Here is a 57,671-nt window from a genome sequence, read left to right on the forward strand (position 1 = left end):
TTCGGAGAGAACCAGCTATCTCCAGGTTCGATTGGAATTTCTCCGCTACCCACACCTCATCCCCGCACTTTTCAACGTACGTGGGTTCGGTCCTCCAGTAAGTGTTACCTTACCTTCAACCTGGACATGGGTAGATCACCTGGTTTCGGGTCTACAACCACATACTCATTCGCCCTATTCAGACTCGCTTTCGCTACGGCTCCGTCTTTTCAACTTAACCTTGCATGTAATCGTAACTCGCCGGTTCATTCTACAAAAGGCACGCTATCACCCATTAACGGGCTCTAACTACTTGTAGGCACATGGTTTCAGGATCTCTTTCACTCCCCTCCCGGGGTGCTTTTCACCTTTCCCTCACGGTACTGGTTCACTATCGGTCACTAGAGAGTATTTAGCCTTGGGAGATGGTCCTCCCAGATTCCGACGGAATTTCACGTGTTCCGCCGTACTCAGGATCCACTCTGGAGGGAATGAACTTTCAACTACGGGACTGTTACCCTCTATGGTAGGCCTTTCCAAGCCGCTTCATTTAACTCATTCCTTTGTAACTCCGTGTAGAGTGTCCTACAACCCCAAGAAGCAAGCTTCTTGGTTTGGGCTCTTCCCGTTTCGCTCGCCGCTACTAAGGGAATCGAATTTTCTTTCTCTTCCTTCAGGTACTTAGATGTTTCAGTTCCCTGAGTCTGCCATCAAAACGCTATGAATTCACGTTAGGATACTGTTCGATTAAAAACAGTGGGTTCCCCCATTCGGAAATCTCCGGATCAAAGCTTACTTACAGCTCCCCGAAGCATATCGGTGTTAGTGCCGTCCTTCATCGGCTTCTAGTGCCAAGGCATCCGCCATGCGCCCTTAATAACTTAACCTAATTGATTCCAATCTGCTGCGTAATACTTTGTCAGCTACACTTGTTCGAATGCTCATGTACGTATGTACACTCCGCTTCTCACTGCATTTGCTTTCGCGTCTTACTTGCATCTTGAAATAATTTTCACATAAGTTATTAAGCCTAAAAAATTAAAACTTAATAATTCAAAATCTATAAAAGAAATTTGTGTTTGTGTTACTTTCAATGTCGTTTTATCCAGTTTTCAAAGAACAATTTGGTGGAGCCTAGCGGGATCGAACCGCTGACCTCCTGCGTGCAAGGCAGGCGCTCTCCCAGCTGAGCTAAGGCCCCATTACGGGTACAAGATTTAAAATGGTGGGCCTAAATGGACTCGAACCATCGACCTCACGCTTATCAGGCGTGCGCTCTAACCAGCTGAGCTATAGGCCCATTTTAAAAGGTTTCATAAACCTTCAAAACTAAACAGCAAGTAAGATAATCATTAGAAGACCCAAAGGTCTTTTCCGTTATATTCCTTAGAAAGGAGGTGATCCAGCCGCACCTTCCGATACGGCTACCTTGTTACGACTTCACCCCAATCATCTATCCCACCTTAGGCGGCTGGCTCCTTACGGTTACCCCACCGACTTCGGGTGTTACAAACTCTCGTGGTGTGACGGGCGGTGTGTACAAGGCCCGGGAACGTATTCACCGCGGCATGCTGATCCGCGATTACTAGCGATTCCGGCTTCATGCAGGCGAGTTGCAGCCTACAATCCGAACTGAGAACGATTTTATGAGATTAGCTTACCCTCGCGAGTTTGCGACTCTTTGTATCGTCCATTGTAGCACGTGTGTAGCCCAGGTCATAAGGGGCATGATGATTTGACGTCATCCCCACCTTCCTCCGGTTTGTCACCGGCAGTCTCCTTAGAGTGCCCAACTAAATGATGGCAACTAAGAATAAGGGTTGCGCTCGTTGCGGGACTTAACCCAACATCTCACGACACGAGCTGACGACAACCATGCACCACCTGTCACCAATGTCCCCGAAGGGAAAATCCTATCTCTAGAACGGTCATTGGGATGTCAAGACCTGGTAAGGTTCTTCGCGTTGCTTCGAATTAAACCACATGCTCCACCGCTTGTGCGGGCCCCCGTCAATTCCTTTGAGTTTCAACCTTGCGGTCGTACTCCCCAGGCGGAGTGCTTAATGCGTTAGCTGCAGCACTAAGGGGCGGAAACCCCTAACACTTAGCACTCATCGTTTACGGCGTGGACTACCAGGGTATCTAATCCTGTTTGCTCCCCACGCTTTCGCGCCTCAGTGTCAGTTACAGACCAGACAGTCGCCTTCGCCACTGGTGTTCCTCCAAATCTCTACGCATTTCACCGCTACACTTGGAATTCCACTATCCTCTTCTGCACTCAAGTTCCCCAGTTTCCAATGACCCTCCACGGTTGAGCCGTGGGCTTTCACATCAGACTTAAGAAACCACCTGCGCGCGCTTTACGCCCAATAAATCCGGACAACGCTTGCCACCTACGTATTACCGCGGCTGCTGGCACGTAGTTAGCCGTGGCTTTCTAATAAGGTACCGTCAAGGTACGTTCATTTCCTAACGTACTTGTTCTTCCCTTACAACAGAGTTTTACGATCCGAAAACCTTCATCACTCACGCGGCGTTGCTCCATCAGACTTTCGTCCATTGTGGAAGATTCCCTACTGCTGCCTCCCGTAGGAGTTTGGGCCGTGTCTCAGTCCCAATGTGGCCGATCACCCTCTCAGGTCGGCTATGCATCGTTGCCTTGGTAGGCCGTTACCCCACCAACTAGCTAATGCACCGCGGGCCCATCCTACAGTGACGCCGAAGCGCCTTTCAACTTCAAAACATGTGATTCGAAGGATTATCCGGTATTAGCCCAGGTTTCCCTGAGTTATCCCGATCTGTAGGGCAGGTTGCCCACGTGTTACTCACCCGTCCGCCGCTAAATCAGAGAAGCAAGCTTCTCGTCATTCGCTCGACTTGCATGTATTAGGCACGCCGCCAGCGTTCGTCCTGAGCCAGGATCAAACTCTCCATAAAAGTAGTTTGAAAGCTCATTCGCTTTGCTAGCGTTATCTTTTGATAACAATTGCTTATTCACTTAATGTGATAAGACTTGTTTGTGATTATCTTCTTGCTTGTTTAGTTTTCAAGGTTCATGGAGCGGGTGAGGAGAATCGAACTCCCGACAACAGCTTGGAAGGCTGTGGTTTTACCACTAAACTACACCCGCATATGGTGCGCCCGGCAGAAGTCGAATCCACAACCTTCTGATCCGTAGTCAGACGCTCTATCCAATTGAGCTACGGGCGCATAAAATAAATTATATTGTTTTAAAATGTTTTGGTGCGGTCGAGAGGACTTGAACCTCCACCGAGTTACCTCGACTAGGCCCTCAACCTAGCGCGTCTGCCATTCCGCCACGGCCGCATCTTCAAATTCGAGTTACTAGAATATCATATCAACTGAAATGTTATATGTCAATAACTTTTTAAAAGAAAATGGTGAGTCATGCAGGATTCGAACCTGCGACCCTCTGATTAAAAGTCAGATGCTCTACCAACTGAGCTAATGACTCGTGGTGAAATAAAAATGGCTGGGGTACCTGGATTCGAACCAGGGCATGACGGAATCAAAATCCGTTGCCTTACCGCTTGGCTATACCCCAATATTTAATTTGAATTTAAATGGCGGTCCGGACGGGACTCGAACCCGCGACCTCCTGCGTGACAGGCAGGCATTCTAACCAGCTGAACTACCGGACCAATATTTAAATGGTGACCCCTACGGGATTCGAACCCGTGTTACCGCCGTGAAAGGGCGGTGTCTTAACCGCTTGACCAAGGGGCCATGGCTCCGTTGGCAGGACTCGAACCTGCGACCCTCTGATTAACAGTCAGATGCTACTACCAACTGAGCTACAACGGAGTAATATGATGTCGTTCAAGTGCGTATCACCTTGTCGACTTTTACTATTATAAAGAGCTTTTTTCGAAACGTCAACTACTTTTTCAAAAAAAGTTATTTTTTTAAATAGATTCTTCCCGAACACTTGCTACAACAGTATTTTTGAGTATTTATCTTTCTCATTCTAGGATAGTTTTGATGACAGCTTTCACAAATATATAACCACTTCGATGCTGTGATTGGTCTACAATATCTTGGTGAACCTGTTTGTTGCATTAACATTTGAAAATCCATATCCCCATGTCGATACCCTTTTCCTTCTATATGTAAATGATAATGACAAAGTTCGTGTTTAATGATTCCTTCTACTTCTTGCTCTCCATACTCCTCTAAATATTTTGGATTAATCTCAATATTATGTGTTTGTAATAAATAACGTCCTCCCGTTGTTCGAAGACGTTTATTAAATACAGCTTGATGTCGAAATGGTTTTTTAAAGTATGTCATTGAAACTTCTTGTACCCACAAAGTTAATTGTTCATAATTCATATTCATTTCCTCCATAAAAAATAAGAATGAATAAGCATATAGCCTTCTTCATTCTTACTCTATAGTATAACTTATTTTTCAGGCGCAATCATGGTTAATGATACGCGTCCTTTTTTCTCATCTACTTGATCTACATAGACAGTTACAATATCACCAAGTGCTACAACGTCTAAAGGATGTTTTACAAAACCTTTTTTCAATTTTGAAATATGAACTAAACCATCTTGCTTCACACCAATATCTACGAAGGCACCAAAGTCTACAACATTTCGGACAGTCCCTTGTAGCTCCATCCCTACCTTTAAGTCTTCCATTTTTAAAACGTCTTGCTTCAGTAATGGTTGCGGAAAAGCATCACGCGGGTCACGCGATGGCTTCATTAACATATCAATTACATCTTTAACCGTAATCTCTCCCACATTAAAACGCTCTGATAGTTCAGCGATTGTAAAATGTGAAATCGCTTCTTCGGCTTCTTTTGTTCCAATCTGTTTTACTGTTAGCCCTGCTACTTCTAAAATAGATTTAGCTAATGCATAACTCTCTGGATGAATCCCTGTACCGTCTAAAGGGTTTTTCGCATCTGAAATACGTAAAAAACCAATCGCCTGTTCATACGTTTTTGCACCAAGACGTGGAATCTTCTTCAATTGTGTACGTGCAGTAAATTTACCTTGTTCACTTCTTACACGCACAATGTTCTCTGCTACCGTCTTTGACAACCCAGAAATATGTTGTAATAGTGATGAAGACGCTGTATTGACATCCACACCTACTTGGTTTACAGCTGTTTCGACAACAAAATCAAGAGAAGATACTAGCTTCTTTTGTGATACATCATGTTGATACTGCCCTACTCCAACTGCCTTTGGTTCAATCTTAACCAGTTCTGCTAACGGATCTTGCAAACGACGCGCAATTGAAATCGCACTTCTTTGCTCTACTTGTAAATCAGGGAACTCGTCACGCGCTACCTCTGAAGCAGAGTACACACTTGCTCCTGCCTCATTCACAATGACATATGCCGTATTACTTGAAGCTTCTTTTAATACTTCTGCTACGAATGCTTCTGACTCACGTGATGCCGTACCATTACCAATCGCAATAATATCAATCGGATATTTATTTAATAGTTGAAGTAATGTATTTTTAGCTTCTTCTGGTTTTGCTTTAGGTGGATGTGGATAGATTACCGATAGGTCTAAAAACTTCCCTGTATCATCTACCACTGCTAATTTACAACCTGTACGATAAGCAGGATCTAAACCTAATACATATTTACCTTTCATTGGCGGTTGTAATAATAAGTTGCGAAGATTTTCAGAGAAGATATGAATCGCTTGATTCTCGGCTCTCTCTGTCAATTCACTTCTTACTTCTCTTTCAATAGAAGGTGCAAGCAATCTTTTATAACTATCTGCAATTACTTCTTCTAAATACACATGTGCCGGTGACGTTTTTGGTTTTAACCATTTATTTCGCATAGCCGTATGAATCTTTACAGGTTCTACGTGTATGCCCACTTTTAAAATTTCTTCTTTTTCACCACGATTCATCGCTAAAATACGATGTGGCACTACTTTTTTAAGTGGTTCTTCATAATTATAGTAAATCTCAAAAACGCTTTTTTCATCCTGAGTAGCATCTTTTACTGTAGTGCGAATCACACCATCTTGCCATGTGATTTTTCGAATTTGTTCACGAATAGTTGGTTCATCTGCAAACTGCTCTGCTAAAATATCACAAGCTCCTTGCAAAGCATCTTCTACTGTCACTACCTCTTCAGTTATAAACTGCTCCGCATATTTAATAGGTGATTCATTTGATTGTGTAAGTAACCATTCTGCAAAAGGTTCTAGACCTTTTGCTTTTGCGACTGTCGCCTTTGTTTTTCGTTTTTGTTTGTATGGACGATATAAATCTTCTACCTTCTTCAACACAGTAGCATCACGTATTGATTTTTCAAGTTCAGGTGTTAATTTTTGCTGCTCATCTATTAATCGCACCACTTCTTCTTTTCTTTGTTCAAGTTGTTGAATGTAATGATGACGATCTTCTATATTTTTAATTTGTACTTCATCTAAAGAGCCTGTTACTTCTTTACGATAACGTGCAATAAAAGGAACTGTATTTCCTTCTTCTAATAATTCAATTACTTGATTCACTTGTTGTGGTTTAATATTTAACTCTTGCGCTATTAATTTATTCATAGTTACTCGTTCCATTTGAATCCCTCCAATATTAGTAGTGTATCAAAATACATAAAAAAAGCCTATTCTACTTAGAATAGGCGTGCTGCGATTAAACTTGCATCATCGTTTTTTAAGGTTAAATAAGATGATTGTACTTGCTGCAATTTAATAAATTCATTCTCTAAAAGTAGGCTTCGAATATCTGTGATTTCTATCCCATCCGTATGTAATAAGAAAAAATCTCCTTTTTTATACTCTAACGCTTGTACAACAAAATGTTGAGTCCGTCCTGAAAGATAACCTCTCATCTGTCTCGGATAAATTACCTTACCTTCACTAGGTCGAAATATATAACAAGAAATGTTTCCAATACTCGCAAATTGAATATGGTTTCGTTGAAAACAAATTCGCATGACAGCAGCCACAGCGCCGCGTAACCCTAACATTTTTAAATCACTACGCCTAAGCAATTCACTTAATTCTAATTCGGGATTTTCTTCTAATTCTTTAATAACAACGGTAGCTGAAGCATTTGCTTCAGTACCGCTACCCAGACCATCTGCTATTGCTAAAATACAAATGTTCTCAAATAATTTAACAGTCAATGCATCACCACTAATAGTAGCATCATTTTTAGCTCGAATCATCGTTGTATAATGCATAAAATTATTTCTACCTTCTGTCTGCATAATTAGACACCCCCAGAAGAAATAATTGCTTGTTGTAATTTTTTTATGGCCTTTCTTTGAAGTCGTGAAACATGCATTTGAGATATCCCCAATCTTTCACCAGCTTCTTTTTGACTTAATTGTTCTAAATAAGTTAATTGAATGATTTGCTTTTCACGTTCTGAAAGGACGCTCATTGCATCTGCTACAATCATTCTTCGATTAGTTTTTTCGTACTCTTCATCTTCTCTTCCAACTACATCAAATAATGTAACCGTACTACCATCTGAATCAGACTCGATTGAATGATCCATCGAAAGAGCCTGATAACTTCGACTCATCTCCATCGCTTCTAACACTTCTTCTTCTGTTACTTCTAATCGTTCAGCAACTTCTGAAACTTTTGGCGAACGCTGCAATTCAGTTGTTAGTAATTCAACGGTCGATTTAATTCTTGGGCCTAATTCTTTGATTCTTCTAGGAACATGAACATCCCAAGTTTTATCTCGTAAGAAACGCTTAATTTCACCAATAATCGTAGGCACCGCAAAAGCTTCGAAACTTCTTCCAAAGTCTGGATCAAAACGTCTTATTGCTCCTAGTAAACCTAGCATACCTACTTGAACAATATCATCATGATAGGAACGTCCATTGGAATATTTTCGCGCAATTGATTCTACTAAATATTGATAATGTAATACCAAATTCGTTTGTGCATCATCATCTTCATTTTCTTGATACTTTTGGATCCATTCTAATACTTGTTCCTTAGAAGCAGATTTAGAAGGTGTCCGTTTCCACATGCTCCTTCACCTGCTCTCGTGCAACATATTTTGTCATGAAAACTGTAACACCGTTGTCATTTAAGACTTTTACTTCATCCATTAAGCTTTCGATTAAAAATAGGCCGAGGCCACCTTCTCTTATAAATTCTGCGTTTGTTTCTTCGTCGTAAGGTCCTACTTTTTCTCTAACTTCTTCAAAATCAAAGCTCTTACCGTAATCAGCAATCATAATTTCAATTTTATCAGTATATATAGCACAACCAACAACTACCTCACCTTGTTCTGCTTCTGGATAAGCATGTTGAATTGCATTCGTAATTGCTTCACTTGAAGCAATCTTAATATCTTCAATGTCATCGTATGAAAACCCAATTCGGTTTGCTAATCCTGAAATTGCCAATCTAGTTATTCCTACATATTGAGTTTTCGATGGTACTCTCATTTCGAAATAATCAAATTCTCTCATGGTCGTTCACAGCCCCTTCTTTCTCTATATGGATTACTCCGCTAAGACCTGTAATGTCAAATAGTCTTTGTAAACGTTGAGATAGCCCTACCAAAACAAGCTTTCCTTTATTTGCTGTTACATTTTTGTAGAAAGCTACAATGACCCCTAGCCCTGTACTGTCCATATAACTTACTTCTGACAAATTCAATTCAACTAGCATATCCTCTTGAATATCAACAGCTAATAATTCTTCTCTTAAACTCGGAGCAGTGAAAGCGTCAACTTCTCCACTCACCATACTTAACACCTTATTTTCCTCTTTATTAATCTCTATTTTAAAATTCATATTTTAGCACCCCAATTTTTTATAACAGTCTATTAATACTGAATACCTTTTTTTTAAACATCTTAAACATAGGCTAATCATCTTCTTTTTTCAATACAACAAAAGTTAAGTCATCTGCAAGATTTTGGAACTGTGATAATTTTTCAATCTCATGGAAAATAGCCTCTGCTAATTGCTGTGGTATTTTGTCTTTATGTTTAAAAATCAAATCGGTTAATTCAGACTTTTCTAAAAACCGATCGTCCACCCTACATTCAGTTACACCATCTGTCATAATAATTACCATATCGCCTTTTGCCAACTGTACACTTCTCTCTTGGTTATGAACATCAGGTAATACGCCTAATAATAGACCTTCAGACTCTAGTTCAATAAATTTACCATCTTTTGCACGATACAATAATGCAGGTTCATGTCCAGCTGAGCAATAAGTAAATGTAGATTGCACGACATCATATCGTCCATAAAACATGGAAATGAACATATTATCATCTACAGTTTTTTCTACAATGCGATTTAAAACATCCATAGCATAAGAGGGGCTGATACTCGGCTGCCCAAGTGTATCTAAACCATTCTTAACCATAGACATGCAAAGTGCAGCCGGAATACCTTTTCCTACTACATCCGCGACACCTACTCCGACAAAACGTTTGGAATCTCCTTGGTAATAGATATAATCTCCATTCATTTTCCGAGCTGGAACAGAGATACTCCCAATAGAAAGACCATCAATTGTTGGAATCGTCGTTTTTAACATTGTCTTTTGAACATTCGCAGCAAGTTCTAGTTCATGATCCATTTCTTCCTGGTTCTTCAACAAAATTTTATGTTCACGTAAAGCTAAACCATATTGAATCATAAATTCAGTTAAAAAGTCCAAAGCATTTTTCATACCATCCGTAAACTCTTCACTACCTTCATAAATTTCCGCAAGAGAATCTTTATGAATACTAATTACTTCTTCTGGTGTAATATCTTTTTGTACCAAACGCCTACTAAAGTTTTGGCCTAAATATAAATTACGCTCAGTTTGATACTGTAAATATTGTCCTAGAAGCATTGTGTACTGTTTTTTTATTTCATTTGTCATGCACTCATCACTTCCTCATCGGAGCCATTTAATGATTCTCACAATTGTTCCTTCATTGACGGTCGTTTGAATGTCAAATTCATCCATTAATCTGCGCACACCTGGCAAACCAGCACCTAGGCCTTGAGAAGTTGAATAACCGTCTTGCATGACAAGACGAATATCTTCAATACCTGGTCCTTCATCTTGTGCAACAATTTTAATCCCTTTTGTACCGCTCATATCAATTGTTTCAATCAGTATTCGGCCTTTATCTGCATATAAATAAATATTTCGTGCTAATTCACTAATTGCAGTCGTAATACGCGCCTGGTCTACCGCACCAAATCCAATACGCTTAGCTTCGTTTCTTCCAAGCTGACGTGCCTCAACAATATCCCACTCTGTTAATATTTCAACAAAAGATTCACTCATATCTTTCTGCCCCCCAGTACTTTCTGGAGTTTCGTAAGACCACCTTCTAAATCAAGTGCTGTAATAACGTCTTTCAAATAAATTCCTAACTCCACCAGTGTAATAGCTATACTAGGTTGAATACCAGTAATTGTTACTTTTGCTCCCATCAAAGAGGTCATACGAATAATGTCGCCCAAAATACGAGCAATAAAGGAATCAATAAATTCAATACAACTTAAGTCAATTACAACTCCTCTAGCTTTTACTTCACTCAACTTTTGTAAAAGATCCGTTTGAAATTGCATAGCTGTAGGATCATCTAATTCTGATTGAATCGATACAATTAGACAATCTTGTAATTTTAAAATCGGGATGTTCAGCACCATTAATGAATCACCTCACGAATGCATCGATTTGTCTCTTCTAGTGCTTTCTCTATTCCTTCTTGAAGTGTTCCCAATGTCGTGACATCTGATAAATTAACACCTAACTGGACAATCGTTTGCGCAATTTCAGGACGGATTCCTACTAACATACTTTTACCACCTACAATATGAATAGCATTTACGACTTCTATTAAATGATGAGCTACCACTGTATCAAGAACTAGCAAACCTGTAATATCAATTAGTACAACTTCTGATTTATTCGATACAACTGCATGTAAAACATTTTCCATAATTTGCTTTGCACGATCCCTATCAATAGCACCAATAATTGGAATGACAATTACGCGATCAAATACAGGAATAATGGGTGTAGATAGTTCCTGTAAGGCAATTTTTTGTAAATGAATAATTTTATTATAGCGTTCTTGTTCATACTTTAATAATTCTATAGATAGAGAATGAACTATTTTACGTAAATATTGCAAAATCTCCATTGAATCTGCTGGCTTTTTATCTTTTTGATTCCGCAATACATAATATGTACTCGTTTCAAAAGCCTCGATAAAGGGAAATAATTGGACAGCTGTTCTATTAAGTGTTCCTAATTCTTGGACAAATTTTTGGATATCTAAATGATTCAAAAAATTTCTGATGTATCTCATCGTTTGCTCTAGCGTCTTTTCAAATAATTCTTCTTGAAGACTACCCGTAGCCATCTCTGACTCATCAGCTCTTAATTGTTCTTGCCAAACATCTTCAACTTCTTGTAAATGCTCTTTTAAAAATCGAATCGTGGCTTTTTCCAATCAATAACCCTCCCTATTTGTTATATATGCAATTGTATCTCAAATCTTACATTTATTCACTTTTTATTCCTTGTTTTATAAAAATCGAGAAAGCACCACTAATACTATTACCATTTTTAAGAAATTAAAAACACCAGATTTTAAAAAAACCTGATGTTTTCGCTCTATGTATAGCTTTTAAAATTTTAATAATCCCAAACTAATAGCCAAAGCATCTTCTACTTCTTTCATTAGTGGTTGATCGAGTTGTGTAATTTTGTCAGTCAAACGGGATTTATCAATTGTCCGTAGTTGTTCTAACAAAATAACTGAATCTCGCTCAAATCCGTATTTCTTTGCATCAATTTCGACATGGGTTGGTAACTTTGCTTTTTGAATTTGCGCTGTAATTGCTGCAATAATCACTGTAGGACTAAAGCGATTCCCGATATCATTTTGGATTACCAAAACTGGTCGAGTACCGCCTTGTTCTGATCCCACTACAGGTGATAAGTCAGCAAAAAAAACGTCTCCACGTTTTACATTCAAATTGTCATCCTCCGCAAACGAGTCGCTCCACCATATGTTCTGCTTCATACTCTAAATGTAGACATTCACTACATATAGTTAAGTTAATTTGGGACATTTCGGTATATCCCTTAACCATAGCTTCTCGTATATCATTTTTATGAGTCATCTTTTTATATCGTTTTGTTGGTACATATAAATTTTGTTCAGATGTAATAGATTGTTGATAAGCTTGCTCGATGTTCTCTGTAACTATATTTGATGATTTCGGTAGAATCGTTTCATTTATACTGTTTTGAACCACAGCTCGCACCTCCAAAAAGTTCCCTTTTATCATATCGAAATTTTCTATGTTAGAACAATCTTATCATTCTAGCAATAGAAAAGAAAGGTCTTTTCTAAGAGTTATGCCATAAAAAAATAGATTTCTCTAAATTTATAACATTTTTTTATCATTATTTATAATAAACTCTTGGTACGCGCGCAGTCAGTATACATGCTACTTCGTATGGAATTGTATGAAGTCGATCTGCCCATTCTTGCATCGTAATTTGTTCTTTTTCTTGTTTACCAATTAAAACAACTTTCTCACCTACCGGGAAATGAAACGGTAATCGAATCATTAACTGATCCATACAAATTCTACCTACGATTGGTACGCGAATACCGCCTACAAGAACTTCTTGCCCTTGTAAACCACGTAATACACCATCAGCATAACCAATTGGCAAAGTAGCAATCCATTCACCGTCTTCTTGTGCTTCATAGGTTGCACCGTATCCTACGTGTTCACCCTTTTTCAATTGTTTCACGTGAACAATCTCTGTTTCAAGTTGAAGTGCTGGATGAATTGTAAAAGGTAGATGTTCTCCTACATAAGTTGAAGGTAGTAAGCCATACATAGAGATACCAAAGCGGACTGCATCAAACTCTACATGATTCTTTAATAAAGAAGCTGCTGTATTCGCTGCATGAACTAAACGAGGTTTGGTTGGTAACTGATTGACTAAGTGTATAAACACATCTTTTTGTTGGTCATAGTATGTAGAATCTTCCTCGTCTGCCGTTGCAAAGTGCGTGAAAATACCATCAAGTTCAAACTGGGGTGATGATTGAATACCGTGGTATAGTGTAAGCATCTCATGTTCATTTCGTACCCCAATACGTCCCATTCCACTGTCAATTTTCATATGTACTTTAACAGGAACGTCTAAAGTTGAAAATTGTTCACTCGCCGCTTCTAACCAATCCATTGAAAAGACTGTTAGTGTAATATGTTCTTTCGCTGCAAATGGAACAAACGAAATAGGTACCGCACCTAATACTAAAATTGGTGTTTCTGAAAACACTTCTCTAAGGTGTAAAGCTTCATCTGGCGTAGCAACTGCTAACATCGTAACGCCTGCTTCAATCGCTGCTTTTGAGACTTCTACACCTCCGTGACCATATGCATTTGCTTTTACGACTGCAATAATTTCCGCATCAGTATGTAGGTGATTTCGCAAACCTTCAATGTTTTTTTGTATAGCTGTCAGATCAACACGAGCTGTTGTTGGTCTAAAATGTGTCATGTTCATTACCTCTTTTTATTTTTTATTCATACTAAGGTAAAGAATGTATATACCAACATTCTTTGTTTACCCTACTTTTTCAGAAAATAACCATTTATTGTGAGTTTTTTTCCATTAAAACGACTTGAGCAGCAGCATATTCTTTCGAATGTGTGATACTGACGAATCCATCTACTTTTTGTTGCTTAAAATAAAGAATGGGTTGTCCTTTTTCATTCGGTAAGATTTCAATATCATGCAACTTACAATCTCGCCCTAACCCTGTACCATTCGCTTTTGAATAAGCCTCTTTCGCTGAAAAACGTCCTGCTAAAAACTCAAGTTGTCTTCTTGTTTTTAATTGCTCAAAAATAGCCATTTCGCGCTCCGTTAAAATACGCATTTTAAACTTAGGGCTTAGATCGTTTGATTTTTGAATACGTGCAATTTCAACTATATCCAAGCCAATTCCTTTAATCATCTTCGCTTCTCCCTTCTCTCTACGAACTGTTCCATGTATAATATTTATATTACACGATGAGGTGACAAAATGTTTAATCGAACTGAAAATCTTTCACTTTATATTAAAAAGTACCCCGTAATTTCTGTTTTAATCGGTATGAACTTGGTCGTATATCTACTCGGTTTGATTCCAGGTATAGGAAACAATCTATATGCTCTTGGTATCGCATATAATTATTCCATCTCTCAAGGTGAGTATTGGCGACTTATTACAGCCATGTTTTTACATGGTGGCTTCTTACACTTACTTTTCAACATGTTTGGTTTATATGTATTCGGTCCTGAGTTAGAGCAATTAGCCGGTAAGTTACGATTCTTCTCCATCTATTTCATCTCAGGTTTACTTGCAAATGTTGCAACCTATGTTGTTGAGCCACTAAACTATGCTTCACTTGGTGCAAGCGGTGCAATCTTTGGTATTTTTGGCGCTTACTTAGCATTGGTATATCACACGCGCAAAATTTTACCGCAACTAAAACAATTAATCATTCCTTTAGTTGCAATTTCTGTTATTATGACATTCGTCCAATCAAACATTAATATTACAGCTCACTTAGTTGGATTAGCTGTCGGTTTTATTTTGGGAATGTTCCAATTTACACCAAAACGTATCCGTCGTTTTAGAGAAAAATAAAAAATGAGAAGTAGCTTGTTCGCTGCTTCTCATTTTTTTATTTATTCGGTTGATACCATTTAAATAGTTGACTAATCGCTTGTAAATCAAAATGCTTCAGGTGTGCTGTAAAACCTGTCGTACTCGACATAATATGAACATGGCATGAAGCAATGTCTTTTCGCTCAGCAAAATAACTCTGTGTTACGCGCATCGATTGAATTCGATTCTTCTGCACAACAAATGTTGTTTTACTGAAATAACGATGTACAATCGTTAACTGTAAATGATTTACTGCAAAACCAGCTGTTTTATACTGCCAATATGCACGCAACAGTATAAGCGGAATCAGCACAATACTCCACATACCATATGGATAGAAGTAATAACTAACGAATCCAACTGGAATAAGTGGTACATAGATTGGATTTAATAAATAACGAATTAAAGACTTCTTTGGCACCTTTGTATACGTTGTTTCCCAAACGTACTCGGGGAATAATTCTTGTAAAATACGAATTGCATTTTTCTTTTTTATGAAAGGTAGTAGGACGACTTGATCTTCTTTTTCATCGCCTGAACCACCTGCACTATCAATAATGACACGACAGTAACCAAATAATTGACGAATTGGATTTTCGATTATACGAATTCCTTGTACACGATTCATTTGAAGTGTCGTTCTCTTTTTCTCTAAAAGCCCCTTTGATAAAAAGAGCTGTTCTTCTGTTCTTTCAAGTTTAAAACCGTAGTTCACAAAATAAGAAATGAGAATTGCTACTGCCCATGATAATAAGATAGCCCCTAATACAATTAAAATAATAAAGAGGACTCCAAAACGAACAATATTCTGCACCTCTCCGTAAATGCGCTCGTACGGAATAAAATCATTAAACTGTGAAGCAATTGCAGCGACAGCAGAGAATAAAATCCCCATACTACTCGAAGTTGTTGCTAATAAAATTAATTCCTTCGTGTTGATTTGATAGATAAACTCTTTTTCAATACGAATTTCAGCGACATCTTCGATTGTACCATCCTCAGCTACAACCACTTCTTGTTTTGCTTTTTTCATTTCAAGTTCAATTCGACTGGCTTGCTCTCGGGTAATCGCAGTCAAACTGACTTCTGCATCTGCTGAACCGCCAGCTGTTTCAACATCCACACGTACTAATTTAAAAGGTCTATGTAAAATCCCTTCTTTATAGTTCAATGTTTGAATACGTTCAAATGGAATATACCGTTTATTTTTTACGAATAAACCATATTCGATTCGCAACTCGCCATCTTCAAACCAATAAATAAATTTACGCCATTTAATCCATGCAAATATAAAAACAATGCATAAGAAGAGAATCGCTCCTCCAAGTAAAGCAAGCGTCGGATAAAAATTCTCACCGTCTGATGGGTCTAAACTAAGCTCTAATTTCGCGCTAAATACAAAAATGACAACAGGTAATAATAATGTTTTAATCGCATTAAAAAAATTAATGGCGATTGTAATAGGGTGTAGACGCATAACTTGTTCATTAGACATCTTCTTCAGCCACCCTTGCTAATTTAGAAATTCTTCTTCGTAATTCATCTGCTTCTTCCATTTGTAAAGCAGGAATCGTATGTGTAGTTGCTGCAGTTGAAATCGAAATTTCTGCTAAATTATACTTCTTTAAAATCGGTCCTTGCACCGTATCAACATGCTGTACACGAATCATCGGTACGAGTGTTCTCTCAACTACAAACAACCCTGATTGCACTTCAATTTCTTGTTCACGTACTTCATAACGCCAGCGCTGCCAGCGAATTTTCGGAAATAAGTAAATACCACAAAAAGCTTCAATTACCCATAACCCTAAAACTGTATAGGGAATCCATTTATACCATTCAAAATAATACGTTAAGAAAAAAATAAGAGCAGTAATTAATAATGCAATGCCCGAAAAAATACATGCATGAATTCGCCAAACGGTTAATCCTTTTGGATCAATTTGATATTTTAATTCATCCACCTTAGATATGCCTCCTTTTCCAAAGATTTGGAATCTACTTAATTATACGTATTATAACAAAAAGCGTTCCATTTTTTTATGTAATGATAGATTGTCAAATTAACTGCACCACCTGATATTCAAATGCATCCTGTGTGGTATTCCAGTTGAGGCACTTTCTTGGTCGATTGTTAATCAATGAAAGTGCTTTTTCTATTTTCGATGGTGTGAGTTGCCCCAAATCCATTCGTTTTGGGAAAAATTCACGTAAAAGACCGTTACTATTTTCATTCGTGCCACGTTGCCATGGCGCGTACGGATCAGCGAAGTAAAATGGGATACTGTACTGTTTTTCAAGTTCGGCGTAACAGCTAAATTCTTTCCCTCGATCCGTCGTAAACGTTTGAAAACATGGTCTTGGATAACGCGAAATGAGCTGTTCAATGGCCCACTTCATCGATTGCGCCGAGCGATTCGGTATTTGAATGCCGACATCGAAACGTGTTTTTCGCTCGGCGAATGTCGCGATACATCCTTTCGTACCACGCGCTGAAACGACAGTGTCTAATTCCCAGTGGCCAAACGTTTCACGCGTTTTCACTTCTTTTGGGCGCTGCTGAATAGAAGTTCCAACGTTGAAACGCCCACGTGTTTCACGTGGTGCCTGACGTTTTCCTTTTTGGCGAAGTACTTGAAGCGTCACGTGAAGTTTTCTTGAATAAAGCTAGCGATAAATCGTTTTAAAAGATAATTTGCCTTGAAACAAGGAACCGACAATCTGTTCAGGAGACCATGTCGCTTTTAGTTTTTCTTCGATAACTTTACGCAATTCATCGGTACACTTTGAACGCGCACCACATTTTTTCTTCTGCGCAGCTGCGTGCCATTGCGCCTTTTCAGCTGACCATTTATTCAATCGCTTTAATTCACGAGAAATCGTTGTATGAGAACGGTTGAGATGACGCGCAATGGCACGACAAGAGTACCCTAATCCTTTTAAAACCTCTATTTTCGCACGTTCAGATGTGGTAAGATGATAATAACTCATTTAATATGGCCCCCTGTTGATTTTGGTGTAGGAACTTTAATTATACAGGCTCATATTGAATGGGTCTTTTTTTATTTATTTTGAGTGGTGCACTTAATATTACAATTCGTCGTATAAAAAAACTCATGAATCGCTCGAAAGCCATTCATGAGTTGTATATGTTGATTAATCTTCGCTTGAGCGACGACGACGTTCGCCACCACGGTTATCACGACGACGATCTCCGCCACGTGAACCACCATCACGACGTTCGCTTGAAGAACGTTCACCGCGTGAACCACCGCGACGATCTCCACCGCCACTACGTGAGCCACCACGACGATCTCCACCGCGTGAACCGCCACTACGTGAACCACCACGGTATCCACCGCCGCTACGTCCACCACGTGAACCGCCACCATTTCCGCCGCCACGACGCATTGGTAATGGACGCTCTTCAGAAATTTGGATTGGTGTATCATCTGGCTCGTTCGTTAATGATTTAAGAGCTGCTGCAACTAAATCAATTGCATCATTTGTAGCTAATAAGTCTTCAGCCATACTGCGGTAACCACTCGCATTATTTTTATTAACTAACTCTTGTAATTGTTCAACAGCTAATTTCTTTTGTCCTACTAAAGCTTCATCAGCAGTAGGTGGTTTTAAAGGTGTCATACGTTTTTTCGTTGTTTCTTCAACGATACGTAAGTAACCCATTTCACGAGGTGTTACGAATGTAACTGCCATACCTGATTTACCAGCACGACCTGTACGACCAATACGGTGAACGTATGATTCTGGATCTTGTGGAATATCAAAGTTGTAAACATGTGTTACACCTGAAATATCTAAACCACGAGCTGCTACGTCTGTTGCTACTAATACATCAATTTTATTTTCTTTGAATTGACGTAATACAGAAAGACGTTTTGCTTGAGATAAGTCACCGTGAATACCTTCAGCAAGGTAACCGCGAATGCTTAATGCGTGAGATAATTCATCTACACGACGTTTTGTACGACCAAATACGATTGCAAGTTCTGGTTGGTGTACGTTTAATAAACGAGATAGAACGTCGAATTTTTCGCGTTCCTGTGCTTTTACGAAGAATTGTTCAATGTTATCCACTGTTAATTCTTTTGCTTTAATTTTTACGCTTTCTGGCTCAGTCATGAATGTATCTGCAATTTTACGAATTGCTGGAGGCATTGTTGCTGAGAATAAAAGTGTTTGGCGCTCAGCCGGTACGTTTTCAAGAATTGCATTGATATCCTCAATGAATCCCATGTTTAACATTTCGTCTGCTTCATCTAATACTAACGTTTCAACGTTTTCTAGTTTAAGCGTACGACGTTTAATGTGGTCTAAAATACGTCCTGGAGTACCTACGATAATTTGTGGTTTATTTTTTAATGCACGAATTTGGCGGCTAATGTCTTGTCCACCGTATACAGAAAGAATACGAGCACGTTTACCGTGACCAATTTTGTAGATTTCTTCTGAGCATTGGATGGCTAATTCGCGTGTAGGGGCAATTACTAATGCTTGAATTGCTTGATTTTTAGGGTCAATTTTTTCGATTAGTGGTACACCAAATGCTACTGTTTTACCAGTACCAGTTTGTGCTTGTCCGATGATATCGTTGCCTGCAATTGCTAGTGGAATTGTACCTTCTTGGATTGGTGTTGCTGATTCGAATCCCATGCGTTCTAGGGATTTTAATGTTGATTCGCTAATATTTAGTTCTGAAAAATTTGTCAAACTTCTCATTCTCCTTTTTCGTGTTTGAATTTGACAAATGGTTACATTTTCAGATGAAAACTAGGGCAAATCGAGCCTCATGTTAGGAAAATTCCTTAACTATTATATCTCTGTGGAATGCAGAGTAACTTTAGATAAAATAAAGCCCGGTCTTTGCCGAGCGGTTCAATTCTACGCTTTTTAACGGTAATATAGAATCGACCGTAATGTTCAAAAAAAAAGTACTCTCTCATCAATGTATGGAGAGTCTTCATATAAAATGTATCCATTGCTCTAATCATTCTAACACGACATAGACTTGTATGCAATCAATTACAATCAGGCATAATATTCTGATTTCTTTTATCGGCTATTATAAATTGAAATACTCGTTCAAACCACTCGTTTTGATCGTCACTATAACAAATATGATGTTCACCACTTTTTGAAAAATACATTTGCTTATCAACCGATTGAATCTGCTCATATAAAAATGATGCCGCTTCCTTTGGTACAACACCATCTTTTTCACCTTGTATAATCATCGTTGGTTGGTGAATTCGATGTAGGTACGGTAAGACTGTATGTACCACTTTTAAAAAATGTTTCATTGTTGGTACCGTCATATGACGCGTCTGGTTGATGGCAGCTTGCAAAAAACGTGCCTGTGCAGTTGTTAACTGCTTTCTTTGTTTGATCAGTTCCTTACATGTGAGAAATAATTTTTTTACATCCACAAATTTTGCTGCTGTACTTAAAAGAATTAATTTTTTCACACGGTAACGTAAAGCGAGGTAGAGTGCTAACAATCCCCCCATTGAAAAACCTACGACAATGACTTCATCCACTTGTTTTTCAAGTAGGCGATAAGCATTTTCAACATCACGAAACCAATGTTCAGAACTAACTCCTTTCAAATTGAGTGCCTCACCATGACCTGTTAATGTTACGACTGAACATGTCCATTCGGAGCGTTTTCCCATTAAATAGTCGACTAACGGTTGCACTTCTGTTGTATTCCCCGTAAATCCATGAATAAACAATATTCCTCGTTTCAAGTAGGCTCCCTCCATTAAAAAAAACGACTAATGTACTATACCCACATTAGTCGTTTTCTCACTGTATGTTATTGGAAGTGCTTTAGAATTGTCTCAAGCGCCATGCCACGAGAGCCTTTTAAAAGAATCATCGTTTTTTCATCAGCCTGTTGTTCAATTTTTTGAATAATTGGCTCATATGCTTGTTCAGACCAAACAACATCTACAGTTGGATATTGCATCTTAATTGCTTCATATAAAACTTTCATACGAGAGCCATATAAACAAATTGTTTGAATCTCATCAAAGTCAATTGATTCGATTAAATCATGATGATATTGTCCTTCTTGTTCACCAAGCTCTAACATATCACCAAGTACAACCCATTTATTTGGACGCATTTGAGTTGTAGACATGAACGTAAGTGCTGCACGAACTGAAGTTGGTGCTGCATTATACGCATCATTGATGAAGAGTAAAGGACCGCATGTTACAAGTTGCATACGCATATTTGTAAGGGATACTTGTTTTAAGGAAGTGCGAATTTGATCGTCTGTCAAACCGATTGTATGTGCTACTCCCATAACTGCTACTGTATTTTTCACTTGATGGCTACCGAGTACAGGAATCATAAACTGTCCATTTAATAAACCATGCACTTCAAACTGACTTCCTTCTTCATTCGTTTCAATTTGATCTGCGTATAAATCATTCGTGCTTTCAAAACCAAATGACGTCGTTTGTAGTCCTTGTTCTTGTGCGACTAATTCTTGTAATAATGGTTCGTCGCCGTCAAAAAATAAACGTCCATTTTCTTGTAGCCCTTGAATGATTTCAAACTTGGCTTTCGCAATACCAGCACGAGAGCCAAGTGCCTCCATATGCGCTTCACCAATATTTGTAATGATGACATGATGCGGCTTTGCAAGCTTCGTTAAAAACTCGATTTGTCCAAAACCATCCATACCCATCTCTAAAATGGCAAATTCTGTATCTTCGTCTAAAGATAAAATAGTAAGAGGCATACCTAATTGATTATTAAAGTTACCCTCTGTTTTTTGAACTTTATAATACGGCATAAGCGTCCCAGCAAGTAAGTCCTTTGTTGAAGTCTTACCATTGGAACCTGTAATACCAATAAAAGTTGCTTGATGTTCTGCACGATACGCTTTCGCCATCTGCTGTAACGCTTCTTCTGCATCATCTACTAAAATAACAGGAATATTCGTCGGCATATTTGGTTCATCTTTTTGCCAAAGTGTCGCCGCTGCACCTGCTTCAATTGCTTGTTGAATATACTGATGCCCGTTCGTTTTTTCACCTTTAAAAGGAATGAATAAATCTCCTGGTTGTAAGGTACGTGTATTAATCGACACACCTGTAATCCATTCCTGTTGACCATTCACAGCCTCTTGTTGTAACCAGTTAGCTACTTGTTGAACTGTTTTTTTCATTTTACTTCCGCCACCTTATTGAAAATGAAGTTGTTGTTTCTCTTCAAAACGCTCAATTCCAAGTGTGATTAGCGCTTCAATTAATTCTGGATATGAAAGACCTGTATTTTTCCACAGAATCGGATACATACTTACAGGTGTAAAACCTGGTAATGTATTCACTTCGTTAATCAATACTTCATCATCTGCTGTTACAAAGAAATCGGCACGTACTAAACCACTTCCGTCCAATACTTTAAAGGCACGTTTTGCCATGTCCGTCATTTTTTGCTCAACTGCTTCTGAAACAGGTGCTGGAATTAATAATTCTGTACTACTATCTTTATATTTTGAATCATAGTCATAGAAATCAGTTAAAGGCTTGATTTCACCTGGAACAGATACTTTTGGTTCATCATTTCCTAGAACGGCCATTTCTACTTCACGTGCAACCACGCCTGTTTCGATAATGACTTTACGATCATATTTGAAAGCTACATCGATTGCCTCAATTAATTCTTGTTGATTTGAAGCTTTATTAACACCGACACTTGAACCAAGATTAGCTGGTTTTACAAACATTGGATACGTTAATTTTTCTTCCATCTCTTTTACAAGTGCTTGCTGTGATTTTTGCCATTCTTTACGAATAAAATACACATAAGGAACTTGTTTAAGACCTGCAATTTCAAATAGTTGCTTCATAACAACTTTATCCATCCCAGCAGATGAAGCAAGTACACCACAACCCACATAAGGAATGTTTAATACTTCTAAAAATCCTTGTACTGTGCCATCTTCTCCGTATGTACCATGTAGTAGTGGGAATACAATATCAAAAGGTCGCTCTTGTTGTGATAGTAAGAAACTTGAGATGTCATGTGGTTGCGCATCTTTTCCTTGATTGAATTGTAATGCTTCTACTGTTTCTACAGGTGCTGTTAAATAAGTGCCTTTCACCCATTCACCTTCACGCGTAATATAAATTGGCACGATTTCGTACTGATCATAATTTAGCGCTTGTGTCACCGCTTTTGCTGTTGATAAAGACACCTCATGCTCTGCTGATTGACCACCGTATAAAAGACCCAATTTTTTCTTCATTTTGACTTCCTCCATATACTCCATTATTTTCTTTTTATTTGGAATCTGAAAATCTTTGAACTTTACAAGACGTATTCTATTTTAGAAGGTTGCACGAATGAACCTTTTAACATATACCCAAATTTCAAGCTTTCAAAATAACATTTCTATCATAGCACTCTCAACATTTATTGGGGCAGAAAAACGTAAAAAGTTATCCTTCTTCATATTTTTTTCACCAAAAAAGCATCCCGAGTCGTTCAAGACGTTGGAATGCTCTAGGCTAATTAGTGAATATTTGCTTGAATCGTTGTTGTTGCATCATGTTTTAAAATAGCATTTAAATCATCCCAAATTTCATCTGGGAATTGAATGTCTGCTACATTACGAACTTCTAAAACATAGGCCACTTTTGGTTTCTCAACACGATACAATGATAGTAATATACCATCTTTTGCATCTTCTCTAATTTGTTCATAGTCTGTCGCCGTATAATGTGGGATACGTGAGAGTGGCTTTCTTCTCCAAAATGAAAGTGAACGTTCTTTCATCTGAATCAAATGATTGAACCATCTTGTTACAATTTGTGAGACTTCTTCTAAATCGCGCACATATACTTTTGTAAACTTCTCGCTTTTTGATTCTAAATAAACAAATCGATTTTGTAGCTGATGATAAAATGGTGAACGAATCGGCTCTTTTTTATGCCCAATGTATAATAATTCTGCTTGCTCTTGTGGTGTTAAAAGATTTAACTTTTTCTCATCGGAAAAATCGATCCAACACAAGTCGTTTTTTTTATCACTCATTTGCTTGGAAAATTTTGTTAACTCATTCTGTTCAACAAAAGCTAATCGCGTATGCATATTAAAAGAACCTTCTTCTGCATTTTGAATATTTTTTAAAAGCAGCAGATTTCCAAGCTGATCGACTGAAAAAATGAAATCTTGTAAATTCAACCCACTAAAAATAACGAATTGATTCAATTCATTCGTATGTATATATAAATGTCTCATATAATCATCTGCAGTGCGTATTTTTTTCGACAAGTCAATCACCTCTCTCCCCATTATCTATTATAAAATGAAATACGAAAATATGAAACATTTGTGATCTGTTTTCGTCACATCTTTGGTATGAAGCGTGTTACAATAATAAGCGTTATTGTACGCCAAAAGTTATTTTACATTTTTCGTTTGAATTGTTATAAGTTGTGGAATTTTAAGGTAGATACATATTCTTTTCAACTTTGGAGTTTAATATAAGTTAGGAGTTTGCTCAATGAAAATAAAAGTGGACGGGAAAATTTTGACGCTTTTAATTGTACTCTGCGCAATCAGTTGTACATTTATTTATACAGCCGTTGCAGGCTCAAACCAGTACGGCGACCCAAAAAGTTTTGTTATTAAACAGCTTGTTTTTTATGTAGTCGGTATTATTGTCATGATTGTGATTGCCCAAACCGATATTAATAAGTTAAAAACACTCGGTGTTGGTATGTATATCTTCACTTTTGTGATGTTGCTACTATTAATTGTAGCACCTGAAAGTATCGCAAAACCAATTAATAATGCAAAGTCTTGGTATCAAATTCCATTCGTCGGGACATTTCAGCCATCTGAATTTTTAAAGTTCGCCTTACTCATTTTGACGGCTTACATTATTGTGAAACATACGGAACGATATCCCGTAAAATCAATCAAACATGATTTCTTATTACTCGGCAAAATCGGTTTGCTTGTATTACCACCATCATTAATTGTCTATCAACAGCCAGATACTGGGATGATTATGTTATACTTTGCGATGATTTTCCCAATGCTGTTTTTCTCAAATATCTCGAAGAAAATTCTATTCCCAGTTTTAGCAGTTCCGATTGCGATTGTTTCAGTTGTTGCCTATATCTATATCTTTATGAATGATTTTTTCCAAAATAACCTTTTGACAAAATTATCTCCTCACCAACAGTCACGTATTCGTGGTTGGCTTGATCCTTTTAGTTATGGTGACTCTGCTTATCAAACACAAAAAGGGATTTTAGCAATTGGTTCTGGACAAGAATTTGGTAAAGGTTTATCAGGTAATAATGTTTATATACCTGAAAAACATACCGATTTTATTTTTGCTAATATTGGCGAAGAAGTCGGTTTCATCGGTGCTTCATTCGTATTGATCGTTTTATTCTTATTACTTTATCGATTTGTACAAATTGCCTTATCAAATAAGTCACAATATACATCGTTATTAACTGCAGGAATTGTCAGCTTGCTGACATTCCAAATTTTCCAGAATGTCGGGATGACGATGGGGGTTCTTCCTGTAACAGGTATTACACTACCTTTCCTAAGTTATGGTGGTAGCTCACTCGTATCCAATATGTTACTCGTAGGTATTATGGCTGCTATTCAAAATGATAATGGTGATTACATGTTTACGACAAAAGAAGATTAATTAAAAACCTGTGCACGATTCACACTTCAAATGTGAACGTCACAGGTTTTTTTCATAATAAAAAACCAGCTACCCTTTTTTAAAGAAGGATACCTGATTGATTGTTTCATATGTACAAACTAAGTTGAAGTGCCTTGCACCACATCAAATTAGTTATGTGTTTGTGGTTTGTTTTTTGGCGGCGCGAGTGCTTTAAGTAATTCTAGACGAGATTTCGTTGCAGTTGCCTTCACACCAATTTTGGATAAGTTAGAAATAATTTTCGTTACATCTACTTCTCTCTTCATACTCTTACACCTCTCCTTGCTGTCATGAATTAAAACGATTTTCAAGAAAATAAGTTTCATACTTGACGGTTTTTTATTTGCTTTTTTCTTACATCTATCATATCATCTTTTGTCATTAAATTGTTTATCAATATTGTTACATCTTAATTTTTTACAAGAAATTTACAATTTTATTTCACAAAAAATTTGAATACAAATTATACTTACCACTATTTTATCTTATACTTACCACTATTTTATCTACTTTAAACTTTTAATTTCACTTTCTTGCATACCCCTATAGCGTATGTTATGTTATATATATCGTAACTCACCGGAATAGTCTTTCTATTTTACATACCCCCATTAGGTATGTTAAAGTATAACCATACAAATGAACGTAAAGGAGCGATGCTTTATGACAACTGTTCCTGAGTGTCACACAAATAATGAAGAGCGTAAAAGCCACCACCCAGAACATGTTAAGAAAAATCTGGTGACGCGATTGAATCGTATTGAAGGTCAAATTCGTGGAATTAAGGGTATGGTAGAAAAAGATGTATATTGTGACGATATCATCACACAACTCTCAGCAACACAATCTGCACTAAACTCTGTTGCAAAAGTATTATTTGAAGGACATTTAAAAGGTTGTGTCAAAGATCGCCTACAAAATGGTGACGAAGAAATACTAGACGAATTAGTCGTTACGATGCAAAAATTAATGAAAAAATAAGGAGTGCTTGAATATGACAGAAGAAATGCAATTACATGTTGAAGGAATGTCTTGTGGACATTGCGTAAAAGCAGTTGAAAGTAGTGTAGGTGCCATTGATGGTGTCGAAACTGTACGCGTTACATTGGATCAAGGATTAGTTGAAGTAACGTATAATCCTAGACAAGCCTCTGTAGAAGATATGAAGGCTGCAATTGAAGAAGAAGGATACACTGTAAAATAATTTATATTGGGTTGTCTTATATTAAGACAGCCCATTCCTTACAGAAAAATATACCCCCTATAGGTATAAAAGGAGCTGGACATAATGAGTAAATCAAATGAAATTAATCTCGATATTCAAGGAATGACCTGTGCAGCTTGTGCCAATCGGATTGAGCGTGGATTAAATAAGATGGATGGTATCGAAGCTAATATTAACTTGGCACTCGAAACAGGTAAAGTAGTTATCCATAACGATATGAGCGCTGAAGATGTCATTCAGAAAATCCAATCACTGGGCTATGACGCTGTTGTTCATCAAGATGAACAAGAAGGTACAGACTATAAGCAAAAAGAAATCAAACGTAAAACAACACAACTCATTGTCTCCATTATTTTCTCTTTACCACTTTTATGGACAATGGTCGCACATTTTTCTTTTACATCCCATCTATACGTACCTGAGCTATTTATGAATCCTTACGTACAGTGGGGACTTGCAACAGTTGTTCAGTTTGGTATCGGCTGGCAATTCTATAAAGGAGCATACTTTGCACTCCGTAATAAGAGCGCCAATATGGACGTATTAATCGTCCTCGGAACTTCTGCTGCTTACTTTTACAGCGTATATGTTGTTCTGCGAAATGAAGCAGCCATTGAACAAGGACAAATGCTCGATTTATACTTTGAAACGAGCGCTATATTAATTACATTAATACTCCTTGGAAAAGTATTTGAAGCGCGTGCAAAAGGTCATTCTTCTGACGCAATCAAAAAATTACTCAACTTACAACCTAAAACAGCCTTCATTGAAAAAGACGGCGAGCTACTCGAAGTACCTGCAAAAGAAGTCCAAGTAGGCGATATTTTAGTCATTCGCCCCGGTGCCTCTATCCCCGTAGACGGTGAAGTAGTATCAGGTTCATCTGCTGTAGATGAATCCATGTTAACAGGTGAAAGTTTACCTGTAGATAAAACCAGTGGTTCCAATGTATTTGCTGCTACTGTTAACAGTAATGGTACACTTCGTATTAAAGCAACGAATACAGGTAATAAAACGGTGTTATCAAATATCATTAAAATAGTTGAAGAAGCACAGGGTTCAAAAGCACCTATTCAACGTCTTGCTGATCAAATCTCCGGTATTTTTGTTCCAATCGTTATTGGAATTGCAATTTTAACATTTATTATTACACTCTGGGTTGTCGATACAACCTTTATTACAGCCCTTGAACATACCATTGCGGTACTCGTTATCGCTTGTCCATGTGCACTTGGTCTCGCAACACCGACATCCATTATGGCTGGTTCAGGGCGTGCTGCTGAAATGGGTGTTCTTTTCAAAACTGCTGAAGCACTAGAACAAACTCGTACAATTGATACAATCGTTTTCGATAAAACAGGAACGATTACAAAAGGACAACCTGTTGTTACAAACTTCTATGTGAATCGCTCACATGATGAGGAAGAAGTAATGCAGCTGATTGCTTCTGCTGAAAAAGCATCTGAACATCCTTTAGCACAAGCGATTGTGCACTATGTCGAAGAAACAATGAAAGTTCAAGCTGCAACGGATTTCCAAGCCATTTCAGGTCATGGTATTGAAGCAACAATTGAAGGTAAACAAGTAATTGTCGGAAACCAACGTCTACTTGAAAATCGTATGATTACAATTCACGATATTGAAAATTTCGATGAACAAGGAAAAACGATTATGTACGGTGCGATTAACGGACAACATGTAGCAACGATTGCTGTAGCGGATGAAGTGAAAGAAACATCAAAACAAGCAATGGCTGAATTGCATGCTTTAGGTATTAAAACCGTTATGCTAACAGGTGACAGAGAAGCTGTTGCACAAGCAATTGCTAAAGAAGTTGGCATTGATGAAGTCGTATCAGATGTATTACCAGCTGGTAAAGCAAATGAAATCAAACGACTTCAAAAAGACGGAAAAGTTGCAATGGTTGGCGATGGTATTAACGATGCGCCTGCTCTTGCAACGGCAGATATCGGGATTGCGATGGGAACAGGAACAGACGTAGCAATTGAAGCCGCTGACATTACAATTATGCAAGGTGACTTAATGCGTGTTGTACAAGCTGTTAAAATGAGTCGTGCCACTGTTCGAAACATTAAACAGAACCTCTTCTGGGCACTCGCTTATAACTCAATTGGAATTCCAATTGCCGCAATCGGCTTACTAGCTCCATGGGTTGCAGGTGCTGCCATGGCATTTAGTTCTGTATCTGTTGTACTCAATGCCCTTCGCTTACAACGTACAAAAGTATAAACACTCTTAAGGAGAAGCTGACACATCGTCGCTTCTCTTTTTTATGCTCTTTACTGTTTTAAGTTACTTGATTACGTGTATAGGTAAAGAATGGATTATTTTTATCTATTCCTCTTTAATCTACTAGGCATATTTGATTTTTTTAGTATAGTATAGAGTGTACAAAATGAAAGAAAGGAGGACATACTATGAATAAATCATTAATGCTTCTCTTATCCGTTCAATTCCTCGTATATGTTGGATTTGGGCTTGTTATTCCTGTTCTACCACTTGTAGTAACCGAACAAGGGTTTAGCGATATTCATGTGGGTGGCCTATTAACTGTCTATTCTCTCGCTAGCTTCTTCACGGCACCTATTTGGGGAAGTCTCTCTGATAAAATGGGACGAAAAAGACTTATTCTCATCGGGTTATTCGGCTTCAGTATGAGCTTCTTAATTTTTGCAATCTTCTCTGATTCATTAATCATGATGTATGTATCTCGTATTATCGGTGGTTTATTCTCTGGCGCACTTTATACATCGGTGACTGGATTTATCGGTGACTCATCTTCAGATGAAAATCGTAATATGTATATGGGCTTCATGGGGATGTCGATTGGTTTAGGCTTCATTTTCGGTCCAGCAATTGGTGGATTACTTGGTGCAATTAGTATTAATATGCCATTCTATGTATCATCTATTTTATTACTTATTTTATTAGTTTATGCATCGCTTGTGTTAAAAGACCCACCGCGTAAAGGTGAAGCCGAAAAACGTGCAATCATTCCAAAAGGAGCTTCAACTCTTTTAAAATATCGTGTACGTTATCTATTCTTCTTCTCATTCATGGTGACATTCTTATTAGCAGGTGTTGAATCAACACTTCAACTATTCCAAATTGATAAGATTAATATTACATCGGCTCAACTTGGCTCACTATTCTTATTTAGTGGATTAGTCGACTTTGCGATCCAAGGCGGTGTCGTTCGTAAAATCAAAGATGGTTCCGAATGGATTTTCATCATTATTGCACAAGTCGTAACCGCAGTTGGACTCGCTATGTTCCCATTCACAAGTAGTTTAGCATTCGCTGGTTTTGCACTCTGTGTATTTACAGCAGGTAACGCACTAGCTCGTACATTAACTACTTCGCTTGCTTCAAAAGAATCTGGTGGTAAGTATGGTACAGCCGCTGGTTTAAGCTACTCAATGGATAACTTAGGTCGAATTATCGGTCCAATGTTCTTTACATGGATATTTACAATGCAAATCAACTTACCTTATATCATTGCGGCTTCACTCGGTCTATTATCAATCTTTGTCATCTTAACATTCAAAGCAAGTAAAAAGACATTACGTGAACCACAAGTGAAGGTTGAAAAAACTTAACTAAAAAAACAGGCTCGGTATATTGTATCTCACAATACATGCCGAGCCTATTTATTTATCACAATAAAAAGCACACCTATTTGTATGATAGATGTGCTCTCTTTATTAAACTTCTGCTAAGTTTTGAGGTTCTTTTGAGTTGAATGTATCTTTGTCTAATTCACCTGTTGCACGAGCTGATGTTACACCAGCAACCATTGAACCACTTACGTTTAACGCAGTACGTCCCATATCGATTAATGGCTCTACTGTAATTAATACACCTGCTAAAGCAACTGGTAAGTTCATTGCTGAAAGTACGATAATTGCTGCAAATGTTGCACCACCACCAACACCTGCTACACCAAATGAACTGATAGCTACAACTAAAATTAATGTAAAGATGAAACTTGGTTCAAGTGGATTAATACCGACAGTTGGTGCAATCATAACTGCAAGCATCGCTGGATAAACACCCGCACAACCATTTTGACCAATTGATACACCAAATGATGCCGCAAAGTTCGCAATTGCATCTGGCACCCCTAAACGTTTCGTTTGAGTTTGGATATTTAAAGGTAAAGTACCTGCACTCGAACGTGATGTGAATGCAAAGATTAATGTTGTTGAAACCTTCTTCACATACGTAATCGGGCTAACACCTGTTAAGCTAATGATGATTAAATGAATAACAAACATTGCAATTAATGCTGCATAGGAAGCGATGACGAATTTCCCCATGTTGTAAATCGCACCGAAATCAGAAGTAGCAACTGTTGAAGTCATAATTGCTAAAATACCGAATGGAGTTAAACGTAAAACGATTTTTACAACATTCATTACTAATGCATAAATCGCTTCAATTCCTGTTTTAATTAAATCAGCTGTTTTTGCATCCTTACGACGTACACCTAGATAAGCAAAGCCTAAAAACGCTGCAAAAATAACGACTGCAATTGTTGAAGTTGGACGAGCGCCTGTTAAGTCTAAGAATGGGTTTGTAGGTAACAGATCAAGAATTTGTTGTGGTAAAGTACGGTCGCCCATTTCCTCTGTTTTTTGAACAATTTGTTCACCACGTTGTTGTTCTGCACTACCATTCATTAATGAACTTGCATCTAAATTAAAACTTGCTGCTGACGCAATACCTACTGCTGCTGCAATACCTGTTGTTGCAACAAGTGTAATTAAAATAATGGATGCCATCTTACCAAAATTCTTACCGACAATTACTTTCGTGAATGCCGCAACAATTGAGATAAATACTAATGGCATTGCAACCATTTGTAGTAATTTCACATAACCTGAACCGATAATGTTAAACCAATCGGTTGATTGAACCAAAATATCTGATGTAGCACCATATGTAAAATGTAATGCTAAACCATATAAAATCCCTAGTCCCAAACCTGTAAATACACGTTTAGAAAAAGATACCTTCTTTTTATTCATAACGACTAATAAACTAATAAGACCAATTAAAATAACAACATTTAATATTGTTAAAAAGATACTCATGGATGTTCCTCCTCTTTGACAAAAGATATTCTTTCGTTGCTTTTCACATAATAATATAACAATACCTATCGGTCAAGTATGTTTTATTCATAAATATAATATTACTTCTTTCCAATGAAGGAGTAAGATATACTTATAAGGAAAAATTAGGAGGGAGAAATCATGTTAATTAGCGATACAACTCATCTCATTTCATATATCGTTTCGGTGACATTATTTTTCAATATCATACTTGCTCTTGCTATTATCTTTTTGGAAAGACGCGAATCATCTTCGATTTGGGCATGGCTTCTCGTACTTTTCTTTATTCCCATTGTCGGGTTTATTTTATATTTACTACTTGGACGTAAACTGACAAGACGACGTATGTTTAGATGGAGTGGACGTAAAAAGATTGGTATCGAAACATTAGTTGACTATCAAATTGAATCGATTAAAGAAGGTAGTTTTGAATATAAATTATCTGAAACAGCTTCAAAATATAAAGAACTTATCTACATGAACTTGTTATCAAATCACGCTGTTTTAACACAAGATAATCACATTCATATCTTCGATGATGGACAAGATAAATTCGATCGTCTTTTAGAAGATATTGCTGAAGCTAAACATCATATCCATATTCAATACTACATTTTTAGATTAGATCGACTAGGCACACGCATTTTAGATGCACTCATTGAAAAAGCGAGGCAAGGTGTACAAGTGAGAGTCCTCTATGATGAAATGGGATCACGCGGTGTGCATAAAAAAGATTTTAAAGCTTTAATTGAACAAGGAGGAGAAGTAGAAGTATTCTTCCCGTCTGTTCTTCCTTTAATCAACCCACGTATGAACTATCGTAACCACAGAAAAATTGTTGTAATTGATGGAAAAGTTGGTTATATCGGTGGCTTTAACGTAGGCGATGAATATCTAGGTTTAAAAGAGAAATTTGGTTACTGGCGTGATACGCATCTACGTATTAATGGCAGCTCTGTTCAACCATTACAAACACGTTTTTTACTTGATTGGAATCAAGCATCTGATCGTAAAAATTTAGAGTATGAAGATAGTTTCTTCCCAACATTTTATCGTCAAGGGAATACAGCTATTCAAATCGTATCATCTGGACCTGACTCAGATTGGGAGGCAATTAAAAACGGTTATATTAAATTAATTAATATGGCTAAAAAATATGTATATATTCAAACACCTTATTTCATTCCCGATGATGCTTTTATTAACGCTGTACGCATTGCTTGTCTATCTGGAATTGATGTACGCATTATGATTCCAAATAAACCAGATCACATTTTTGTTTACTGGGCAACTTACTATTATGTTGGTTTATTAATTGAAGCTGGCGCAAAAGTATATGTTTATGAAAATGGCTTTTTACACACAAAAATGGTCGTAATTGATGACGAAGCAGCTTCTGTCGGAACGGCAAATATTGATTCACGAAGCTTTAAATTAAACTTTGAAGCAAATGCGTTTATCTATGATACCGATGTAGCACATCAACTGGCTGAACTATTTGAACGCGATATTTTATATTCTTCTGAGCTAACACCTGAAAAATATAAAAATCGTTCAACCATCATTAAACTGAAAGAATCTATTTCTCGATTGCTATCACCTATTTTATAACGAAAAAGAACTCCTGTATGACTTGTTTATAATCATACAAGAGTTCTTTTTTATTATCCTTTTGCACCGAGATATTCTTCTAATGTCGAGTTATTCTCATAAATTTCTGTCGCTATTTTTTCACCTACATAGCGGAAATGCCACGATTCATGTTTATACCCTGTGACTTTTTCTTTTCCTTTTGGATAACGCATAATAAAACCATATTTATGTGCATTTTTAGCTAACCATTTACCTGCTTCTGTTTCACCAAAACGGTCATCCGCATAGTCTCCTGGCTTTCCTACCTCACCGATATCAAAGGCTAAGCCTGTTTGATGTTCGGAAAACCCTGGACGCGCACTATACGTATCTGCAGCCTCTTTTCCATCTCTTTTCACATAGCCATCATATAAAACTTTTTGACGATCGTATGAGCGATATGTGCTAAATGCATCAAATGTATATCCTGCTTTTTTAGCCGCTTTATTTAATTGTTCAAATGCTTTTCGAGCTTCTTTACTTTCACCTGGCGCAAAATTTTGAGGCATTGGATATACTTTGTTCGCAATTAAAACACCTTTTACATAGTGTTCTTTTTTAGGTGTTTTTTGATTAATAATATAACCACCTGCATCTCTTTTCTCTTGTTCTTTTTCAGTGTTAGTCGTTTGCTGTGATGTTTGTTCTTTTTTGGGTTCGTTCGATTGCTCTTTTTGCTCACTACAAGCTGCTAATAGAATGCTACTACTTAGTAAAAGTGTTGCAGTCCATGTAAATGTTTTTAATCGCATCACTTTTCCTCCTTTATTCTCTGTTCCTTTTATCTTCACTAAAAATGCAGCATCTCATCAAGAGATCCTGCACTTTTCATTACTTGATTGATTCAATTGTAAGACGTTACTTACATAAAAAGGTTCACAAATAGAATACCTGCTGAAGCAATACCGAAGAAAATCGATAAATTGCGCATCCAGCGTGATTCTTTTTCAAAACCTTTTGAAGCCATATCTTTTGCACGCACTGCATTTGTTAATGTAAACATAAGTGTAATACAAAATACTGCCCAGTTGAAATTTTGTTTAATTAGTAAGAATACCGCTAATACACTCGTAATTAAAACGGCGATTCCCATAATTCTTTTCGACACGTTTATTTTCCTCCTCTAATAAAAAAGGCTGTCCTCTTTTACATGCAACTGAGAATCACAGATGGATTTTCAATTGTATTATGTAAATAGAGAGACTGCCTTTGTCTAAGCTCAACACTTATTTTTTCTTTTTCTTCTGTTGTTTCGCAGCACGCTCTGCTGGTGTTAATTTACGTTTTTCAGCGGGAGCTTCTGGTTCAGATTCAACTGTACCACCGAATAGCTTTTTCTTTGGTGCAGGTTCTTGACCTTCTGGTACTGCTGGTGGATATAGCTTACGTCCAATGATTGTTTGAAGTACAAGTAGTGCACCACTAACAGACCAATATAGAGGTAAAGCAGCCATACTTGTGAACGAAATGAACATGATCATAATCGGTGAGATGTACATCATAAGCTTCATTTGTTTCTTTTGTTGCTCTGGAATTGTCCATAGAGATACTTGTGCTTGGAAGAAGTATACAGCACCCGCGATTAATGTCATCGCAATATCCGGATCGCCCAGTTTGAACCATAAGAAGTGATGCGATTGTACATCTGCAGAATAACGAATTGCATAGTACAGACCCATGATAATCGGCATTTGAATAATCATTGGTAAACAACCCATGTTTAATGGATTTACACCATGCTTCTTATATAGTCCCATCATTTCTTGTTGTAGAGCCATTTGCTCTTCTTTAGACTTCGCTTGCTTTAATTTCTTTTGAATATCGTCCATTTCAGGCTTTAACTTGTCCATTTTTTCTTTCATACCTTGTTGATTCTTATAGTTACGAATCATGAATGGCATTAAAATAAGACGTACTAAAACTGTGATAATAATGATGGCACCACCATAACCACCATCTAGAACTGTATTACCAAAGAAATCAATTAAAAACTCCATCGGCTTTACGAATGTGCTATAGAAGAAGCCTTCTTGGTTCTCTACTGCTTCACATCCCGCTAAAATAAACGGCGCTAAACCGAGGATTGAAATTAATCCTAGTTTCTTTTTCACTATTTTCACCTACATCAATTTTTTCACTACTGTGAAGTATACAGTATGTTAGTACAATTAATCAAATCAAAGAAAGGTACATTTAAGACATTTTATAAAATTCTTTCTGGTAGTTGAAAACGGAAATACTCATGATCAACTTGATCGCGGAAATGTTTTGGTGTTAACCCAACATATTTTTTGAAAATTCGCGTGTAATAACTTTGGTTACAGAAGTGGAATTGCTCAGAAATGTTTGAAATACTTTTGTTCGTATGACGCAAGTAATACTGTGATTCTTCCACACGACGTACATTTAAATATTCAACTAATGTAATGCCCACATGTTCCTTAAAAATTCGAGATAAATGTGATGTACTGATTGAGAAATGAAGTGCAATATCTTCAACTGATAAGTCAGTCTCTACTTCGTCATCTATGTACATAATTACTTTGTTTACAGTTTGATGCTTATAAGAAGGCTGTTTTCTTTCTGAAATTACATAAATGTAAAATTCAATTAAGTCATCTGCGAACTGTAAAAATTCAGCATCGTTCATTCTTTCATCAATCATCTCTACGCATGCTGCGTTAAATGCAAATGCTTTTTTAAATGGAGCTTGATTCTCTACTAATTTGCGTGTTACCACAGAAGATAAAACAACGAAGTAGTGTCGAATTGCTCGGAAAAAGTGCTTGCCTGAACGCTCTGAAAGAATATCAATTAGCTTGCCTAGTGTTTCTTTTGCAGCTTCTTCTTCTAATTGATAAATTTCTCTTACTAATTGCGCTTCAATATCAAAGAATTTGTCGATACCATCGTAGCGATTCATCGTTTCAATTTCTTGAAAGTATCGCTTTGAAATAGCTTCTGAAATCGAATATTGGTGTTGTAGCATAAGCTTCCCCATCTTTCTAAAATTACGCATTTTGTAATAACCCACTTTATACTATATAACGAAAATAGTAATATGAAAATAGTTTTAACCCTATTCACACAAAAAATGTAAAAAAATATAAATTGAGCCTTTATACTTACTTTCCTTACACACAAAATACCTGTTTTTTATAAAAATTATACATTAATATTAATTAAAGGGAAAGACCACGTTCCTGTTTTTTATGATAAATTTTGCATTTTTTTCACAGATATATACTATTTTTTTCGACTGTAATTCCATAAAATGAAGCTATTTATCGTTCAATTTTATCATATAACTACTTTTTTCAGGTTGTTTTATTTTCTTTTCTTAAATTTACCTCATTGATGTAGTAAAATGTTATAATAGTGTGTAAAATAAGATTATGAGAAGACAAGGAAAGAAACGAGGTATGAATTAATGGATCCAAGATCAATTGAGGAATTGATAGAGGTTATTAAGGAGTTTTTCCCGGACAATACATCAATTGTTGTTTCAGACACAAAAGAGTATCTTTATTACCAACCAAGTAAAAAGATTGATTTAAAAATCAAGCCGGGTGACCCAATTCCAGAAGGTTCGGCAACACATAAAGCACTAGATTATGGTCAAAAAATTAATTCATTTATTGAACCAGATATCTTTGGTGTTCCTTATTACGGTATGTCAATTCCACTTATGGAAGAAGGCGAGCCAAAAGGTGCAATTACAGCTGTATTCCCACAAAAGCCATCACCATTCTTAACAAATTATATTACAGTCAAAATTGATGATTGCTGGTACCCTGTAAAACACAATGAAGTGATCTACTTAGAAACACAACTTCGCAAAACTTTCGTTAAGACGATGTCTAAAGAAGGTTACCACCGTTTAAATTTAAGTGATTTAGAATTATTCTTATCGCCAGATACCTTTATTCGATGCCATCGCTCATATATCGTTAACATTGATTTCATCGATGAAATCCAACCAGACTCACATTCAACATTTTTATTAATCATGAAAGACGGCACAAGAATACCTGTCAGCCAACGCTATGCAAGTTACTTCCGTCGCTCTTTAGGTTTTTAGTTTATATGTAAATCCAAAGTATGCTTTTAATAGCTACTTTGGATTTTTTCTTTTTTATACCATATTTCATTTGTTATTGTATCGTTAAAACTATATTGTAGAAATATTCTATTTTCTATTTTCAGCAAATATTTTCCCTATTAATCATTTTTTAAACCCTTTCATGCATTAAAGAACTATATGTGACAATTTAGTGATAAAATTTTTTTGAACTAAATTTTCCAAAAAAATAATATTTATTCTAGATAGAAAAGGGGAGTTTTTCATGGTTGCAAAAGTTGAAGAAAGATTACGCGCCACAGCACTTGCTCATAAAGTAATGTCTGCTGAAGAAGCGGCTCGTATTATTACAGATGGTATGACTCTTGGTTTAAGTGGCTTCACTCGTGCTGGAGATGCTAAAGCTATTCCAATGGCATTAGTTGATCGTGCAAATGCTGGTGAAAAATTTAAAGTAAACGTATTCACAGGTGCTTCATTAGGTTCAGATATTGATGCTTTAATGTCAGACGCTGGAATCGTTAATAAACGTCTTCCATTCCAATTAGACCGCACAATGCGCAGTCATATCAATAAGCAAGATATGTATTTTGTGGACCAACATTTATCAGTAACAGCTGAATACTTACGTCAAAATGCTATCGATGCAATTGATGTTGCTGTAGTAGAAGCTGTCGCAATTACTGAAGATGGTATGTTAATCCCAACAACTTCTGTTGGTAACTCACCAATCTATGTTCAAACAGCTAAAAAAGTTATCGTTGAGTTAAACTTGGCTTCATATGAACAATTAGAAGGTATTCATGATATTTATGTACCAGAAGCACAGGGCGAACGTGGACCGATTCCACTTGTAAACGCTTCAGATCGCATTGGTACAATCGGTATTCCATTAGACTTTGATAAAGTAGCTGCAATCGTATTAACAGATCAAGTAGATACACCAACTACAATGACTGCAATTGACGATGAAACACAACAAATCGCAGATCATATTATCGACTTCTTCCGTAAAGAAGTAAAAGAAGGTCGTCTAACAGAAACACTTGCACCATTACAATCAGGTGTTGGTTCTGTAGCAAATGCTGTTCTTGGCGGTATGGCAAACTCAGAATTCAAAGACTTAGAAGTTTATTCAGAAGTACTACAAGACTCTGTATTCGATTTAATCGATGCTGGTAAAGTAAAATTCGCTTCTGGTTGTGCAACTTCTCTTACAGCTGAAAAATTAGACGCTGTATTTGGTAACTTAGAACGTTATAAAGATAAACTTTGCTTACGTCCACAAGAGATTTCAAACCATCCTGAATTAGTTCGTCGTATGGGTTTAATCGCGATGAATACAGCACTTGAGTTTGATATCTACGGTAACGTAAACTCTACACATGTAGCAGGTAATAAAATGATGAATGGTATCGGCGGTTCTGGTGACTTCGCTCGTGCTGCACGTACGTCCATCTTCATTACAAAATCATATGCTAAAGAAGGCAAAATCTCATCTGTTGTACCATTCGTTTCACACGTTGACCACAACGAACATGATGTAGATGTTGTTGTAACTGAACAAGGTTTAGCTGATTTACGTGGTTTAGCTCCACGCGAACGCGCTGAACTAATTATCGAAAAATGTGTACACCCTGATTACAAACCAGCGTTACGCGCTTACTTAGAAGAAGCGAATACACGCGGCGGGCATACACCTCACGTACTTGAAAAAGCATTCTCATTCCATACGAACCTAGCTCAATATGGTCAAATGCTTCCTCCTGTACATGCTTAATTTATGATACAAAAAAGGAATCACGTCGCTATAATGACGTGATTCCTTTTCTTTTACACAATTATTTCTTTTCTTGTTCTTCATTTTGGTATTGAACAGAAGTTAAACCACCTTCTGCTACCATTTCATCTTCTTCAATTTTGTAGTCTTTTTCAGGATTACCAGTAATGCTATCATCATAGTGTGTTGCATGTACAACTTTTTCATCATTATGACGCTCTTCACCTGTTTTATCTTTATTGGCATTTACGTACTCATTTACTTTATCTTTTGTGCTGTTGAAAGCAGCTAATGCTTTTTCACGATTTTCTGGTTTCTTTAAGTATGCATAAGCTCCTGCTGCTAAACTTGCTAATAATAATGTTTTCTTTTTACTCATAATAAATTCCTCCCAGTTAAGTTCATTAAAACTATTATACCCGAAACAACTTTTCCTCAACCTAACATTTACTATTTTCTATATTACATTTAAGTAACCTAATATTTCAAATGATACAAATTCTATTTTTTTTGAAATAAATTGTTTACATTACCTATATTTTGTATGTATAATATATAAGGATTCTAGAGTTAGTGAACACTAACTTTTATGTAGAGAGAATTAGAATCTCGTCAATAATCTGTTCGCTCGTCTTAGTTGTTGAACGGATTTTTCGATTTTAACTTCATCTAGAGGGGGTAGCGGAAACTACTCTCTTTTTTTATGACGTATTTGCTCATTTGAGGTGATTCAATATGTATGAACCAAAGAGTACAAAAGGAAATCTAACGAAACAACGTATTTTACATATCGCGCGCAGTCTATTTTATCGTCAAGGCTACGACTGTACATCAACAGCACAAATTGCAAAGCAGGCTGATATTTCGGAAGCTGCTATGTATAAATATTTTAAAAATAAACATGATTTATTATTAGCTACTGTTCAACCAAGTGTTTTATTTAATCGTACAAAAGAAGAACTTATTTCTTTGCCGAATGATGAATTAATTCAACTATGGACTTCTGATTTACTTGAAAAGATTTTTGCTAACCGTCCACAATTTACAATTTTATTTACGGAAGCGGTTCGCCACCCTGAGCTATCAGAACAATATACAACGAGTTTATATGAATTAACACATGGAGATCATGAAATTTTAAGGCGAATGAAACAAGGTCGAATAATGGAAATCGATTTGAAGTTATTACAAGTTGGTATTATCGGTGCAACATTGTCGATGGTACAACATACCTTTATTTATAAGCCTGAAACTGAATTCACACATGTGCCAGAGCATATTAAGAAAACTATCTTTCAACTCATTCAAGGTGAGCTGTTAAAAAAAGAACAGGAGAAATTGCAGTAATCTGCACTTCTCCTGTTCTTTTTCTTATTGCATAGGTGGTAATGTTTGATCGGTTGGCTTTGGTTTACGTACAAAGCACATAATTGCTGCGATATAATATAAAATTGATGTAATACTAATCAATCCTGATAGTACACCTGCTGCGATTAATAGACCACCTGTTGCGTTCATGCTTTTATTCTTCATTAGATAAACAAACGCGATAATACCTAAAACAACTGAAATCACTAATAATGCGACAATCACCCAACCAAATGTATTAACGAACGGTTGAATGACATCAATAGCTTCTTGCATCTCCTCAACAGTTATTTGTTCTTGCCCTGTCTGATTTTGTTCGACTACAATTTCTTCAACCGTATTTGGATCATCAAAAACGACGCCAATACCGAAGATTATAACAGACATTAAACCTATTCCTAGTACACTACAGATGATTGCTGCCATCGTTAATACTTTTTCTACAGTTCTTTTCATATTCTCATCCTTTCAATTTTTTATTCTACATATTATTGGGTTAATTTCAAATAATTTCATAAAAAGAAACCATCTTCCCATGTAAATCTACGGAAAAGATGGCTTTTGGTTTCATGCTTTTGATACTTTTATGTCATCATATGTGTTCGAACGCTCGAAAGCTGCGACAACATATGAACAAACTGGCTCCATTTTATAATGATTTTTACGCGCGTAGTTCGCTGCAGTATCTAATAATTGTTTGGCAACACCTTGCCCTCGAAGCGAATCATCTACGAATGTATGATCCATCACCATAACATCACCTAATTGCGTCCACGTAATTTCAGCAACATTTTCTCCATTGACTTCATGGATATAAGCACCTTGATTTCCGTCTTGTTTTAAACTAAATTCCATTTCATCAACCTCCTTTTCCATAGTTTACCACAATTTATTGAATTTTAAGTGGATGAAGACTCGCTTCTATTTCTGTACGTTTCGGTTCTAAAAATGGTGGAAGTGCTAATTTATTTCCCATTTCATCTAATGGTTCATCTGCATCAAAACCTGGTTCATCTGTTGCTAGTTCAAACAGAATGCCGTTTGGATCACGATAATACATTGAACGGAAATAGTAACGGTCTACTTTTCCAGATGTTACATAACCAAGTTCATCAAATTTTTTAACCCATTCATCATATTCCTCAAAATTGTTTACTCTAAACGCAACGTGATGCACACTGCCTCTACCTGGTCTTTCCATCGGTAAATCGAGTCTTTGTTCAATATGCACTTCTCCTGCTGGTCCTCCAAGACCTGTTGAAAATACTAAGATGTTCGGTTGGTTTGGCACAAGTGATGGATAGCTTCCGATATATTCAAAACCAAGTACTTTTGTTAAAACACGTTCTGTCGCCTGTGTATTACGCAGTGTCAATGTCACACCACCTAATCCAACAATCGCATATTCAAGTGGAATATCATCCACTTTCCAAGGCTCTCCATATGGAATGCCCGAACCGTCATCTACAACAAGTAAAAAACGCGCCAAGTCTTCGTCTCGAAACGGCAATACTTTACGTCCAAAACGTTCTTCAATTTCTCCGTGTTCAACACCAAGCTCATCGAAGCGTTGAACCCAAAATGCTAGTGCTTCTTCTGATTTCACACGAAATGCTGTGCTATTAATACTCGATACACCTTCATGTGTTCTACCTGCCATTGGGATATCGAAGTATGTCATATCTGTACCTGGTGTTCCAACTGCATCCGCATAAAATAAATGATATGAAGATGTATTATCCTGATTTACAGTTTTTTTAACTAGACGCATTCCTAAAATACGTGTGAAAAAATCGTGATTTCGTTCGATATGTGAAGTAATAGAAGATACGTGGTGAATACCACCTAATTGTAATGTCATATAAAACACTCCTTTTAAAAATTATCTTGAATTCGAGATATTTATTGCATTTATCTTAACATGCTTTATTTTAAATTGCAAAATAAAAAGCAATTGATGTTTTCAGCTCTACATCAATTGCTTTTATCTAATTAGTTAAACCAACCTTTTACTGTATCTACAAGGTTTTGGAAGAAGTTCTTCACACTCGCCCAGAAACCAGTATCACTATTAATATCATTTTTGATATTGTCTAGTTTATCTTTAATTGTGTTATTTAAGTCATCTAGTTGTGAAGACCATTTACCAAAGTCGATGTCTAATTTACTGATTTTATCCATTAAATCAACTAGCATTTGACGATCTTGGTCGCTTAGTTGAATGTTTAATGTGCTTAGTTTATCATCGACAATTTGAGCTACTTCTTCTTTTGTAGCTGGCTTTTGTTTTGCAATTTCTTGCTTAATTTCTGTTAGTAACTGACTTACTTTTTCATCTGAAACATTTGAATTTTTTGCTAAACCTGTTGCTACATTTAACTCTTGGTTTGCTACATCTGTACGGTCTTTATCGAGCTTTTTACCTGTTGTTGATTCATATGCTTTATAAATACCTGCTAATGCAGAATGTCCTGTTACAGGTTTTGGTGCCGCTACATCTACTTTTGCATCATCTACACCTGCAGTTAACATTGCATTGGCATACATATCAGACGTTACTTCTGTAATATCATCTGGTGTGACAATATTAATCGCTAAGCCTTTTCCTTTATCTTGTGGCGTGATTTTTGCTGATGAGTATAGTCTTGCGCGTGGATTACCATCTTGAATATACTTCGCAATATCCGCTCCTGTAACAGTGATTTCTTCTGTTTCCTCATCTGCTGCTACATTTAAACTTTTCTTCACTTTTTCTTTTTCATCTGCTGTCAATGAATCACCATATACAGCGATTGGTACACCTAGTTTTTCATTTACTGCATCTTTATTCGTTTGTGTAGCTGTACTAGCTAAACTAATTGTTGGTGCTGCAATAGACGTTGTTGCCAGACCAATAGCTGCTACAACTGCGATTACTTGCTTTTTCATATATTCTTACACTCCTTTACAAATTCTTCTGCTTCTTTCGCGCTATACAATAATACGAAAAAATAAGGGAAAGGTTTCTTTATTCGTTTATAACATCTTTTTTATACAATTGAGTATGAAAAAAAGGAGGATACCTACGCATAAAGCTACGGCTCCTCCTGTTAAAATGAGAGGGGAGTTGGAATGACTTCGAATAGAAGTTATTTTAGAATAGTCCATCCATCTTCTTGAACAATTCTTCCTGCTTTCATTAATGTACCTAATGCACGTTTGAAAGCTCCTTTACTCATGTTAAACATCTCTTTAATTTCTTCAGGTGAGGATTTATCACCGAATGGCATTTTACCGCCTGCTTCTTGAAGGTAGGCAAAAATTTGATCTGCATCTTCTGATAAACGCTCATATACACGTGGTAACATGGAAGCGTTCACTGTACCGTCTTCTTTTACTTCAATCACGCGAACGGTTACGTCAGCACCTAGTCTTGGTTCTGCTTTACGCTCTGATTCATGAACAAAAATACGGTATGGTACATCAACACCAATTAAAAATGTACCTACAGGTAATAAACGATATGGTCTTGCTACAATATTTTGATTGAATAATGATGGGTCTGCGTCTTCATAAAGCTCTAAAAAACGATCTTCATTAATTAAACGACCAAATAGTCCACCATTACGATCAACACGTAATGTCACATATAGATGATCGCCTGGCTCTGGCCATAATTCACGAAGTGTTGGTAGATCTTCTGCTGGAACGAATACTTCACGCGAAGTACCGATATCGATTTTTGCACCATCATGTTCACTTACATGTAATACTTTTGCAAAACCATATTCATCTTTTAAGATATGCGGGATTGCTGTTGTTGCAGCTAAGTCGCCACGACGGTCAGCATATAAGAATACTTCAACATGATCATTCAATTGAAGTTCTTCTTCTACATCTGATGCATTTAACGGAATATCTACCTCATCATTCGTTAAAATATATTTTGAATCTAAAATTTCCTTTACGACTAATTTTGTAACGTCGCCTACTTGTAATTGTGTCACTTTATGACTCCTTTCGCACTAAAGAACGGGTTTTATTGTTAATCTTCTTGTTGATTCCTAACAACTTCAAGCTTTTGAAGAAACTCGGGATTTTCTTCTAGCACTTGAATCAGATCTGCTATTCGATCAATTGAATTCCAACTTAAATGATGCTCGATTCCTTCCACATCATGATAAATCAGCTCCTCATTCACACCAATGAGACGCAATAACTTTTCTAATAAGCTATGGCGATCGACTAATCTCTTTCCTAGCTTCGTACCTTTTGAAGTTAAAGTTAAACCACGATAACGCTCGTACACTAAATAGCCATCCTTATCTAACTTCTGAACCATCTTTGTAACAGAAGAAGGAAGCACTGATAGAGCTTCTGCGATATCCGATACACGTGCATAGCCCTTCTGATCAATTAATAAATAAATCTGTTCGATGTGATCTTCCATACTAGGTGTCGGCATCTAGTTCCCTCTCTTTCAATGTCTTATCCTTCTATCTTACTACATGGAAACATAAAACGTAACTACTTCAAGAGAAAGGTCAATTATTTGTACTAATCAGAACTTTTTTTGAAATCAATGAGAAGAACTTTCATCAATTTTAGCGTAAACACAGGTATCACGAAGGTGAAGACCACTTGCATCTAAACAATCATTTCGTAAAATACCTTCTAGTTCGTATCCCGTTCTTTCTGCAACAGCACGACTACGAACATTATCTCGATCACAGCGAATTTCAATTCGTTTCGCACTTAATTCTTCGAAAGCAAACTCTGTAATACGTTTGACTGCTTCTGTCATATACCCATTCCCTTCAAAACGGTCATCAATCCAATAACCAATCTCAAATTTCGGAATTTCCCAATCAATTCGATGTAGCCCTGAGCTTCCAACAAACTCTCCTGTTTCTTTTAAAAATACGTGGAGGCGTAAATCTTTTCGTGCTAAGAAATTCGCATTTGCTTCACGTAATGTTGCACGTACTTCTTCGCGTATAGCTTCTTTTTGAGCCCATGGCATGTAGGCTTTTAAAGAACGCGCAGAACGCTTTTGTGCTTCAAATACAGCATCTGTATCATCTAATTCTGGCATGCGAATCATTAAGCGCTCTGACTCAAAGCTCGATTCAAAGTCCCAATTAATTTGAGGCTTTGGACGTTCCTCTGTTACGTCATCCCAGCAAACTGGCGTTTTTACACCCGATAAAAAATCTTCGCGTGTAATACCATATGTGATTGCATCGTAGTATTCACCTTCTTTTGGTACGTACCATGCCTTTCTAAAATGCGCTTCCTTCACAAAGCCTACACGTTCAAATGTTTTACGCATTGCAACATTATCTTGACGTGTATGACCTTCTAAACGAATTTTACCAGGTAATTTAAAAACATATTCTGAAACTAATCGAAGTGCTTGTAGACCATAACCTTGTTCACGATACTTTTCTGCAATTCTTAAATCGAAAATTGGAATTTCATCTTGTAAATCATAAAGTTGAACAATACCTACTTTTTCACCCTCTGTATTCTCTACCCAAAACGTCTTCACATCGTCTGACTCATAGCCGCCTTCTTCAATCGCCTTTTCAATTAATTCTCTCCCTGGGTGAGAATTCACGTGATAAGGCCATACATTCGTTGTTAAAAATTGAATCAATGGTTCTTGTTCTTCAATCGTCCATTCCTTTAATTCCATTGTATTTCCCTCTTTTTTCTATTTTATATGAATCATTTTTATTTTATACAGGTTCGAATAAAGTCATTTCTTCGAATGTATTGAGTATATTAAAATCTAGCATATTATTCAATTTTTCATATACATTTAAAAAGCTCTACTACATGTCGAGGTCATGTAATAGAGCTTTTATTTATACAATTCTTCCACCTAAGTACAGCCCTATTAAAAAGAAGATAAAGCTTACAATAAGTGTACTTCCCGTATAAATTATTGCAGTCATATATTTTTTCTGTTGTGTCAAACGAACAAAATCAAAGGCAAAAGTAGAGAATGTCGTATAACCACCTAATATACCTAACGTAATAAACGCGAAGACAATTTGACTTTGTATGTTATAAATAATCATGAATCCCATAATCAAACTACCAATAACATTTACAATAAATGTAGCTATATAAAAAGGGCTTTGATATTTTTCGAAAGCAAGGACTGTTACGTAACGAAGAATTGCTCCAATCCCTCCACCTAGTGCAATCCATAAAATCATACTATCTGTTCTCCCCTCTTACGCAGGAGTAAAAAGCCTATGAATGCAGCTAGAAAGCAACTAATTGTTATTCCAATTGCATAGAGACTTGCGTAGAAAGGATTTACTTCAAAATGAGTAAACCATTCTGCTGAAAAAGATGAAAATGTAGTAAAGGACCCTAGTACACCCGTTGTCCAAAATAATTTCCAAACAGGTGCGGACCTTTGTAAATAGTATGCTTGTAAAGCCCCCATCGAAAAGCTACCTACAATATTCACAATCCACAATACCACCTCAGCAGGTGACCATAGAATAACAAAGTAGCGAAGCGTTGCTCCAACAGCTCCTCCTAAAAATACCGCTAAGAAGTTCATTCGCTTTCCTTTAACTGAAGTAATACTGGGCAATGATCACTCCCTAAAATGTCATCATGAATTTCAGCTTTTTGAATCGTATGAGCAATTCGGTTCGACACAATAAAGTAATCAATACGCCAACCGATATTGCGATCACGCGCTTTATTCATATAAGACCACCAACTATATTTACCTTCTTCTTCAGGATAAAGGTAACGGAATGTATCTGTAAAACCCGCTTCGAGTAAAGCGGTCATCGCTTGTCGTTCTTCCATTGTAAATCCAGCATTACCTACATTTGTTTTTGGATTTTTTAAATCAATGGCTTCATGTGCCACGTTCAAATCTCCACAGTAAATGACAGGCTTTTTCGCATCTAATTGTTGCAAATAATTTTTTAATTCCACTTCCCACTCCATACGTCCAGAAAGACGAGATAAGTCACGTTTAGTATTGGGTGTATATACATTCACCAGATAAAACTTTTCATATTCAAGCGTAATAATCCTACCTTCTTCTTCACTTGTTTGTTCCCCCACACCATAATGTACAGAAAGTGGCTTATGCTTAGTAAAGATGGCTGTACCAGAATAGCCTTTTCGCTCAGCATAGTTCCAGTATTGATAATAGCCTGGTAAATCTAATTCAATTTGACCTTCTTGGCATTTTGATTCTTGAATACAAAAGAAATCTGCCTCGACAGCTTGAAAGTATTCCATAAATCCTTTCTTAACAACTGCTCGAATACCATTTACATTCCACGATACGAATTTCATATATGATTTCCTCCCGTTTCCTATGTAAAAAAGCTCCTATGAAAGCTCGTTTCCTTATAAGGTTCCGAACTTTCTAGTAGCTTTTTAAAATTATTTAGGTTGTGCTACATCCTCACCAACAATACGCACTTCTGTTTCTAAATCTACACCGAATTTTTCTTTCACAACTTGTTGAACCATTTCAATTGTCTTGATATAGTCGGTTGCTGTTGCATTGCCTTTATTAATGATAAATCCTGCGTGTTTTGTTGAAACTTCTGCACCACCAACACCTTTTCCTTGTAAGCCACTATCTTGAATTAACTTACCAGCAAACATGCCTGGAGGGCGTTTGAATACACTTCCTGCTGAAGGATATTCTAACGGTTGTTTTGATGTACGTTTATGCGTTAAATCTGCAATTGTTGCATCAATTTGTTCTTTATTGCCTTTTTGTAATTCAAAAACAGAAGAAAGTGCGTAGAAGCCTTTTGATTGGATCACACTTTTACGATAGCCTAATTCTAATTCTTCTTTCGACAGAACAACTACATCGCCTTCATGTGTTAAAACTTTACAACTTTTAATGACATCATTAATTTCGCCACCATATGCGCCTGCGTTCATCGCCATCGCACCGCCAACTGAACCTGGAATACCACATGAGAATTCCAAACCTGTTAGTGATTCTGCTGCTGCTGCTTTTGACACATCAATAATAAGCGCACCTGATTGTGCATATACAGTTGTACCTTCAATATGAATTTGGTTAAGCTTTGAAAGGTTTAATACGATTCCACGCATTCCACCATCACGAATGACCATGTTCGATCCATTTCCTAATAAGAAAATCGGGATATTATTTTTGCGTGCATATTTTACAACTGCACCTGCCTGCTCTTCTGTAGTCGCCATGACAAATACATCCGCAGGCCCTCCTAATTTTGTCATTGTATATTTATTTAAAGGTTCATCAATTTTAATATGCTGAGGGTCAACAATTGCTTCTAGTTCTTTTGCCCATTGTAATTTCATAGTTGAAACATACATTCCTTTCTCGAATAAGTTCATTTAAAACGTGAATATACATTAGACATTCTACCTGTATTTATTCATTAAAGCCACTCTTTCGACCATTTTTCAATCGCACGAATTGTGCTTTCTAAACTCATACCTTTATCTGTTAATTGATATTCTACGCGAATGGGTATTTCTGTATGAACATGACGTTCAACAATCCCTTCTTTCTCTAATTCCTTTAAACGTTCAGATAGTAAACGCCCACTAATTGGTAAACTCGATTGTATTTGATTAAAACGTCTTGGACCATCTAATAAATCATACAAAATTAAACCGACCCAACGCTTCCCAATCAAATCCATCGCTTTGGATAATCGAGGACATAATTCTTTTTGTGTCATCTTCTTCACCTCGTACTTTCTATTGTACAGATTTCTTGTGTGTGTGACTAATTGTAATAATGATCTGTGCGAAAATGAACAAATCTTTATGTTTCAGTATAAGGATAAGGGGAAAAAGTGAGTGTAGAAGATTTGTGAAGAAACGTCGCAACTGTCTTCCATTACCTCGAATGTTTTTATCTCGAATTAAAAACTCTTGAATTCGAGATAAAAATGCGTTATGATGTATTCAATACCAAATAATAAACAATTCTAGGAGGATTTATAATGACAAAACAAGTATTTAAAGTAGATGGCGCACACTCAAACTTAGGTTTCGAAGTCAAACATATGATGATTGCAAAAGTACGTGGTTCATTCGATACATTCACTGCAGACTTAAAATTAGATCCAGAAGATTTAACAGATGCTGAAATCAAATTTACAATCGACGTGGCAAGCATTGATTCACGTAACGAAGATCGCGATACGCACTTACGTTCTGAAGACTTCTTAGATGCTGAAAAATATCCACAAATGACATTTGTTGCGACAGATATCAAAAAAACAGATGATGCAGAGTATGATTTAACAGGTGATTTCACAATTCGTGACGTAACTAAACCTGTTACATTTAAAGTAGAATATGCTGGTCGCGGACGTAACCCATGGGGTGCAGAAGTTGTAGCATTCGAAGCAAACACAAAAATTAACCGTAAAGACTTTGGCTTAACATGGAACTCAACTTTAGAAACAGGTGGCGTACTTGTTGGTGAAGAAATTAAAATCCATGTTGAAATTGAAGCAAATCCTTTAGACTAAACTCAAAAGAAAAAGTATATAATCTAAATCGAGAGACATTGTGCCCATTGGTGCGATGTCTCTCGATTTATTTTTAAAATAAATAAAAAAGAGTCACACACGAATGTACGACTCTGATTATATGAATTAAGCGTTCACTGTTACGTTCGCTAATTTTTGTGCTGCTGCTTTTACTGCTTCGAAACCAGCTGCTTTGATTTCTTCAGCTTTTGCAGGCATTGCGTTATGACCCTCGATGATTACTTCATCAATGATTTCCATACCGAATACGCCGCCAACTACTGCTTTGATGTAGTTTACTGCCATTTCCATACCAGCTGTTTCTGGAGTTGAGTAGATACCGCCACGAGCATTTAAGATGATCGCTTTTTTATCTGTTAATAATGATACTAAGTTACCGTTCTCGTCATATTTGAATGAGAATCCAGCAGCATATACGTAATCGATGAATGTTTGTAATTTAGCTGGGATTGTTAAGTTCCAAAGTGGGAAAGCAAATACAACTACATCTGCGTTTGTTACTGCTTCACGTGCTTTTGTTTGAGCAGCCATTACAGCAGCTTCTACTTCGTTTAATTCTTCGCCTTGGGCTAATTTACCGTAAGCGTTGAATACGTCTTGACCGAAGTATGGAGTATCTTCTTCATATACATCGTAAGTTGTTACATTTACGTTGTCTAAACCTTTTACAGATTCCATGAATACTTCGTACATTTTACTTGAAACGCCTTCTGTTGAAGGACGATTATTTGCTTTTACTACTAATACGTTTGTCAAAATAATCTCTCCTATTTATATAATCAATTTTATTATTGTCTCGATTTCGAGATAAATTAATCATACAGAAAATCGTTTTTTAAGTCAATCAAAAAACCTACGACTTTCGACTGAAAATCGTAGGCAAATCTTTATTAAAGTTCACATTGTCCGTCTTTACATACACCAGATTCACCTGAACCCATCATTTTTAACCCTGGACGTAAGCCTTCTTCTTCGGCAACTTGTTTAATTGCTTGTTCAAATACAGAAGTTGGTTGTGCTCCTGATACAGCATATTTTTCATTTAGTACGAAGAATGGAACACCTTGTACACCAATCTCACGTGCTTGTTGGATATCTGCAAGTACTTCTGCTGCAAATTGATCCTCTGTAAGTAAATCACGTACAGCTGCTTCCTCTAGCCCTACTTCTGTTGCAAGTGATACTAAGACATCTGTATTCCCAATCTTCATACCTTCTTCAAAGTAAGCTTTTAGTAAGCGTTCTGTCATCTCTTTTTCAAGACCATGCTCGCCTGCAAATTTTGATAGACGATGTGCTTTAAATGTATTGGCAGGAGTCATTTTATCAAAGTCATAATGTAAGCCGACTTCTTTTGCACGAGCTGCAATACCTTCTGTTTGTGCTTTTGCTTGTTCTTCAGAAGAACCAAATTTACGCGCTAGTGCTGTATACATCGATTCGTCTGATTCTGCTGGTGTTGTTGGATCTAATTGATATGCTTTAAATTCCACATCAATTTTCCCTTCAAAACCTGTATTTTTAATCGCTTTTTCTAATTCTCTTTTGCCAATGTAACAGAATGGGCATACATAATCTGACCATACTTCGATTTTCATTCCAATCACCTCTCATCCATTCTATAAGGAAAAGGAATCGAAAAGCAATTTATCAGCTCATACCCTAATAGGTATTTAAAAAACTAAAAAAATACGCACTTACTATTAAAGCAAGTGCGCGTATTTTTTATTATTGAAACACTTCTGTTAATGTTGGAACGATTTGTTTTTTACGTGATACTATACCTTTTAGCTCAATTTGATTATTCACTAAAATCGTACCAAATGCTTCAGCTGAACGTGTTGCTAAATAACCTGCTGGTACTGCAACTGAATTATTATTTAAAATATCTGTTACAACGAAGAAGAATAAGTCTAACCCTTTTTCTGCAACTTCTTTATTTAATAGTAATTCAAGTTCTGCTTGGCGACTTAATACATCATTCACGTCTACAGCATTTACTTGTGCAATGATGACTTTACTTGAACCCATCTCAAATTCTTTTGCATCAAGTGATAATAAATCTTCTAGTGATTTATCTGATAAGTCTGCGCCTGCCTTTAACATTGCTAGACCATATTCTTCTAAGTTAACACCTGCTTTAGCAGCTAATTCTGTCGCTGCTTTCACGTCTTGTGGCGTGCAAGTAGGTGATTTTAATAATAATGTATCCGATACGATAGCAGATAGCATTAAACCCGCATAGTTTGCTGGAACTTCTACATCATTCTCTTTGAACATTTTGTTTAAAATCGTTGCTGTACAACCAACTGGCTCTGCGCGGTAGTAAAGTGGGTTCGCTGTTTCAAAGTTTGCAATACGGTGATGATCGATTACTTCGCTAATTGTTACATCTTGAATATCTTCAGCAGATTGTTGGAATTCGTTGTGGTCTACTAGGATCACTTCTGCTGCTTCAGGTGCAACTTTTTCAACAAGGCGTGGTGCATCGAAACCGAATTTTTCTAAAGCGAATGCCGTTTCATTGTTTACTTCACCTAAACGTACTGCTTCTGCATCTACACCTAGTTGTTGTTTTAAGTAAGCATAAACTAATGCAGATGTAATCGTATCTGTATCTGGATTTTTATGCCCGAAAACTAAAATTTTGCTCATATTCTAAATTCCTCCTAAAGAAATGTACTTACTTATTTAATCCTATGTATTTTACCATATTTATAAATGAAAAAAAATGAAATGAAACGCCGAAACTAAAAATTCGTTTACTTACTATTTCACCTTTAACTCTTTTGAAAATCGTTATTTTTTAACAATTTTTTGTCTATTATATTATATATAGTCCGATTAGTATCTAATAAATCGTTAATTATGATATTATTTTGATATAAACGAAATGAAAAAGAGGTAGAACTATGGAACATGCAATCGAAAAGAAATACATTCCTTTAGCCAACTATTTTCATGTATTAAAAGAACCGGTGATTCAACTTTCTTTTTCTGAAATAGAAACGATTATTGGACAAAAGTTGCCAAATGCAGCTTATTTAAATAGGAGCTGGTGGACAAAAACAAAACCACCTTTACAACATTTTTTAGCGTGGACAGAAAAAAACTACTTCGTTTCAAAAGTACAGCTTGGTTTTTATGTACAATTTGAACGCTCTGCTCAACAAGTACAACAAAACAAAACAACAAATGACGCAACATGCACATATATTATTCGCCAAGCTGAGTTAAATGATGTACGCAATTTAACGCGTTTTATGCATCGCTTAAAAGAATTAGAGCCGATGAATCACTATGATTTCTTACAAGCTCCTGATACTTTATCCGCTTTACGTAAAAGAATTTCGCATTGGAATATTAAAAATGCCGGACAATTTTTTGTGGCAGTTGTTGACGGACATATTCGTGGTGTTGCACAAGTCTGGCGACATATCTCACAAGGATTCCAACATCGTGCCATGACATCAATTCAACTCATGCCAGAATATCAAAAAGCAGAAATTGCACATGATTTACTTTGTGCAGTAGAAGAATGGGCAAAAGAACAAGAGATTGATCGATTAGATGCATCTGTATTAGATGGTAATCATCATACACTGACGTATTATAAAAGTAGACAATTTGAAGTTGAGGGTACAAGGTTACATGCAATTCACGTGAATGGACAATTTTATGATGAAATTTTCTTAGGTAAAATGTTAACACAACCGCCTACGCACACAGAGACCACAAAAGAAGAAGTTTACGCATAAAGCAAAAGTAGCGAATGGGCTGAAAACCACTCGCTACTTTTATTATTTGCATATTAAATATTCTGTTGTAAATCGTTCATAAGCATCTAGATTTACATCATATCCAATACCTGCTTTTTCAGGTAAATGAATAACACCCTTCTCTACAACAACTTCAGGAATAATCAAATCTTCTTCGAAATAGTGACGAGAACCCGAAGTATCAGCTGGTAATGTGAAATTTGTTAATGTCGCAATCGCAACACTATGCGCACGCCCAATACCTGCTTCTAGCATACCGCCACCCCACATCTTAATACCCTCTTTACTCGCTTCTTCATGAATTAATCTAGCTTCTTCAATACCACCAACACGCGCAATTTTAATATTAAAGATTCGTCCAGCATCGAGGGCAATAGCTGTTTTTGCATCTTTCAAACTACAAATGCTCTCATCTAAACAAATCGGTGTTTTTAATTCTTTTTGTAACGTCGCATGCTCTATTAAATCGTCTGCTCCAAGTGGTTGCTCAATCATCAATAGATTATAGGCATCTAGTTCTTTTAATAAAGGAAGATCTTCTAATGTGTAGGCTGAATTCGCATCAACCATAAGCGGTACATCTGGATAGCGCGCGCGAATCGTTTTGACTAATTCAACATCGTTACCTGGCTTAATTTTCACTTTAATTCGTTTCGCACCATTTTGTAATGCCTGCTCTATTTTTTCATATAGTTGCTCACTTGTCGGTTGTAATCCAATACTTACACCTACTTCTACTTCATTTCGGATACCGCCAATTACCTGATACAGTGGTTTATTCATTCGTTTGGCATAGACATCCCAAATCGCTGTTTCAATAGCTGCCTTTGCCATTGGATTACGGCGATAAACCGATAAAAGTTCACGTACTTCACTGGGATGCTGAAAATCTACATGGAGTAATCTCGGTATATAAAAATCTCGCAACATATGCCAACAGCTTTCGACTGTTTCTTCTGTGTACCACGGAATTTCAAAGGCATCCCCCTCACCGTAACCACAGAAACCTTGATCATCATAAGCCTCTACTATAATAAATACTTTATCTTGTACCGTACCAAAGCTTGTCGTAAAAGGGTGCTTCATTCGCATTTTCATTTTTCGTAAAACAACTTTTTCAATTTTCATGTTCGTTTATCACCCTAACACTGGTGCTGATTGCTGTCTTGCTTGCTCTAATGCTGTCATAACAGCGCGTGATAGAATATCTACACCGACAATTAATTGGTCATGATTAAATGTCATATGTGGATGATGAAGTCCTGGTACTAATCCACAACCAAGACCAAGCATAGCCGCTTTAATATGAGGACGACGTTTTGTATAGAAATGGAAGTCCTCTCCTCCTGGTGTGATGATTTCTTCACCTAAATGATCTTCACCTACTGCTTCAATAATCGACTTTTTCAAAATATCTCTCGCTTCGTCACTTACTTCTGCAGCAGCGATATCTAATAACACTTTTTGTTCGATATGCGCTTCGTACATTTCTGATACGGCACGAATACTTCGGCTAATCCCTTCACCTAACTGTTCCATTGCAGCATTTGTTTGCGCACGTGCATCCATCGTTAAAATGGCTTTACCTGGAATAACATTCCCTGCCTCACCACCTGCTTGGAAGCGTGTCACTTTAACAGACCAAGGAATTGTTGTATCCACATGGATCGACTTCAAAGCGTCTACTAAACTACTACCAATCTCAATCGCATTTTTTCCAAGATGAGGACGAGCAGCATGTGCCTCTTCACCATAAATTTCACACGATACTTGGCGTGATGCACCATGATGAAGTGCTGGACTAAATTCACCATCTTTTAATTCTTGGATTGGGCGAACATGTACACCGAATAAATAATCTACATCATCCATTAGCCCTGTATCAATGACCGATAACGCACCCTGCCCTTTTTCTTCCGCAGGTTGGAAGATGACGCGAATTGTACCGCCTTCGTCCATTGAAAATTGATTTTTATCAATTAATTCTTGAATAAATAAACAAGCACCAATAGCCATTGTCATATGTCCATCATGCCCACATGAATGATTCGCACGGAATTCGCCGTTTACTTCTTGCCATAGCGCATCCATGTCTGTTCTTAGAGCGACAACCGGACTGCCACTACCAAACTCAACATATAAACCTGGAATACGTTCAAAAAGATGTACTTTAAACCCATGACCTTCTAGTAAATTTGCAATATATTTGGTTGTATTTATTTCACTCCAACTTTTTTCTGGATTCTCATGCAAATGTGAAAATACTTCATCTAGTGTTGGCTTTAATGTCTTTAACAAGTCACTATTCATTTTAATCCCCATCCTTTTCTACTTACATACATTATATAATCAATCAGTCCGTTATAATGAAACTAAATGAATTTTTAAGGAGTGCGTTTTCATGCAAAAAACAATACAAGAAATTTTGGAGTTCCGAAAAGAGCGCGGTTGGCACCTTAATCAAGATGCACGTGCTTTAGCTATCTCAATTTCACTTGAGGCAAATGAATTATTAGAGCCTTTTCAATGGAAAACAGGTGAAGAAGCAACTGCTACGTATCACCAAGCAATTAAAGAAGAACTAGCTGATGTATTCATTTACTTAGTTGCTCTCGCTGATCACATGGATATTGATTTACAACAGGCTGTTTCTGAAAAACTAGCCAAAAATCTCATTAAATATCCAGTACCCGAAAAATAATGTGTTTAACTTATTAATATTATGATAATGGAATATTTCAATAATTAACATCATAAACACTCTGTTTTTATTAAAATAAAAAAGTGTAGTGATTTTTAAATGCATCACTACACTTCTTTATTAATCAATTTCCATTTGTTTCGTTTCTTTTCCTAAGAAGATAATTGCAATAATGGCAATGACAATCGCAATCGTGAAAATTGTAAAAATACTACTAATATCCACGCTTCTCGCTGTTAACACCCCAACTAATAGCGGTCCGAAAATCCCACCTAAACGACCTACAGAAGCGGCCATACCTGAACCTGTCCCACGAATAATTGTTGGATAATTTTCAGGCGTATAAGCGTACAATGCACCCCATGCTCCTAAATTGAAGAAAGATAGGAACATACCTGATACTAGTAGCATCGCTGTCGTGTCTGCAAAACCGAATGTTAAAGCACTTACTGCTGTACCAAGTAAGTAAAGTGATAACACAAATTTACGCCCTACTTTTTCAATAATCCAAGCTGCTGTAAAATAACCTGGTAATTGTGCAAGTGTCATAATCAGTACATATTCAAATGATTGAATCATGCTGAATCCTTTCATGACCATAACACTTGGTAACCATAAGAACATACCGTAATAAGAGAAGACCACCATAAACCAGACAATCCATAGCATGAGTGTACTCTTTGCATACTCTTTCTTCCAGACAGACTGTATATTTTTCCAAATCGATTGTCTTTTTGATTTATTCGCCTCGTATTTTGGTGAATCAGGTAAACTAATACGTAAATAAATCGCATAGAACGCTGGAATCGCTGTTAAGATTAATGCCACGCGCCATCCGTATGTTGGGATGACAAAATACGAGATAATCGCTGCAAGTAGCCAACCACCTGCCCAGAAGCTCTCTAAAAGAACGACTACACGTCCACGCTCTTTTGGTGCGACACTTTCAGAAACTAATGTTGAAGCTACTGGTAATTCCCCGCCGAGCCCCATTCCTACGA

59 protein-coding genes, 10 tRNA genes, 2 rRNA genes and 1 pseudogene (2 of these 72 running past the window's edge) are annotated in these 57,671 nt (G+C 36.8%); 13 read left to right on the plus strand and 59 right to left on the minus strand.

Going from position 1 to position 57,671, the window contains the following annotated elements; translation table 11 throughout:
• The 26 genes from QN089_RS13275 to acpS all read right to left on the minus strand — a co-directional run.
• A 23S ribosomal RNA gene (locus tag QN089_RS13275) occupies positions 1-866 on the minus strand; it reaches 2,063 nt to the left of the window's first position.
• Between the two features lie 238 nt (positions 867-1,104).
• Positions 1,105-1,180, minus strand: a tRNA-Ala gene (locus QN089_RS13280).
• A gap of 22 nt (positions 1,181-1,202) precedes the next feature.
• Positions 1,203-1,279 (minus strand) — tRNA-Ile (locus QN089_RS13285).
• A gap of 90 nt (positions 1,280-1,369) precedes the next feature.
• Positions 1,370-2,916 (minus strand): 16S ribosomal RNA (locus tag QN089_RS13290).
• Together the 16S and 23S rRNA genes with 10 tRNA genes alongside form the textbook arrangement of a ribosomal RNA operon.
• 119 nt (positions 2,917-3,035) lie before the next feature.
• Positions 3,036-3,109 (minus strand) — tRNA-Gly (locus tag QN089_RS13295).
• 3 nt (positions 3,110-3,112) lie between these two features.
• Positions 3,113-3,189 (minus strand) — tRNA-Arg (locus QN089_RS13300).
• 31 nt (positions 3,190-3,220) lie between these two features.
• Positions 3,221-3,306: transfer RNA gene (locus QN089_RS13305), tRNA-Leu, on the minus strand.
• Positions 3,307-3,378: 72 nt separating this feature from the next.
• A tRNA-Lys gene (locus QN089_RS13310) sits at positions 3,379-3,454 on the minus strand.
• Between the two features lie 15 nt (positions 3,455-3,469).
• A tRNA-Gln gene (locus tag QN089_RS13315) sits at positions 3,470-3,544 on the minus strand.
• Between the two features lie 20 nt (positions 3,545-3,564).
• Positions 3,565-3,641: transfer RNA gene (locus QN089_RS13320), tRNA-Asp, on the minus strand.
• Between the two features lie 10 nt (positions 3,642-3,651).
• Positions 3,652-3,726, minus strand: a tRNA-Glu gene (locus QN089_RS13325).
• Position 3,727: 1 nt separating this feature from the next.
• Positions 3,728-3,804 (minus strand) — tRNA-Asn (locus QN089_RS13330).
• A gap of 93 nt (positions 3,805-3,897) precedes the next feature.
• A complete protein-coding gene (locus QN089_RS13335; protein WP_087681126.1) occupies positions 3,898-4,332 on the minus strand; it encodes a SprT family protein in 435 nt (144 codons plus the stop codon).
• 71 nt (positions 4,333-4,403) lie between these two features.
• On the minus strand, positions 4,404-6,557 hold the full coding sequence (locus QN089_RS13340; protein WP_087681125.1) for a Tex family protein: 2,154 nt from the start codon (positions 6,555-6,557) through the stop codon (positions 4,404-4,406).
• A 56-nt stretch (positions 6,558-6,613) separates the two neighbouring features.
• Entirely contained in the window at positions 6,614-7,213 is a 600-nt protein-coding gene (locus tag QN089_RS13345) for a SpoIIE family protein phosphatase (RefSeq protein WP_285215491.1), read from the minus strand.
• Between the two features lie 2 nt (positions 7,214-7,215).
• Positions 7,216-7,995 carry an RNA polymerase sigma factor SigB gene (gene sigB, locus QN089_RS13350; protein ID WP_068450609.1) on the minus strand — a complete coding sequence of 260 codons (780 nt, stop codon included), beginning with the start codon at positions 7,993-7,995 and terminating at the stop codon, positions 7,216-7,218.
• Entirely contained in the window at positions 7,973-8,443 is a 471-nt protein-coding gene (gene rsbW / locus QN089_RS13355; RefSeq protein ID WP_068450608.1) for an anti-sigma B factor RsbW, read from the minus strand. The genes sigB and rsbW overlap by 23 nt, the downstream gene beginning before the upstream one ends.
• Positions 8,430-8,771, minus strand: coding sequence for an anti-sigma factor antagonist (locus QN089_RS13360; RefSeq protein ID WP_087681122.1), 342 nt, complete (start codon positions 8,769-8,771; stop codon positions 8,430-8,432). Before QN089_RS13360 ends, rsbW begins: the two co-directional genes overlap by 14 nt.
• Positions 8,772-8,844: 73 nt before the next feature.
• The gene (locus QN089_RS13365) at positions 8,845-9,864 is read right to left on the minus strand and encodes a PP2C family protein-serine/threonine phosphatase (RefSeq protein ID WP_285215492.1); all 1,020 of its coding nucleotides are present in this window, start codon (positions 9,862-9,864) and stop codon (positions 8,845-8,847) included.
• Positions 9,865-9,879: 15 nt separating this feature from the next.
• Positions 9,880-10,278: an anti-sigma regulatory factor gene (locus QN089_RS13370; RefSeq protein ID WP_087681120.1), complete on the minus strand. Its 399-nt coding sequence runs from the start codon at positions 10,276-10,278 to the stop codon at positions 9,880-9,882.
• Positions 10,275-10,646 (minus strand): STAS domain-containing protein, encoded by a 372-nt coding sequence (locus QN089_RS13375; protein ID WP_087681119.1) that lies wholly within the window; start codon positions 10,644-10,646, stop codon positions 10,275-10,277. The genes QN089_RS13370 and QN089_RS13375 overlap by 4 nt, the downstream gene beginning before the upstream one ends.
• Positions 10,646-11,455: an STAS domain-containing protein gene (locus QN089_RS13380; protein ID WP_285215493.1), complete on the minus strand. Its 810-nt coding sequence runs from the start codon at positions 11,453-11,455 to the stop codon at positions 10,646-10,648. The genes QN089_RS13375 and QN089_RS13380 overlap by 1 nt, the downstream gene beginning before the upstream one ends.
• 177 nt (positions 11,456-11,632) lie before the next feature.
• Positions 11,633-11,983, minus strand: a complete 351-nt coding sequence (locus QN089_RS13385) for a type II toxin-antitoxin system PemK/MazF family toxin (RefSeq protein ID WP_068450600.1) — start codon at positions 11,981-11,983, stop codon at positions 11,633-11,635.
• A 4-nt stretch (positions 11,984-11,987) separates the two neighbouring features.
• A complete protein-coding gene (locus QN089_RS13390; protein WP_231726971.1) occupies positions 11,988-12,266 on the minus strand; it encodes a transcriptional regulator in 279 nt (92 codons plus the stop codon).
• A gap of 151 nt (positions 12,267-12,417) precedes the next feature.
• Positions 12,418-13,533, minus strand: coding sequence for an alanine racemase (gene alr, locus QN089_RS13395; protein WP_481810419.1), 1,116 nt, complete (start codon positions 13,531-13,533; stop codon positions 12,418-12,420).
• Positions 13,534-13,627: 94 nt separating this feature from the next.
• Positions 13,628-13,993: a holo-ACP synthase gene (acpS, locus tag QN089_RS13400; RefSeq protein ID WP_285215495.1), complete on the minus strand. Its 366-nt coding sequence runs from the start codon at positions 13,991-13,993 to the stop codon at positions 13,628-13,630.
• A 69-nt stretch (positions 13,994-14,062) separates the two neighbouring features.
• Here acpS and QN089_RS13405 point away from each other — a divergent pair, with 69 nt between their 5' ends.
• Positions 14,063-14,668, plus strand: a complete 606-nt coding sequence (locus QN089_RS13405) for a rhomboid family intramembrane serine protease (protein WP_068450596.1) — start codon at positions 14,063-14,065, stop codon at positions 14,666-14,668.
• A 37-nt stretch (positions 14,669-14,705) separates the two neighbouring features.
• On the opposite strand, the gene QN089_RS13410 is transcribed toward QN089_RS13405, so the two are convergent.
• The 8 genes and pseudogenes from QN089_RS13410 to QN089_RS13445 all read right to left on the minus strand — a co-directional run bounded on the left by QN089_RS13410 (position 14,706) and on the right by QN089_RS13445 (position 24,010).
• Complete coding sequence (locus tag QN089_RS13410; protein ID WP_087681115.1) at positions 14,706-16,184, minus strand: PH domain-containing protein; 1,479 nt, start codon at positions 16,182-16,184, stop codon at positions 14,706-14,708.
• Entirely contained in the window at positions 16,177-16,653 is a 477-nt protein-coding gene (locus QN089_RS13415; protein WP_068450592.1) for a PH domain-containing protein, read from the minus strand. Before QN089_RS13415 ends, QN089_RS13410 begins: the two co-directional genes overlap by 8 nt.
• Positions 16,654-16,747: 94 nt before the next feature.
• Positions 16,748-17,680 (minus strand): annotated as a pseudogene (locus tag QN089_RS13420) (IS30 family transposase).
• 165 nt (positions 17,681-17,845) lie between these two features.
• Complete coding sequence (cshA, locus tag QN089_RS13425) at positions 17,846-19,420, minus strand: degradosome RNA helicase CshA (RefSeq protein ID WP_068450588.1); 1,575 nt, start codon at positions 19,418-19,420, stop codon at positions 17,846-17,848.
• Positions 19,421-19,728: 308 nt separating this feature from the next.
• On the minus strand, positions 19,729-20,457 hold the full coding sequence (locus QN089_RS13430; protein WP_121177152.1) for an alpha/beta hydrolase: 729 nt from the start codon (positions 20,455-20,457) through the stop codon (positions 19,729-19,731).
• Positions 20,458-20,525: 68 nt separating this feature from the next.
• Positions 20,526-21,890 carry a UDP-N-acetylmuramoyl-tripeptide--D-alanyl-D-alanine ligase gene (locus QN089_RS13435; RefSeq protein ID WP_285215496.1) on the minus strand — a complete coding sequence of 455 codons (1,365 nt, stop codon included), beginning with the start codon at positions 21,888-21,890 and terminating at the stop codon, positions 20,526-20,528.
• Between the two features lie 15 nt (positions 21,891-21,905).
• Complete coding sequence (locus tag QN089_RS13440; protein WP_285215497.1) at positions 21,906-22,973, minus strand: D-alanine--D-alanine ligase; 1,068 nt, start codon at positions 22,971-22,973, stop codon at positions 21,906-21,908.
• 266 nt (positions 22,974-23,239) lie between these two features.
• Complete coding sequence (locus QN089_RS13445) at positions 23,240-24,010, minus strand: hypothetical protein (protein ID WP_350310897.1); 771 nt, start codon at positions 24,008-24,010, stop codon at positions 23,240-23,242.
• A 223-nt stretch (positions 24,011-24,233) separates the two neighbouring features.
• Between QN089_RS13445 and QN089_RS13450 the strand changes: the two genes are divergently transcribed.
• On the plus strand, positions 24,234-25,403 hold the full coding sequence (locus QN089_RS13450; RefSeq protein ID WP_285215498.1) for an FtsW/RodA/SpoVE family cell cycle protein: 1,170 nt from the start codon (positions 24,234-24,236) through the stop codon (positions 25,401-25,403).
• 149 nt (positions 25,404-25,552) lie between these two features.
• Here the strand turns inward: QN089_RS13450 and QN089_RS13455 are convergent, their stop codons facing one another.
• Positions 25,553-25,690 (minus strand): Lmo0850 family protein, encoded by a 138-nt coding sequence (locus tag QN089_RS13455; RefSeq protein WP_165442666.1) that lies wholly within the window; start codon positions 25,688-25,690, stop codon positions 25,553-25,555.
• Between the two features lie 397 nt (positions 25,691-26,087).
• On the opposite strand from QN089_RS13455, the gene QN089_RS13460 reads away from it, so the two are divergent.
• The 4 genes from QN089_RS13460 to QN089_RS13475 all read left to right on the plus strand — a co-directional run bounded on the left by QN089_RS13460 (position 26,088) and on the right by QN089_RS13475 (position 30,269).
• Complete coding sequence (locus QN089_RS13460) at positions 26,088-26,405, plus strand: metal-sensitive transcriptional regulator (protein ID WP_068450576.1); 318 nt, start codon at positions 26,088-26,090, stop codon at positions 26,403-26,405.
• 13 nt (positions 26,406-26,418) lie between these two features.
• On the plus strand, positions 26,419-26,628 hold the full coding sequence (gene copZ, locus QN089_RS13465; RefSeq protein WP_068450575.1) for a copper chaperone CopZ: 210 nt from the start codon (positions 26,419-26,421) through the stop codon (positions 26,626-26,628).
• Positions 26,629-26,712: 84 nt separating this feature from the next.
• A complete protein-coding gene (locus QN089_RS13470) occupies positions 26,713-28,899 on the plus strand; it encodes a heavy metal translocating P-type ATPase (protein ID WP_285215499.1) in 2,187 nt (728 codons plus the stop codon).
• Between the two features lie 188 nt (positions 28,900-29,087).
• Positions 29,088-30,269: an MFS transporter gene (locus tag QN089_RS13475; RefSeq protein WP_087681110.1), complete on the plus strand. Its 1,182-nt coding sequence runs from the start codon at positions 29,088-29,090 to the stop codon at positions 30,267-30,269.
• A gap of 105 nt (positions 30,270-30,374) precedes the next feature.
• On the opposite strand, the gene QN089_RS13480 is transcribed toward QN089_RS13475, so the two are convergent.
• Positions 30,375-31,766: an L-cystine transporter gene (locus QN089_RS13480; protein ID WP_285215501.1), complete on the minus strand. Its 1,392-nt coding sequence runs from the start codon at positions 31,764-31,766 to the stop codon at positions 30,375-30,377.
• A gap of 162 nt (positions 31,767-31,928) precedes the next feature.
• On the opposite strand from QN089_RS13480, the gene cls reads away from it, so the two are divergent.
• A complete protein-coding gene (gene cls, locus QN089_RS13485; RefSeq protein WP_087681108.1) occupies positions 31,929-33,398 on the plus strand; it encodes a cardiolipin synthase in 1,470 nt (489 codons plus the stop codon).
• Between the two features lie 53 nt (positions 33,399-33,451).
• On the opposite strand, the gene QN089_RS13490 is transcribed toward cls, so the two are convergent.
• The 4 genes from QN089_RS13490 to QN089_RS13505 form a co-directional block, all read right to left on the minus strand.
• Complete coding sequence (locus QN089_RS13490) at positions 33,452-34,171, minus strand: M15 family metallopeptidase (RefSeq protein ID WP_068450567.1); 720 nt, start codon at positions 34,169-34,171, stop codon at positions 33,452-33,454.
• A 110-nt stretch (positions 34,172-34,281) separates the two neighbouring features.
• Positions 34,282-34,527, minus strand: coding sequence for a hypothetical protein (locus QN089_RS13495; RefSeq protein WP_231726970.1), 246 nt, complete (start codon positions 34,525-34,527; stop codon positions 34,282-34,284).
• A 118-nt stretch (positions 34,528-34,645) separates the two neighbouring features.
• Entirely contained in the window at positions 34,646-35,530 is an 885-nt protein-coding gene (gene yidC, locus QN089_RS13500; RefSeq protein ID WP_068450565.1) for a membrane protein insertase YidC, read from the minus strand.
• A gap of 92 nt (positions 35,531-35,622) precedes the next feature.
• Positions 35,623-36,408, minus strand: a complete 786-nt coding sequence (locus QN089_RS13505) for an AraC family transcriptional regulator (RefSeq protein WP_068450564.1) — start codon at positions 36,406-36,408, stop codon at positions 35,623-35,625.
• A 441-nt stretch (positions 36,409-36,849) separates the two neighbouring features.
• On the opposite strand from QN089_RS13505, the gene QN089_RS13510 reads away from it, so the two are divergent.
• Together QN089_RS13510 and QN089_RS13515 are read left to right on the plus strand one after the other, a co-directional pair.
• Positions 36,850-37,500: a LytTR family DNA-binding domain-containing protein gene (locus QN089_RS13510; RefSeq protein ID WP_068450562.1), complete on the plus strand. Its 651-nt coding sequence runs from the start codon at positions 36,850-36,852 to the stop codon at positions 37,498-37,500.
• A 265-nt stretch (positions 37,501-37,765) separates the two neighbouring features.
• On the plus strand, positions 37,766-39,280 hold the full coding sequence (locus QN089_RS13515) for a succinyl-CoA:acetate CoA-transferase ScpC (RefSeq protein ID WP_285215502.1): 1,515 nt from the start codon (positions 37,766-37,768) through the stop codon (positions 39,278-39,280).
• Positions 39,281-39,341: 61 nt separating this feature from the next.
• On the opposite strand, the gene QN089_RS13520 is transcribed toward QN089_RS13515, so the two are convergent.
• On the minus strand, positions 39,342-39,659 hold the full coding sequence (locus QN089_RS13520; RefSeq protein ID WP_285215504.1) for a hypothetical protein: 318 nt from the start codon (positions 39,657-39,659) through the stop codon (positions 39,342-39,344).
• Positions 39,660-40,015: 356 nt separating this feature from the next.
• Here QN089_RS13520 and QN089_RS13525 point away from each other — a divergent pair, with 356 nt between their 5' ends.
• Positions 40,016-40,627, plus strand: coding sequence for a TetR/AcrR family transcriptional regulator (locus QN089_RS13525; RefSeq protein ID WP_068450556.1), 612 nt, complete (start codon positions 40,016-40,018; stop codon positions 40,625-40,627).
• A gap of 24 nt (positions 40,628-40,651) precedes the next feature.
• Here the strand turns inward: QN089_RS13525 and QN089_RS13530 are convergent, their stop codons facing one another.
• The 12 genes from QN089_RS13530 to QN089_RS13585 all read right to left on the minus strand — a co-directional run bounded on the left by QN089_RS13530 (position 40,652) and on the right by QN089_RS13585 (position 49,368).
• Positions 40,652-41,104, minus strand: a complete 453-nt coding sequence (locus QN089_RS13530; RefSeq protein WP_068450555.1) for a DUF4064 domain-containing protein — start codon at positions 41,102-41,104, stop codon at positions 40,652-40,654.
• Positions 41,105-41,215: 111 nt separating this feature from the next.
• Complete coding sequence (locus tag QN089_RS13535; RefSeq protein ID WP_068450554.1) at positions 41,216-41,503, minus strand: GNAT family N-acetyltransferase; 288 nt, start codon at positions 41,501-41,503, stop codon at positions 41,216-41,218.
• 34 nt (positions 41,504-41,537) lie between these two features.
• Positions 41,538-42,509, minus strand: a complete 972-nt coding sequence (locus QN089_RS13540) for a ring-cleaving dioxygenase (RefSeq protein WP_068450552.1) — start codon at positions 42,507-42,509, stop codon at positions 41,538-41,540.
• Between the two features lie 131 nt (positions 42,510-42,640).
• Positions 42,641-43,576 (minus strand): DUF1002 domain-containing protein, encoded by a 936-nt coding sequence (locus QN089_RS13545; RefSeq protein WP_087681100.1) that lies wholly within the window; start codon positions 43,574-43,576, stop codon positions 42,641-42,643.
• Between the two features lie 200 nt (positions 43,577-43,776).
• A complete protein-coding gene (locus QN089_RS13550) occupies positions 43,777-44,634 on the minus strand; it encodes a CvfB family protein (RefSeq protein ID WP_087681099.1) in 858 nt (285 codons plus the stop codon).
• Between the two features lie 38 nt (positions 44,635-44,672).
• Positions 44,673-45,092 (minus strand): transcriptional regulator MntR, encoded by a 420-nt coding sequence (gene mntR, locus QN089_RS13555; protein WP_068450546.1) that lies wholly within the window; start codon positions 45,090-45,092, stop codon positions 44,673-44,675.
• Between the two features lie 114 nt (positions 45,093-45,206).
• Complete coding sequence (locus QN089_RS13560; protein ID WP_121177137.1) at positions 45,207-46,325, minus strand: GNAT family N-acetyltransferase; 1,119 nt, start codon at positions 46,323-46,325, stop codon at positions 45,207-45,209.
• A 172-nt stretch (positions 46,326-46,497) separates the two neighbouring features.
• Positions 46,498-46,854 carry a fluoride efflux transporter FluC gene (locus tag QN089_RS13565; protein ID WP_285215507.1) on the minus strand — a complete coding sequence of 119 codons (357 nt, stop codon included), beginning with the start codon at positions 46,852-46,854 and terminating at the stop codon, positions 46,498-46,500.
• Complete coding sequence (locus QN089_RS13570; RefSeq protein WP_285215508.1) at positions 46,851-47,210, minus strand: fluoride efflux transporter FluC; 360 nt, start codon at positions 47,208-47,210, stop codon at positions 46,851-46,853. Before QN089_RS13570 ends, QN089_RS13565 begins: the two co-directional genes overlap by 4 nt.
• Complete coding sequence (locus QN089_RS13575; RefSeq protein ID WP_068450536.1) at positions 47,207-47,968, minus strand: exodeoxyribonuclease III; 762 nt, start codon at positions 47,966-47,968, stop codon at positions 47,207-47,209. The genes QN089_RS13570 and QN089_RS13575 overlap by 4 nt, the downstream gene beginning before the upstream one ends.
• A 90-nt stretch (positions 47,969-48,058) precedes the next feature.
• Positions 48,059-48,982, minus strand: coding sequence for a UDP-N-acetylmuramate dehydrogenase (gene murB, locus QN089_RS13580; protein WP_068457183.1), 924 nt, complete (start codon positions 48,980-48,982; stop codon positions 48,059-48,061).
• Between the two features lie 80 nt (positions 48,983-49,062).
• The gene (locus QN089_RS13585) at positions 49,063-49,368 is read right to left on the minus strand and encodes a winged helix-turn-helix transcriptional regulator (RefSeq protein ID WP_068450530.1); all 306 of its coding nucleotides are present in this window, start codon (positions 49,366-49,368) and stop codon (positions 49,063-49,065) included.
• 267 nt (positions 49,369-49,635) lie between these two features.
• Between QN089_RS13585 and QN089_RS13590 the strand changes: the two genes are divergently transcribed.
• On the plus strand, positions 49,636-50,169 hold the full coding sequence (locus QN089_RS13590; protein ID WP_068450528.1) for a YceI family protein: 534 nt from the start codon (positions 49,636-49,638) through the stop codon (positions 50,167-50,169).
• A 126-nt stretch (positions 50,170-50,295) separates the two neighbouring features.
• Here QN089_RS13590 and QN089_RS13595 read toward each other — a convergent pair whose 3' ends face one another.
• The 3 genes from QN089_RS13595 to QN089_RS13605 form a co-directional block, all read right to left on the minus strand.
• Positions 50,296-50,946, minus strand: coding sequence for an FMN-dependent NADH-azoreductase (locus QN089_RS13595; RefSeq protein WP_087681096.1), 651 nt, complete (start codon positions 50,944-50,946; stop codon positions 50,296-50,298).
• 134 nt (positions 50,947-51,080) lie between these two features.
• Positions 51,081-51,788: a DsbA family oxidoreductase gene (locus QN089_RS13600; RefSeq protein WP_285215511.1), complete on the minus strand. Its 708-nt coding sequence runs from the start codon at positions 51,786-51,788 to the stop codon at positions 51,081-51,083.
• A 130-nt stretch (positions 51,789-51,918) separates the two neighbouring features.
• Entirely contained in the window at positions 51,919-52,845 is a 927-nt protein-coding gene (locus QN089_RS13605) for a manganese-dependent inorganic pyrophosphatase (protein WP_068450524.1), read from the minus strand.
• 257 nt (positions 52,846-53,102) lie between these two features.
• Between QN089_RS13605 and QN089_RS13610 the strand changes: the two genes are divergently transcribed.
• The gene (locus QN089_RS13610) at positions 53,103-53,948 is read left to right on the plus strand and encodes a GNAT family N-acetyltransferase (protein ID WP_068450522.1); all 846 of its coding nucleotides are present in this window, start codon (positions 53,103-53,105) and stop codon (positions 53,946-53,948) included.
• Between the two features lie 42 nt (positions 53,949-53,990).
• Here the strand turns inward: QN089_RS13610 and menC are convergent, their stop codons facing one another.
• Both menC and QN089_RS13620 read right to left on the minus strand, forming a co-directional pair.
• On the minus strand, positions 53,991-55,097 hold the full coding sequence (gene menC / locus QN089_RS13615; RefSeq protein ID WP_285215513.1) for an o-succinylbenzoate synthase: 1,107 nt from the start codon (positions 55,095-55,097) through the stop codon (positions 53,991-53,993).
• Between the two features lie 9 nt (positions 55,098-55,106).
• Complete coding sequence (locus QN089_RS13620; RefSeq protein WP_087681095.1) at positions 55,107-56,279, minus strand: M20 peptidase aminoacylase family protein; 1,173 nt, start codon at positions 56,277-56,279, stop codon at positions 55,107-55,109.
• 91 nt (positions 56,280-56,370) lie between these two features.
• On the opposite strand from QN089_RS13620, the gene QN089_RS13625 reads away from it, so the two are divergent.
• Positions 56,371-56,670: a nucleotide pyrophosphohydrolase gene (locus QN089_RS13625; protein WP_121177127.1), complete on the plus strand. Its 300-nt coding sequence runs from the start codon at positions 56,371-56,373 to the stop codon at positions 56,668-56,670.
• 120 nt (positions 56,671-56,790) lie between these two features.
• Here the strand turns inward: QN089_RS13625 and QN089_RS13630 are convergent, their stop codons facing one another.
• A protein-coding gene (locus tag QN089_RS13630) for an MFS transporter (RefSeq protein WP_121177165.1) crosses the window boundary here: on the minus strand, positions 56,791-57,671 show its 3' portion. Its footprint extends 328 nt past the window's final position; only the last 881 of its 1,209 coding nucleotides appear in the window; its start codon lies beyond the right edge, outside the window; the stop codon is at positions 56,791-56,793.

Origin of the sequence: Kurthia sp. YJT4 (genome assembly GCF_030219945.1) — a bacterium.
Lineage (GTDB): Bacteria > Bacillota > Bacilli > Bacillales_A > Planococcaceae > Kurthia > Kurthia gibsonii.

Excerpts from the sequence above, each read along its gene's own strand:
- QN089_RS13560 (WP_121177137.1), bottom strand. The coding sequence starts at position 46,325 with ATGGAATTAAAGGAATGGACGATTGAAGAACAAGAACCATTGATTCAA.
- murB (WP_068457183.1), bottom strand. The coding sequence starts at position 48,982 with ATGAAATTACAATGGGCAAAAGAACTAGAAGCAATTGTTGACCCTCAG.
- QN089_RS13480 (WP_285215501.1), bottom strand. The coding sequence starts at position 31,766 with ATGAGTATCTTTTTAACAATATTAAATGTTGTTATTTTAATTGGTCTT.
- QN089_RS13530 (WP_068450555.1), bottom strand. The coding sequence starts at position 41,104 with ATGAAAAGAACTGTAGAAAAAGTATTAACGATGGCAGCAATCATCTGT.
- QN089_RS13535 (WP_068450554.1), bottom strand. The coding sequence starts at position 41,503 with ATGGAATTTAGTTTAAAACAAGACGGAAATCAAGGTGCTTATATCCAT.
- QN089_RS13370 (WP_087681120.1), bottom strand. The coding sequence starts at position 10,278 with ATGAGTGAATCTTTTGTTGAAATATTAACAGAGTGGGATATTGTTGAG.
- QN089_RS13405 (WP_068450596.1), top strand. The coding sequence starts at position 14,063 with ATGTTTAATCGAACTGAAAATCTTTCACTTTATATTAAAAAGTACCCC.
- QN089_RS13605 (WP_068450524.1), bottom strand. The coding sequence starts at position 52,845 with ATGAGCAAAATTTTAGTTTTCGGGCATAAAAATCCAGATACAGATACG.
- QN089_RS13455 (WP_165442666.1), bottom strand. The coding sequence starts at position 25,690 with ATGAAGAGAGAAGTAGATGTAACGAAAATTATTTCTAACTTATCCAAA.
- QN089_RS13375 (WP_087681119.1), bottom strand. The coding sequence starts at position 10,646 with ATGGTGCTGAACATCCCGATTTTAAAATTACAAGATTGTCTAATTGTA.
- QN089_RS13460 (WP_068450576.1), top strand. The coding sequence starts at position 26,088 with ATGACAACTGTTCCTGAGTGTCACACAAATAATGAAGAGCGTAAAAGC.
- cls (WP_087681108.1), top strand. The coding sequence starts at position 31,929 with ATGTTAATTAGCGATACAACTCATCTCATTTCATATATCGTTTCGGTG.
- mntR (WP_068450546.1), bottom strand. The coding sequence starts at position 45,092 with ATGCCGACACCTAGTATGGAAGATCACATCGAACAGATTTATTTATTA.
- rsbW (WP_068450608.1), bottom strand. The coding sequence starts at position 8,443 with ATGAGAGAATTTGATTATTTCGAAATGAGAGTACCATCGAAAACTCAA.
- QN089_RS13620 (WP_087681095.1), bottom strand. The coding sequence starts at position 56,279 with ATGAATAGTGACTTGTTAAAGACATTAAAGCCAACACTAGATGAAGTA.
- QN089_RS13410 (WP_087681115.1), bottom strand. The coding sequence starts at position 16,184 with ATGTCTAATGAACAAGTTATGCGTCTACACCCTATTACAATCGCCATT.
- QN089_RS13515 (WP_285215502.1), top strand. The coding sequence starts at position 37,766 with ATGGTTGCAAAAGTTGAAGAAAGATTACGCGCCACAGCACTTGCTCAT.
- QN089_RS13360 (WP_087681122.1), bottom strand. The coding sequence starts at position 8,771 with ATGAATTTTAAAATAGAGATTAATAAAGAGGAAAATAAGGTGTTAAGT.
- QN089_RS13570 (WP_285215508.1), bottom strand. The coding sequence starts at position 47,210 with ATGAACTTCTTAGCGGTATTTTTAGGAGGAGCTGTTGGAGCAACGCTT.
- menC (WP_285215513.1), bottom strand. The coding sequence starts at position 55,097 with ATGAAAATTGAAAAAGTTGTTTTACGAAAAATGAAAATGCGAATGAAG.
- QN089_RS13335 (WP_087681126.1), bottom strand. The coding sequence starts at position 4,332 with ATGAATTATGAACAATTAACTTTGTGGGTACAAGAAGTTTCAATGACA.
- alr (WP_481810419.1), bottom strand. The coding sequence starts at position 13,533 with ATGACACATTTTAGACCAACAACAGCTCGTGTTGATCTGACAGCTATA.
- QN089_RS13365 (WP_285215492.1), bottom strand. The coding sequence starts at position 9,864 with ATGACAAATGAAATAAAAAAACAGTACACAATGCTTCTAGGACAATAT.
- QN089_RS13450 (WP_285215498.1), top strand. The coding sequence starts at position 24,234 with ATGAAAATAAAAGTGGACGGGAAAATTTTGACGCTTTTAATTGTACTC.
- QN089_RS13590 (WP_068450528.1), top strand. The coding sequence starts at position 49,636 with ATGACAAAACAAGTATTTAAAGTAGATGGCGCACACTCAAACTTAGGT.
- QN089_RS13610 (WP_068450522.1), top strand. The coding sequence starts at position 53,103 with ATGGAACATGCAATCGAAAAGAAATACATTCCTTTAGCCAACTATTTT.
- QN089_RS13520 (WP_285215504.1), bottom strand. The coding sequence starts at position 39,659 with ATGAGTAAAAAGAAAACATTATTATTAGCAAGTTTAGCAGCAGGAGCT.
- sigB (WP_068450609.1), bottom strand. The coding sequence starts at position 7,995 with ATGTGGAAACGGACACCTTCTAAATCTGCTTCTAAGGAACAAGTATTA.
- QN089_RS13565 (WP_285215507.1), bottom strand. The coding sequence starts at position 46,854 with ATGATTTTATGGATTGCACTAGGTGGAGGGATTGGAGCAATTCTTCGT.
- QN089_RS13435 (WP_285215496.1), bottom strand. The coding sequence starts at position 21,890 with ATGAAAAAAACAGTTCAACAAGTAGCTAACTGGTTACAACAAGAGGCT.
- QN089_RS13600 (WP_285215511.1), bottom strand. The coding sequence starts at position 51,788 with ATGAAAATCGAAGTATGGTCAGATTATGTATGCCCATTCTGTTACATT.
- QN089_RS13575 (WP_068450536.1), bottom strand. The coding sequence starts at position 47,968 with ATGAAATTCGTATCGTGGAATGTAAATGGTATTCGAGCAGTTGTTAAG.
- QN089_RS13490 (WP_068450567.1), bottom strand. The coding sequence starts at position 34,171 with ATGCGATTAAAAACATTTACATGGACTGCAACACTTTTACTAAGTAGT.
- acpS (WP_285215495.1), bottom strand. The coding sequence starts at position 13,993 with ATGATTAAAGGAATTGGCTTGGATATAGTTGAAATTGCACGTATTCAA.
- QN089_RS13585 (WP_068450530.1), bottom strand. The coding sequence starts at position 49,368 with ATGACACAAAAAGAATTATGTCCTCGATTATCCAAAGCGATGGATTTG.
- QN089_RS13545 (WP_087681100.1), bottom strand. The coding sequence starts at position 43,576 with ATGAAAAAGCAAGTAATCGCAGTTGTAGCAGCTATTGGTCTGGCAACA.
- QN089_RS13505 (WP_068450564.1), bottom strand. The coding sequence starts at position 36,408 with ATGCTACAACACCAATATTCGATTTCAGAAGCTATTTCAAAGCGATAC.
- QN089_RS13440 (WP_285215497.1), bottom strand. The coding sequence starts at position 22,973 with ATGAAGAAAAAATTGGGTCTTTTATACGGTGGTCAATCAGCAGAGCAT.
- QN089_RS13625 (WP_121177127.1), top strand. The coding sequence starts at position 56,371 with ATGCAAAAAACAATACAAGAAATTTTGGAGTTCCGAAAAGAGCGCGGT.
- QN089_RS13525 (WP_068450556.1), top strand. The coding sequence starts at position 40,016 with ATGTATGAACCAAAGAGTACAAAAGGAAATCTAACGAAACAACGTATT.
- QN089_RS13470 (WP_285215499.1), top strand. The coding sequence starts at position 26,713 with ATGAGTAAATCAAATGAAATTAATCTCGATATTCAAGGAATGACCTGT.
- copZ (WP_068450575.1), top strand. The coding sequence starts at position 26,419 with ATGACAGAAGAAATGCAATTACATGTTGAAGGAATGTCTTGTGGACAT.
- QN089_RS13540 (WP_068450552.1), bottom strand. The coding sequence starts at position 42,509 with ATGACATTACAATTAGGTGGTATTCACCACGTATCTTCTATTACTTCA.
- QN089_RS13345 (WP_285215491.1), bottom strand. The coding sequence starts at position 7,213 with ATGCAGACAGAAGGTAGAAATAATTTTATGCATTATACAACGATGATT.
- QN089_RS13340 (WP_087681125.1), bottom strand. The coding sequence starts at position 6,557 with ATGGAACGAGTAACTATGAATAAATTAATAGCGCAAGAGTTAAATATT.
- QN089_RS13475 (WP_087681110.1), top strand. The coding sequence starts at position 29,088 with ATGAATAAATCATTAATGCTTCTCTTATCCGTTCAATTCCTCGTATAT.
- QN089_RS13510 (WP_068450562.1), top strand. The coding sequence starts at position 36,850 with ATGGATCCAAGATCAATTGAGGAATTGATAGAGGTTATTAAGGAGTTT.